This window comes from Pseudomonas sp. zfem003, from assembly GCF_032621675.1.
In the GTDB taxonomy this organism is placed as follows: Bacteria; Pseudomonadota; Gammaproteobacteria; order Pseudomonadales; family Pseudomonadaceae; genus Metapseudomonas; species Metapseudomonas otitidis.
Map to the genome: position 1 here is coordinate 56260 of NZ_JAVYJG010000012.1, position 56175 is coordinate 112434.

General features: G+C 67.6%; 51 protein-coding genes (2 of these 51 cut by a window edge). 20 read left to right on the top strand and 31 right to left on the bottom strand.

Going from position 1 to position 56175, the window contains the following annotated elements:
* The 14 genes from RTK35_RS26170 to RTK35_RS26235 all read right to left on the bottom strand — a co-directional run.
* Positions 1–577, bottom strand: partial view of an IclR family transcriptional regulator gene (locus RTK35_RS26170; protein WP_182851953.1) — the 5' portion only. The gene continues 194 nt to the left of window position 1, outside the view; only the first 577 of its 771 coding nucleotides appear in the window; it begins with the start codon at positions 575–577; the stop codon falls past the left edge of the window.
* Between the two features lie 70 nt (positions 578–647).
* The gene (locus RTK35_RS26175) at positions 648–2135 is read right to left on the bottom strand and encodes an amidase (protein ID WP_316909357.1); all 1488 of its coding nucleotides are present in this window, start codon (positions 2133–2135) and stop codon (positions 648–650) included.
* Complete coding sequence (locus tag RTK35_RS26180) at positions 2132–3466, bottom strand: citrate-proton symporter (RefSeq protein WP_236212583.1); 1335 nt, start codon at positions 3464–3466, stop codon at positions 2132–2134. The genes RTK35_RS26175 and RTK35_RS26180 overlap by 4 nt, the downstream gene beginning before the upstream one ends.
* A gap of 13 nt (positions 3467–3479) precedes the next feature.
* Entirely contained in the window at positions 3480–4682 is a 1203-nt protein-coding gene (locus tag RTK35_RS26185) for a M20 aminoacylase family protein (RefSeq protein ID WP_316909358.1), read from the bottom strand.
* Positions 4683–4801: 119 nt separating this feature from the next.
* The gene (locus RTK35_RS26190) at positions 4802–5134 is read right to left on the bottom strand and encodes an amidase (RefSeq protein WP_107331830.1); all 333 of its coding nucleotides are present in this window, start codon (positions 5132–5134) and stop codon (positions 4802–4804) included.
* Positions 5131–6246: a serine hydrolase gene (locus tag RTK35_RS26195; protein ID WP_316909359.1), complete on the bottom strand. Its 1116-nt coding sequence runs from the start codon at positions 6244–6246 to the stop codon at positions 5131–5133. The genes RTK35_RS26190 and RTK35_RS26195 overlap by 4 nt, the downstream gene beginning before the upstream one ends.
* Before the next feature lie 224 nt (positions 6247–6470).
* Positions 6471–7256, bottom strand: a complete 786-nt coding sequence (locus tag RTK35_RS26200; RefSeq protein WP_044409827.1) for an MBL fold metallo-hydrolase — start codon at positions 7254–7256, stop codon at positions 6471–6473.
* 143 nt (positions 7257–7399) lie between these two features.
* Positions 7400–8017, bottom strand: coding sequence for a hypothetical protein (locus RTK35_RS26205; protein WP_253122964.1), 618 nt, complete (start codon positions 8015–8017; stop codon positions 7400–7402).
* Positions 8018–8340: 323 nt separating this feature from the next.
* A complete protein-coding gene (locus RTK35_RS26210) occupies positions 8341–8958 on the bottom strand; it encodes a hypothetical protein (protein WP_316909360.1) in 618 nt (205 codons plus the stop codon).
* Between the two features lie 323 nt (positions 8959–9281).
* A complete protein-coding gene (locus tag RTK35_RS26215; protein WP_316909361.1) occupies positions 9282–9899 on the bottom strand; it encodes a hypothetical protein in 618 nt (205 codons plus the stop codon).
* Between the two features lie 329 nt (positions 9900–10228).
* Complete coding sequence (locus tag RTK35_RS26220) at positions 10229–13102, bottom strand: toxin VasX (protein ID WP_316909362.1); 2874 nt, start codon at positions 13100–13102, stop codon at positions 10229–10231.
* Entirely contained in the window at positions 13099–13659 is a 561-nt protein-coding gene (locus RTK35_RS26225; RefSeq protein ID WP_316909363.1) for a DUF4123 domain-containing protein, read from the bottom strand. Before RTK35_RS26225 ends, RTK35_RS26220 begins: the two co-directional genes overlap by 4 nt.
* Positions 13659–15797: a type VI secretion system tip protein VgrG gene (locus RTK35_RS26230; protein ID WP_316909364.1), complete on the bottom strand. Its 2139-nt coding sequence runs from the start codon at positions 15795–15797 to the stop codon at positions 13659–13661. Before RTK35_RS26230 ends, RTK35_RS26225 begins: the two co-directional genes overlap by 1 nt.
* Positions 15798–15919: 122 nt before the next feature.
* A complete protein-coding gene (locus tag RTK35_RS26235) occupies positions 15920–16807 on the bottom strand; it encodes an acyl-CoA dehydrogenase family protein (RefSeq protein ID WP_172432826.1) in 888 nt (295 codons plus the stop codon).
* A 139-nt stretch (positions 16808–16946) separates the two neighbouring features.
* On the opposite strand from RTK35_RS26235, the gene olsB reads away from it, so the two are divergent.
* Both olsB and RTK35_RS26245 read left to right on the top strand, forming a co-directional pair.
* Complete coding sequence (gene olsB, locus RTK35_RS26240) at positions 16947–17717, top strand: L-ornithine N(alpha)-acyltransferase (protein WP_044409407.1); 771 nt, start codon at positions 16947–16949, stop codon at positions 17715–17717.
* Between the two features lie 4 nt (positions 17718–17721).
* Entirely contained in the window at positions 17722–18495 is a 774-nt protein-coding gene (locus RTK35_RS26245; protein ID WP_074971569.1) for a lysophospholipid acyltransferase family protein, read from the top strand.
* A 9-nt stretch (positions 18496–18504) separates the two neighbouring features.
* On the opposite strand, the gene RTK35_RS26250 is transcribed toward RTK35_RS26245, so the two are convergent.
* Both RTK35_RS26250 and RTK35_RS26255 read right to left on the bottom strand, forming a co-directional pair.
* Positions 18505–19362: a universal stress protein gene (locus tag RTK35_RS26250; protein ID WP_236213849.1), complete on the bottom strand. Its 858-nt coding sequence runs from the start codon at positions 19360–19362 to the stop codon at positions 18505–18507.
* 93 nt (positions 19363–19455) lie between these two features.
* Positions 19456–20034 carry an ACP phosphodiesterase gene (locus tag RTK35_RS26255; RefSeq protein ID WP_236213848.1) on the bottom strand — a complete coding sequence of 193 codons (579 nt, stop codon included), beginning with the start codon at positions 20032–20034 and terminating at the stop codon, positions 19456–19458.
* Between the two features lie 150 nt (positions 20035–20184).
* Between RTK35_RS26255 and RTK35_RS26260 the strand changes: the two genes are divergently transcribed.
* The 3 genes from RTK35_RS26260 to RTK35_RS26270 all read left to right on the top strand — a co-directional run bounded on the left by RTK35_RS26260 (position 20185) and on the right by RTK35_RS26270 (position 22821).
* Complete coding sequence (locus RTK35_RS26260; protein ID WP_044409417.1) at positions 20185–20508, top strand: ArsR/SmtB family transcription factor; 324 nt, start codon at positions 20185–20187, stop codon at positions 20506–20508.
* A gap of 84 nt (positions 20509–20592) precedes the next feature.
* Positions 20593–21756, top strand: a complete 1164-nt coding sequence (locus RTK35_RS26265) for an MFS transporter (RefSeq protein WP_044409420.1) — start codon at positions 20593–20595, stop codon at positions 21754–21756.
* Positions 21757–21771: 15 nt separating this feature from the next.
* Entirely contained in the window at positions 21772–22821 is a 1050-nt protein-coding gene (locus tag RTK35_RS26270; RefSeq protein WP_044409422.1) for an alkene reductase, read from the top strand.
* A 177-nt stretch (positions 22822–22998) separates the two neighbouring features.
* On the opposite strand, the gene RTK35_RS26275 is transcribed toward RTK35_RS26270, so the two are convergent.
* Complete coding sequence (locus RTK35_RS26275) at positions 22999–23850, bottom strand: ATPase (RefSeq protein ID WP_107329598.1); 852 nt, start codon at positions 23848–23850, stop codon at positions 22999–23001.
* A gap of 337 nt (positions 23851–24187) precedes the next feature.
* On the opposite strand from RTK35_RS26275, the gene RTK35_RS26280 reads away from it, so the two are divergent.
* Positions 24188–24448, top strand: coding sequence for a hypothetical protein (locus tag RTK35_RS26280; RefSeq protein ID WP_044409426.1), 261 nt, complete (start codon positions 24188–24190; stop codon positions 24446–24448).
* Position 24449: 1 nt separating this feature from the next.
* On the opposite strand, the gene RTK35_RS26285 is transcribed toward RTK35_RS26280, so the two are convergent.
* Together RTK35_RS26285 and RTK35_RS26290 are read right to left on the bottom strand one after the other, a co-directional pair.
* On the bottom strand, positions 24450–25442 hold the full coding sequence (locus RTK35_RS26285) for an NAD-dependent epimerase/dehydratase family protein (protein WP_253123303.1): 993 nt from the start codon (positions 25440–25442) through the stop codon (positions 24450–24452).
* A 99-nt stretch (positions 25443–25541) separates the two neighbouring features.
* A complete protein-coding gene (locus RTK35_RS26290) occupies positions 25542–26438 on the bottom strand; it encodes a LysR family transcriptional regulator ArgP (protein WP_316909429.1) in 897 nt (298 codons plus the stop codon).
* A gap of 94 nt (positions 26439–26532) precedes the next feature.
* Here RTK35_RS26290 and RTK35_RS26295 point away from each other — a divergent pair, with 94 nt between their 5' ends.
* The 4 genes from RTK35_RS26295 (at position 26533) to RTK35_RS26310 (ending at position 30724) form a co-directional block, all read left to right on the top strand.
* On the top strand, positions 26533–26937 hold the full coding sequence (locus RTK35_RS26295; RefSeq protein WP_316909365.1) for an ACT domain-containing protein: 405 nt from the start codon (positions 26533–26535) through the stop codon (positions 26935–26937).
* A 3-nt stretch (positions 26938–26940) separates the two neighbouring features.
* Entirely contained in the window at positions 26941–27543 is a 603-nt protein-coding gene (locus RTK35_RS26300) for a LysE/ArgO family amino acid transporter (protein ID WP_044409437.1), read from the top strand.
* A gap of 193 nt (positions 27544–27736) precedes the next feature.
* The gene (gene sodB, locus RTK35_RS26305; RefSeq protein WP_044409441.1) at positions 27737–28318 is read left to right on the top strand and encodes a superoxide dismutase [Fe]; all 582 of its coding nucleotides are present in this window, start codon (positions 27737–27739) and stop codon (positions 28316–28318) included.
* Positions 28319–28657: 339 nt separating this feature from the next.
* Entirely contained in the window at positions 28658–30724 is a 2067-nt protein-coding gene (locus RTK35_RS26310; RefSeq protein ID WP_044409444.1) for a putative bifunctional diguanylate cyclase/phosphodiesterase, read from the top strand.
* 37 nt (positions 30725–30761) lie between these two features.
* On the opposite strand, the gene RTK35_RS26315 is transcribed toward RTK35_RS26310, so the two are convergent.
* Together RTK35_RS26315 and RTK35_RS26320 are read right to left on the bottom strand one after the other, a co-directional pair.
* On the bottom strand, positions 30762–31670 hold the full coding sequence (locus tag RTK35_RS26315; RefSeq protein WP_236213844.1) for an E3 ubiquitin ligase family protein: 909 nt from the start codon (positions 31668–31670) through the stop codon (positions 30762–30764).
* A complete protein-coding gene (locus tag RTK35_RS26320) occupies positions 31670–32242 on the bottom strand; it encodes a LemA family protein (RefSeq protein ID WP_044409450.1) in 573 nt (190 codons plus the stop codon). The genes RTK35_RS26315 and RTK35_RS26320 overlap by 1 nt, the downstream gene beginning before the upstream one ends.
* A gap of 184 nt (positions 32243–32426) precedes the next feature.
* Between RTK35_RS26320 and RTK35_RS26325 the strand changes: the two genes are divergently transcribed.
* The 7 genes from RTK35_RS26325 to RTK35_RS26355 all read left to right on the top strand — a co-directional run bounded on the left by RTK35_RS26325 (position 32427) and on the right by RTK35_RS26355 (position 43793).
* On the top strand, positions 32427–33764 hold the full coding sequence (locus tag RTK35_RS26325) for an imelysin family protein (RefSeq protein WP_316909366.1): 1338 nt from the start codon (positions 32427–32429) through the stop codon (positions 33762–33764).
* A 225-nt stretch (positions 33765–33989) separates the two neighbouring features.
* On the top strand, positions 33990–35417 hold the full coding sequence (locus RTK35_RS26330; protein ID WP_074971576.1) for a di-heme oxidoredictase family protein: 1428 nt from the start codon (positions 33990–33992) through the stop codon (positions 35415–35417).
* Between the two features lie 10 nt (positions 35418–35427).
* Complete coding sequence (locus RTK35_RS26335) at positions 35428–36492, top strand: imelysin family protein (protein ID WP_142011806.1); 1065 nt, start codon at positions 35428–35430, stop codon at positions 36490–36492.
* A 1-nt stretch (position 36493) separates the two neighbouring features.
* The gene (locus RTK35_RS26340) at positions 36494–37588 is read left to right on the top strand and encodes a DUF1513 domain-containing protein (protein WP_316909367.1); all 1095 of its coding nucleotides are present in this window, start codon (positions 36494–36496) and stop codon (positions 37586–37588) included.
* Positions 37589–37686: 98 nt separating this feature from the next.
* Positions 37687–39318: a methyl-accepting chemotaxis protein gene (locus RTK35_RS26345; RefSeq protein ID WP_044409464.1), complete on the top strand. Its 1632-nt coding sequence runs from the start codon at positions 37687–37689 to the stop codon at positions 39316–39318.
* 239 nt (positions 39319–39557) lie between these two features.
* On the top strand, positions 39558–40712 hold the full coding sequence (locus RTK35_RS26350) for an efflux RND transporter periplasmic adaptor subunit (RefSeq protein ID WP_044409467.1): 1155 nt from the start codon (positions 39558–39560) through the stop codon (positions 40710–40712).
* A 21-nt stretch (positions 40713–40733) separates the two neighbouring features.
* On the top strand, positions 40734–43793 hold the full coding sequence (locus tag RTK35_RS26355; RefSeq protein WP_172432812.1) for a multidrug efflux RND transporter permease subunit: 3060 nt from the start codon (positions 40734–40736) through the stop codon (positions 43791–43793).
* Positions 43794–43848: 55 nt separating this feature from the next.
* Here RTK35_RS26355 and RTK35_RS26360 read toward each other — a convergent pair whose 3' ends face one another.
* From RTK35_RS26360 to RTK35_RS26395, 8 genes are all read right to left on the bottom strand, one after another.
* A complete protein-coding gene (locus RTK35_RS26360) occupies positions 43849–44550 on the bottom strand; it encodes a lipopolysaccharide kinase InaA family protein (protein WP_316909368.1) in 702 nt (233 codons plus the stop codon).
* A gap of 376 nt (positions 44551–44926) precedes the next feature.
* Entirely contained in the window at positions 44927–45151 is a 225-nt protein-coding gene (locus RTK35_RS26365) for a hypothetical protein (RefSeq protein WP_301153934.1), read from the bottom strand.
* Positions 45152–45401: 250 nt separating this feature from the next.
* Positions 45402–46688, bottom strand: coding sequence for a HAMP domain-containing sensor histidine kinase (locus tag RTK35_RS26370; RefSeq protein ID WP_316909369.1), 1287 nt, complete (start codon positions 46686–46688; stop codon positions 45402–45404).
* Positions 46678–47361 carry a response regulator transcription factor gene (locus RTK35_RS26375; RefSeq protein WP_044409476.1) on the bottom strand — a complete coding sequence of 228 codons (684 nt, stop codon included), beginning with the start codon at positions 47359–47361 and terminating at the stop codon, positions 46678–46680. The genes RTK35_RS26370 and RTK35_RS26375 overlap by 11 nt, the downstream gene beginning before the upstream one ends.
* A gap of 225 nt (positions 47362–47586) precedes the next feature.
* A complete protein-coding gene (gene groL / locus RTK35_RS26380) occupies positions 47587–49227 on the bottom strand; it encodes a chaperonin GroEL (protein ID WP_107329581.1) in 1641 nt (546 codons plus the stop codon).
* A 40-nt stretch (positions 49228–49267) separates the two neighbouring features.
* The gene (locus tag RTK35_RS26385; RefSeq protein ID WP_044409482.1) at positions 49268–49561 is read right to left on the bottom strand and encodes a co-chaperone GroES; all 294 of its coding nucleotides are present in this window, start codon (positions 49559–49561) and stop codon (positions 49268–49270) included.
* A 219-nt stretch (positions 49562–49780) separates the two neighbouring features.
* Positions 49781–50230: an FxsA family protein gene (locus RTK35_RS26390; protein ID WP_044409485.1), complete on the bottom strand. Its 450-nt coding sequence runs from the start codon at positions 50228–50230 to the stop codon at positions 49781–49783.
* 66 nt (positions 50231–50296) lie between these two features.
* Positions 50297–51028 carry a HugZ family protein gene (locus RTK35_RS26395; protein WP_044409488.1) on the bottom strand — a complete coding sequence of 244 codons (732 nt, stop codon included), beginning with the start codon at positions 51026–51028 and terminating at the stop codon, positions 50297–50299.
* A gap of 112 nt (positions 51029–51140) precedes the next feature.
* Between RTK35_RS26395 and RTK35_RS26400 the strand changes: the two genes are divergently transcribed.
* Complete coding sequence (locus RTK35_RS26400; protein ID WP_044409491.1) at positions 51141–51899, top strand: SDR family oxidoreductase; 759 nt, start codon at positions 51141–51143, stop codon at positions 51897–51899.
* Positions 51900–51959: 60 nt separating this feature from the next.
* Here the strand turns inward: RTK35_RS26400 and RTK35_RS26405 are convergent, their stop codons facing one another.
* Positions 51960–52964: a DUF481 domain-containing protein gene (locus tag RTK35_RS26405; RefSeq protein ID WP_044409495.1), complete on the bottom strand. Its 1005-nt coding sequence runs from the start codon at positions 52962–52964 to the stop codon at positions 51960–51962.
* Positions 52965–53135: 171 nt separating this feature from the next.
* Between RTK35_RS26405 and RTK35_RS26410 the strand changes: the two genes are divergently transcribed.
* Both RTK35_RS26410 and RTK35_RS26415 read left to right on the top strand, forming a co-directional pair.
* Positions 53136–53504: an MGMT family protein gene (locus tag RTK35_RS26410; protein ID WP_044409498.1), complete on the top strand. Its 369-nt coding sequence runs from the start codon at positions 53136–53138 to the stop codon at positions 53502–53504.
* Between the two features lie 75 nt (positions 53505–53579).
* Positions 53580–55325 (top strand): AmpG family muropeptide MFS transporter, encoded by a 1746-nt coding sequence (locus RTK35_RS26415; protein ID WP_074971584.1) that lies wholly within the window; start codon positions 53580–53582, stop codon positions 55323–55325.
* A gap of 40 nt (positions 55326–55365) precedes the next feature.
* Here the strand turns inward: RTK35_RS26415 and RTK35_RS26420 are convergent, their stop codons facing one another.
* Positions 55366–56175, bottom strand: partial view of a mechanosensitive ion channel family protein gene (locus tag RTK35_RS26420; RefSeq protein ID WP_253123313.1) — the 3' portion only. It continues 15 nt past the right edge of the window; the window shows 810 of its 825 coding nt (coding positions 16–825); the start codon falls outside the window, past its right edge; the stop codon is at positions 55366–55368.

Here is a 56175-nt window from a genome sequence, read left to right on the forward strand (position 1 = left end):
CCTCGGTGCGCTCGCCGTAGCCCTGGCGGTGGGCCTGTTCATGGACCCGCTGCAGCGCCTCGCCGGGCAGGCCATGGCGCGCGGCCAGGCGCTCCAGGTCGGTGGGTTCCAGGGCAGCGACGCAGGCCTTGCCCATGGCCGACTGGTGCAGGCTGGCCTTGAGCCCCACCACCAGGCGGTTGTTAGGGTAGCGCCGACGCAGCACCTGGGGCACGGCGCTTTCCACCACCAGCAGGTCGTCGCCGTCGAAGAACGACAGGTCGGCCACCAGGCCGGTGCGCTCGGCCAGCTCGCAGAGCAGCGGCGAGGCGCGCTCCACCAGTTGCCGCAGGAAGCGCTGCTGCGGGTCGCCGAACAGGCGCTCGGCGGTGAGCCGGTAGCGCCGGTCGCACAGCCCCCGGTACAGCCAGCCCTGCTCCTGCAGGGTGTGCAACAGGCGCGACACCGTGGCCTTGGGCAGGCCGGTGAGGTAGTGCAGCTCCTCCAACCCCAGGGCGTCATGGGCGCCCAGCAGTTCGAGGATGCCCAGGGCGCGCTCCACCGAACGCACCGTGCCGCTGTCTTCTCGTGTTTGCATACCCGCCTCCCCTCCCCCATGGCGATGACAGGCGCCAGCAAGATACGGGCCTTGGCCGGCCCGTGATCGCTCAGTTGGCGGATGGCCAGCCCAGCAACGCGGGCGGGCGCCGCGCCACCCAGCGGGTCTGCTGCTCGTGGGCGTGGGCCAGCTGCAGCACCGCCAGGTCGGCACGCGCCGGGCCGATCAGTTGCACGCCCATGGGCAGCCCGGCCTCACCGAAGCCCACCGGCACGCTCATGGCCGGCAGGCCCGCGAGGCTCACGCCGATGACCACCTCCATCCAGCGGTGGTAGCTGTCCATGGCGCGGCCGGCCACCTCGGTGGGCCAGGGCTGGGCCGAGTCGAAAGGGAACACCTGGGCGCTGGGCAGCAGCAGGAAGTCGTAACGCTCGAACAGCGCCGTCACCACGCGGTACCAGTCGCTGCGGTCCACCGAGGCCTGGTGCACCGCCTCGGCGCTGAGGCCCAGGCCGCCCTCCACCTCCCAGCAGGCTTCCGGCTTGAGCCGCACGCGCCGCGCCGGGTCGGCGTACAGCGGCCCCAGGCTGCCGGCCACCAGCCAGTGGCGGTGCACGCACCAGCAGCGCCAGAGCCGCTCCGGGTCGTAGTCCGGCACCACCGGCTCCACCTCGCAGCCCAGGGCGCGGAAGTCCGCCAGCCCGGCCTCGCACAGCGCCAGCAGGCCCGCCTCCATGGGCAGGTGGCCACCCAGGTCGCCAAGCCAGCCGATGCGGGTGCCGCTGAAGTCCCGCTCCAGCGGGCCCTCCAGGTCCTGGCTGGACAATTGCGCCAGGGGCACGCCCGCCGCCGGCCCGGCCTGGGTGCGCAACAGCGCGGCGACGTCGGCCACGCTGCGGCCCATGGGCCCTTCGGTGGCCAGCTGCTGGACGAACAGCTCCGGCGTCGGGCCGAAGGGCACCCGCCCCAGGGACGGGCGCAGGCCGTAGACGTTGTTGAAGGCCGCCGGGTTGCGCAGCGAGCCCATCATGTCGCTGCCGTCGGCCACCGGCAGCAGGCGCAGGGCCAGCGCCACCGCCGCCCCACCGCTGCTGCCGCCGGCACTGCGGCTGGGGTCGTAGGCGTTGCCGGTGGTGCCGTGCACCGGGTTGTAGGTGTGCGAGCCGAGGCCGAACTCGGGGGTGTTGCTGCGCCCGATGAACAGCGCGCCGGCCGCCCGGGCGCGGGCCACCACGTGGGCGTCGTGGCGGGTCACCTGGTCGGCGAACAGCGGCGAGCCCAGGCTGGTGCGCAGGCCGGCGGTGGCGGCCAGGTCCTTCGGCGCCTGGGGCATCCCATGCATCCAGCCCAGCCATTGCCCATTGGCCAGTTGCCGGTCGCGCTGCTCCGCCTCGGCCAGCAGGCGCTCCTCGGGCTGCAGGTCCACCAGGGCGTTGACCAACGGGTTGAGGGCGTGGATGTGCTCCAGGTAGGCCTGCATCACCTCGCGGCAGGCCACCTGGCGGGTGCGGATGGCCTCGGACAGCGGCAGGGCGTCCAGGGCGACGATCTCCTCGCGCAGGGAGCGGGCAGGTGCGGGGGGTCGGGTCAGGCTCATTCGGCAAGGCTCCGGGTGGGCTGGGACAGGGAACGCCGGCGGGCACGGCGCGCCAGGGCGGCGGGGGCGCCTTCGCGCAGGTGCCAGTTGGCGACCAGGCCGAGGCTGGCGGCGAAGACCACATAGTAGGCGGGTGCCACCGGGTCGCCGGTGGTCTGGGTAAGCCAGGTGACGATGAAGGGGGCGAACCCGCCGAACAGCATCACCCCCAGGTTGTTCGACAGTGCCAGCCCGGTGGAGCGCACCGCCGCCGGGAACTGCTCGGCGCTGGCGGTGGGCCCGGGGCCGTAGATGCTGCCAATGGCGCTGCACAGCAGCAGCTGCATCACCAGCAGGCGGCCGAGGCCGGGCGCGGCCGCCACCCAGCTGAACAGCGGGTAGACCATCACCAGGAAGGCGAAGGTACCCACCAGCAGCACCGGGCGCCGCCCGACCTGGTCGGACAGGTGCCCCGCCAGGGGGATCACCAGGGTCATCCAGGCCACGGCGGCCATCTGCACCATGAACACCTGGTCCAGCGGCAGCCCCAGCTGCTTGTGGGCGAAGGTGGGCATGTTCACCAGCACCACGTAGAAGGCCACGGTGCCGCTGATGGTGCAGCCGAGGGTGACCAGCACGGCCCGGCCGTTCTCCCGCAGCATGCGACCGAAGCCGATGTGCTCGCCGCGCTGGGTGTCACGGGCCTCCAGGAAGGCTTCGGTCTCGGCCATGTGCCGGCGCATCCACAGCCCCACCGGACCGATCAGCAGCCCCACCAGGAAGGGCACCCGCCACCCCCAGGCATCCAGCGCTTCGGGCGAGAGCCCGTGGGTGACCAGGGCGCCCATGCCGGAGCCGGCGAACACCGCCAGGCACTGGCCGAACAGCTGCCAGGCGCCATACAGCCCGCGCCGATGGGCCGGGGCGCTCTCCACCAGGAAGGCCGTGGCGCTGCCGTATTCGCCGCCGGTGGCGAAGCCCTGGAGCATCCGCGCCACCACGATCAGCAGCGGCGCGCCGAGGCCGATGGCGGCGTAGTCGGGGGCCAGGGCGATCATGGCGATGGAGACGGTCATCAGCAGGATGATCAGCTGCATGGCTGCCTTGCGCCCCCGGCGGTCGGCGTAGAGGCCCAGGAGGATGCCGCCCACCGGGCGCATGAAGAAGCCGACGCCGAAGGTGGCCAGGGCCATCAGCAGCGAGGCGTACTCGTCGTCCGAGGGGAAGAACAGCCGGGCGATGATGCTGGAAAGGAAGCCGTAGACGATGAAGTCGTACCACTCCAGTGCGTTTCCGATGACGGCAGCCGTCACCTGGCGGCCGCGCGAGGCGCCGCTGGCGGATGGTTTCATGGCGGTCTCCGGGTCAGGCGTGGGCAGTGGGTTCGGCGAGGCGCACGGGCGTCACCTGCAGCCAGGATTCGGCCAGGGCGGCCCAGTAGGCGGCGCCTCTCGGGAGGATGGCGTCGTTGAAGTCGTAGGCGGGGTTGTGGACCATCGGCCCGTCGCCGTTGCCGATCATCAGGTAGCTGCCGGGGCAGCGCTGCAGCATCCAGCCGAAGTCCTCGCTGCCCATGAGGGTGGGCGCGTCCTGCACGGCGTCGGCGCCCGCCAGGTCGAGGGCGACACGCCGGGCGAAGGCGGTCTCGGCCGGGTGGTTGACGGTGACCGGGTAGGCCGGCCGGTGCTCGATCTGCACCTGGCAGCCATGGCTGGCGGCGTGGCCGCGGATGATCGCCATCACCCGCTGCAGCTGGCGCTCGCGCACCGCCGGGTCCAGCGCACGCAGGCTCAGGCGCAGGCGGGCCGTCTGCGGGATGACGTTGGCCGCCTCGCCGGCCTGGAAGGCACCGATGCTGACCACCGCTGCCTGCTGCGCATCGATGTGGCGGGCCACCACCGTCTGCAGGGCCATGACGATGTCGGCACCGGCCACCAGCGGGTCGACGCACAGGTGCGGCATGGAGCCGTGCCCGCCGACGCCTTCGAGGGTGACCTCCAGCAGGTCCTGGGAGGCCATCACCGGCCCGGCGCGGAAGGCCAGTTGCCCGGCCGGCAGGCCCGGCATGTTGTGCATGCCGAACAGCGCATCGCAGGGGAAGCGCTCCAGCAGGCCGTCCTCCAGCATGGCCAGGGCGCCGCCCTGCCCTTCCTCGGCGGGCTGGAAGATCAGGTTGAGAGTGCCCTCGAAGCGCCCGGCCTGGGCCAGGTAGCGGGCGGCGCCCAGCAGCATCACGGTGTGGCCGTCGTGCCCGCAGGCGTGCATGCAGCCGGCATGGCGGCTGATGTGGGCGGCCGCGCCGGCCTCGTGGATGGGCAGTGCGTCCATGTCGGCCCGCAGGCCGAGCCGCGCCGTACCCCGGCCACGGCGCAGCACGCCGACCACGCCGGTACGGCCGATGCCGGTGTGCACTTCGTAGCCCCAGTCGCGCAGCAGGCGTGCCACCAGCTCGGCGGTGCGGTGCTCCTCGAAGCCGAGTTCGGGGTGGGCGTGGATGTCGTGTCGCAAGGCACGCAGCTCGTCGGCGATGTCGTCGAGCCAGGCCTGGATGGGAGCGAAGCGGGTCATTGTTGTTGTTCTCCTCGTCCGGTGGAGACCGCCCGGGGCGGTCGGTCTCCAGCTAACCGCGCGGGACGGAGGAGAACAATCGAAGGTGGTTCCACAGGGTGGAACCCGAGCGCGCGGCCTCAGGGCAGCGGGTCGGGCTCCGCCAGCAACTGGCAGCCCTGGCGCTCGCCGAGCCAGGCAGCGGTGTTGCTGCGCCCCAGGCCACGGGCGGTCACGCGCTTGCCGGCGGCATCGTCGAGGAAGCCGCTGATGGGCACGTACTGCTTCACGTAGCCCTGGCAGTAGTCCGCCGCGTTGTGCATCACGTAGCGGCAGGAGCAGTACTCCTTGGCGGTGTAGGCGCTGATGATGCCGGGGAAGGCCTGCAGGTGGACGCGGTTGTGCCAGGCCAGGCCGGCGAGCAGGAGCAGCAGCAGGACGAGGACGCTGAGCACGGGACGGCGGCGGATCATGGCTTCACCTCCGGGGCGAAGGCGGCCAGGGCCAGTTCGAGGAAGCGGTCGTGCTGGTAGGTGCCGTCGCGGTCGTCGGCGTAGCGCACGATCACCAGCTTCTCGGTGGGCAGCACGTAGAGCGCCTGGCCCAAGTGGCCGAGGGCGGCAAAGGCGTCTTCCGGGGCGTGCGGCCAGGGCTTCGGCGCGCCCTCCACCACGCGGTTGAGCCACCAGTGCCCGCCGGGGACGGCTTCGCCGGGCTGTTTCGGGTCCGGCCGGTAGTCGGCGAAGGGCGTGCGGTTGAAGGCCACCCACTCGGCGGGCAGCAGTTGCCGCTCGCCCCAGCGACCGTTGCGCTGCATGAGCAGGCCGACCCGGGCCAGGTCACGGGCGCTGAGGTAGGCGTAGGAGGAGCCGACGAAGGTGCCGGCGGCGTCCCGCTCCCACACGGCGGAGCGGATGCCGAGGGGCTCGAACAGCGCGGTCCAGGGGTAGTCCGGGTAGGCGGCCTCGCCCACCATGCCGCGCAGGGCGGCGGAGAGCACATTGCTGTCACCGCTGGAGTAGCGGAAGCGCTTGCCGGGCACGGCGTCCAGCGGGTGCTCGGCGGCGAAGGCGGCCATGTCGCCACGCCCTCGGGTGTAAAGCATGGCCACCACGGAGGATTTGAGCGGGGCGTATTCGTAGTCCTCCTGCCAGGCCAGGCCGGAGGCCCAGTGCAGCAGGTGCTGCACCTGCACGCCGGGGTGGCTGGCGAAGGCGGGGTAGTGGCGGGCGACCGGGTCGTCCAGCTTGAAGCGCCCCTCGCCAAAGGCCACACCCAGGGTGGCGGCCAGCAGGCTCTTGCTCACCGACCAGGTGAGGTGCGGCGTCTGCGCCTGGGTAGGGCCGGCATAGCGTTCGTAGACCAGCTCGCCATCACGGATCACCACCACCGCGTCGCTGCGCACGCCCTGGCGCTGGGCATCGTCACGGGCGGGAAAGGCGTAGCGCTCGAAGGCGTCGAGGGCGGGGCTGCTGGCGGCGGGGGTAGCCGTCCAGTCGGGATCGGGCCAGCGTTCCGCCTGGGCGGGCAGCACGGCGGCAAGGCCAAGGGCCAGGCACAGGGCGCGGAGCAGGAGCATGGGCATCGGCAGGCCTCTTGTTGTAGGAAGAGGCCGACCCTAGCACGGGTTGATGACAGCCAAAAGCGCCGAACGCGCCGCGAAAGGTGGCCATTCCAGACAACTTCGGGGTGGCACCACGGCGTGGGCGATCCCGTAAAAAAACCGGCGGGAGGCGCAGGCTTCCGGCCGGTTTCCGTGTGCACGTCTGGCGAACGCGAGCCTGCTGCAGGTGCGTTCGCCTCGGGCTGTCAGCGAGGCAGCTGGTAGTCCTCGGGGCCCATCAGGTCGAGGCCGCAGTCGAGGTTCTCGATCCAGTAGAGGAAGGCGCTGATCATTTCCTTGCCGACGAAGGGACGGCCGTGCTGCGGCACGATCATCTCCAGGTCCATGCCACGGACCATCGCGGCCCACAGGCGGCAAGCCTTGTTGCCGGCCATGTAGCGCCGGTGGAAGCCTTCCATCTCCGGCACGTGGTTGGTGAAGTCGCGCACCGGGGAGGCGTCTTCGGTCATGGACGCGCCCATGTCGCCGGAGAAGAGGATCTTGCTCACCGGGTCGTACAGCTGGAAGTTGCCCACCGAGTGCAGGAAGTGCGCCGGCACCGCCTTGAGGTTGCAGCGGCCAAGCGGGATCGACTGGCCACGGTCGGGCAGCGCGATGATGCGGTCGTAGGTGGAGATGCCATGGCTGATGGCCAGGTAGTTGGCGGTCAGGTGCGGCAGGAAGCGCGCCCAGAGCTTGGAGCAGACCACCTTGGCGCGGGTGTGCAGCAGCCACTTGTCCAGGGACGCGATGATGTCCGGGTCCTGGTGGGAGGCGAAGATGTAGGTCAAGTCCTGCACCGGGATGTGCTTGGACAGCTCCAGCGACAGCGGGGTGTAGGTCAGATCGCCGCCCGGATCGAGCAGCAGGTACTGGTCATGGTCGGTGATCAGGAACTGGTTGGACTGGATGCCGTCCCCACTGACCAGATCGTCGAACAGCATGCATTGGTGGGTGCCGTTGTCGAACAGCACGATGGGTTCACGGCGCATGGACACCTCGGATTCGGTTGCGGCGCACAGCATGCGGAGCCCCTTGTCCGGGCGTACTGATCTGCGTCAAGCGCCCCCTTCGTCAAGGGCGCAAAGGTCGCAGGGAGGCGCGCTGCGTCGCAATCCGCGACAGCCGGGGGGGCTTAGGGGTGCTGCTCCAGATCCACCAGCCGACTGGTGGGGCCATCGGCCCGCAGGCGCTCGCGGACCAGGGCCGGCCATTGGGTACGGGCCCGGCGTTTGGCGATGGCGTAGGTGAGGTTTTGTAGGGCGTTGATTGGGGCATGCAGTGCTCCCCCCAGCAAAAGCGCAACATCCGAGGCACTGAGGTAATTGCGCCCACCATTGGCAGCGTACTGCTCCTTGATATCTCGCCATTGCAGGCGCGTCCACTGGCCTCGCCGTTTGCGTACATCCAACAGACTCTGGTTGAACGCGGGCGACTCGCTGTGCCTGCCGTGTTCATCGAACCAGGGGCCGTTATCCATATAGGCCCGCAGGTACTCCCAGAAGCCCAACTGCATCTCCAGGCTCTTGCTGATGGGCGAGCCCAGGTTGATAACCACCTGCTCCTCCGGGTGGCCGTAGCGGTGCAGCAGCACTTCCAGCGCGGCATGGCGCATGCCGCCGGTGTACAACCCCACGGTATCGAAGGGGTAGGCCGCAGCAGCAATGCCGTCCCAGGGCGTGTGGTACAGCTCGCCGTCCAGCTCGAAGTACAGCTCGCGGGTGCGACGGTTGAGCAGGATCGGCAGGGGCATGGGTTGGAGGATTTCCCACAGAAACACCGCGAACACTGGCGGGTACGTAAACAACGCCAGTCGGCTGGCCCATTGCATGTCGCCGTCTAGCAGCAATGGCAGAATCGCGATCAGCCCAAAAAATACTGCTCCTCCACCCAACGCCCCGGTCCACATCCCTCTGTCCGCACTCTCCCCGTGCTCAATGCTCAGGTAGTACTCGGTCTGCTCCTCCACTTCGGGCATGCACATGAGTGGAGCGTGCGTGGGCTGGTCTGACTGGAGCAGGCAACTGTCAGGCACTTGGGAGAAGCGTCGGGTAAACGTGCGGGCAGCCTCCGTCGTCATGCCTGCTGCTCCAGATCCACCAACCGGCTGGTGGGGCCATCGGCCCGCAGGCGCTCGCGGACCAAGGCCGGCCATTGGGTGCGGGCACGGCGTTTGGCGATGGCGTAGGTGAAGATCTGCAGCGCATTCATAGGGGCAAACAAGGCGCTTAGCAGGATCAGCATCACGTCGTCATAGCCCAGGAAGTTCCGCCCCTGCTTGGCCTTGTACTCGCGCTTCAGGATGCCCCAGTGCAGGCGCGTCCACTGCCCGCGCGTCTTGCGTACCTCCAACAGGCTCAAGTTGAACGCGGGCGATTCGCTGTGCCTGCCGTGTTCATCGAACCAGGGGCCGTTATCCATGTAAGCCCGCAGGTACTCCCAGAAGCCCAACTGCATCTCCAGACTCTTGCTGATGGGCGAGCCCAGGTTGATCACCACCTGCTCCTCGGGGTGGCCGTAGTGGTGCAGCAGCACCTCCAGCGTGGCATGGCGCATGCCACCGGTGTAGAGCCCGACTGTGTCGAAAGGGTAGGCCGCAGCGGCAATGCCGTCCCAAGGCGTGTGATACAGCTCGCCGTCCTGCTCGAAGTACAGCTCGCGGGTGCGACGGTTGAGCAGGATCGGCAGGGGCATGGGCTGGAGCACTTCGCAGATGAAAGGGACCAATATGCATGCAACTGCGACCAGAGACGCTTGAGTGGCGCCCTGGTTGTTTCCGTAGCACAAAGCAATCAAAGCCATGGTCAAGAGAAAGCAACCCAGTCCCCCGCCCAGTGCTCCTGTCCACATCCCTCTGTCCGCACTCTCCCCATGCTCAAGGCTCAGGTAGAACTCGGTCTGCTCCTCCACTTCGGGCATACACATAAGCGGTGCTTGCGTGGACTGGTCGGACTGGAGTAGGCAACTGTCCGGTACTTGGGTAAAGCGCTGGGCGAAGGCGCGGGAAGCCTCCGTCGTCACGCCTGCTGCTCCAGATCCACCAGTCGACTGGTGGGGCCATCGGCCCGCAGGCGCTCGCGGACCAGGGCCGGCCATTGGGTGCGGGCGCGGCGTTTGGCGATGGCGTAGGTGAAGTTTTGCAGCGCATTCATAGGGGCAAACAAGGCGCTTAGCAGGATCAGCATCACGTCGTCATAGCCCAGGAAGTTCCGCCCCTGCTTGGCCTTGTACTCGCGCTTCAGGATGCCCCAGTGCAGGCGCGTCCACTGCCCGCGCGTCTTGCGTACCTCCAACAGACTCTGGTTGAACGCGGGCGACTCGCTGTGCCTACCGTGTTCATCGAACCAGGGGCCATTGTCCATATACGCTCGCAGGTACTCCCAAAAGCCCAACTGCATCTCCAGGCTCTTGCTGATGGGCGAGCCCAGGTTGATCACCACCTGCTCCTCGGGGTGACCGTAGCGGTGCAGCAGCACTTCCAGTGCGGCATGGCGCATGCCGCCGGTGTACAACCCCACGGTATCGAAGGGATAGGCCGCAGCAGCGATGCCGTCCCAGGGGGTGTGGTACAGCTCGCCGTCCTGCTCGAAGTACAGCTCGCGGGTGCGGCGGTTGAGCAGGATCGGCAGGGGCATGGGCTGGAACACTTCGCAGATGAAGGGGATCAGAAAACAAGGCAGTGCAAACAGCAGAATTTTGAGGGCCGACTCAAAGTCACCATCTAAGAACACGGCTAGCGCAAGCCCTAGCAAAGCAATCCCCCCCACGCCCCCCAACGCTCCGGTCCACATCCCCCGATCTGCACTCTCGCCGTGCTCAAGGCTCAGGTAGTGCTCAGTCTGTTCTTCCACCTCGGGCATGCACATGAGCGGTGCCTCCGTGGATTTATCAGCCTGGAGCAATCGACTGTCAGGCACCTGGGCGAACCGTCGGGCGAAGGTGGTTTGGGCTATTTCAGTCATGGTCAGCTCACCTCGATGTCGATGGCCGGCAGGCTGAGCCCTTCGACCGGGGTGTAGGTCAGGCTGCCGCGTATGGCGACCAGCCGTTCAAACGGGCCGTCATGGTAGGCCCGACGCAGGCGGATGCCGTCGCCCTGTGGGCCATGGGGGCTGCCGATATCGGGGTCGAAGGGGATGGGGTCGTCCTCCCCCCAGGTCAGGGGGATGCACCTGAAGGTGGCATCGCCGAGCAGGCCGTGGGACCGCTCCCACTCTTCGTAGCCGCTGAAGGTGATCATGCCCTGCTGGTACTCGGTCTGGCCGGGCAGATGCAGGACCAGGCGTATTTCGTTCACCCATTTGCCTGTGCGGGGGTTGATATCGTTCCAGCGCTCCAGCTTGAGGCTGACGGGCAGGACGATGCGCCAAAACGCCTCGAGGGTGCCGGTGAGGGCGCCGGACCAGTCCGCAGGGCGAGTGCCGAAACGGGTCTGCTTGAGCCAGCTTTCCAGCGGGGTGTCTTTTGTGTAGAGCAGGGAGACCATGCCAATCAGGATGGTGCCAACCAGCCCCACCAGACTCAGGCGCAGGGGCAGGGTGAGTACGCGGATGCCGGTGGCCAAGGCCGTCGACTCGCCGGCCAGTACCGCCGCGCGGGCCAGGCGCAAGGCGCGCATGGCCTGCAGCGAGACACGGGCATAGGCCAGGTTGGCGCCGGCCAGCCCCAGGCTGACCGCTGCTGTGTCCAGGTCTCCAGTACGGTAAGCATCCAGGGCCTGCCAGCCGTAGATGAACACGTCCAGGCCGGCGGTGATGGACTGGATGAGCATTGCCACACTCCCCGCCCCAAGCGCGCTTGCCAATAAACGCTGGGCCTCGGGATTGACCTTTCCTGCAAGTGCAACATGCTGCTCCCAGCGCACATCAGCAAGCTTTTGCAATACGGCTGTCGAAGCGGTAGCCGTGGCCATCGTTGCACTGAAAAACGAAAGAACGTTCTTCGCGGATCTATCGGTCCAGAACTGCATTGCCACCGCCGTCAAATTCCAAACCGACACAAACGCAATCAACGTCTTCAACGGCGCTTCGTTCAGCAGTTCGCTGATGTTTCGAGGCGCACCCAGTGAGAGGCGCGCGGCTTTTCCGCTCAGGGGCGGTAGCGTTGTGCCGGGCTTGCCGGGCGCGGGCGGGGCGTCGCTGCCATAGCCGGGCGAGGGATGGGGCGGGGCCGCTTCTGGGGCCGGTACGACACGGAAATGCGGAATGGCCTCCTCGACCTGGGTCGCCGTGGGGCTTTTGGCGGGGGTTGAAGGGCCGACGGCCTCGCGGGCGACACGCGCCTGGTTGCGGTTCTCTTTCTGCAGTTGCTTCTTGAGGCGGCGCCGTTGGCCCTTGTTGTGGGCCTGGTCGATCTGCTCGTTGAGCCATTCGATCGCATCCGCCCGGCTCAGTTCGTCCACCTCCAGGCGCTGGTCACTGCGCACCAGCGAGGCAATCATCAGGCTGTAGACCAGGGGGTGGATCTGTTCACTCAGGCTGCGCAGGCGCCCGCCGAGGCTGGGTGAGAGCACGGCGAACAAGGGCTCGCCACCGCGCGCCGGATTCATCGCCTGCACCTGATTGGCGGCGAGGTTGACGGCCGTGGCGAAGGCTGTCGCCCTGGCGAGGCGGGCGGCGGCGCCAGGGGCGTCGGTCACGTCGGCGAGGGCTTCCGGCAGGTGCAAGGCTTGCTTCAGGGTGCCGGGGTCGATCTTGCGGGTGGCGCCCAGCAACGCCCACAGCAACCAGGGCTGCTCCCTCGGTTGGGCAGCGTCCAGCTCCCGCTCCAGGGTCTTCACCCCCAGCGGGGTGGCGGAGGGCCCCAGGCAACTGCAGGCGAAGTGGATTTCCAGCAGGTCGCGCTGATCGGGCTGGGTCAGGTCGAACATGGCGCAGGCGGAGTCCAGGTGCGACGGCATGCCGCCTTCCAGGGTCTCGAACCAGCGGGCCCAGCACTCCGTCAGGCGCCGCAGGTCGGCATCGAGGGCGTCCAGCGCCAGGGCCGGCTGCTTCAGAACCTTCTGCAGCTGGGGCACGTCGATCATGGAGGCGAGGTTGCTGCGGATGACTTCGTCGCTGTCGGCCACGGATTGGATCAGTTCGGCCGTGGCCCACTCGTCGTTGCGGTGATTGTTGAGCTTGGTGAAGGCGATGCGGCGCTCGCGCACCAGGGCGGCCAGGTCACCCAGTACGCCCCAGGGGTCGTCGACCAGGGCGAAGTGCTGCTGCTCGCAGCGCTGCATGGGTTTGAGGGGCGGGTCTTGCAGCAGCCAGTAGCTGGCCTTTCTGGCGGCGATGCTCCAGGTGTAGTGCTCGGTCTTAAGGTCGCCGATCTGCCCGTGCACGGCCTGGACGCTGCCACTGAAGGGCGCCACGCCGGGGGTCAGGCTGCGCATCATGCGTTGGCGCTTGGCGGGCTGGCTCTCCAGCTCCGCGAAGACGTCGGCACTCCAGCGGATGGGGGACCAGGCCATCAGCACCGGCGCACCCGCCTCCAGCATCAGGTAGGCACGGGTGGTGGTATCCGGTGCGGGGGCGCCGCGGGCGGTCGGTTTCAGCATGGCGGCGTCCACCCGGTATTCGCTGAGTGCCTTGAGGCTGTCTTCCCAGACGTACAACCAGCCATCGCGCAGCGCACGGGGGACATAGCCCAGGGGGCGATCCTTGAGCGAGGCATGCTCGGGGCCCATCTCCGGGAAGTTGCCGTTGAGGGCGGGCAGCCCCAGGGTGGCGGCGTCCAGGGTGGAGGGGTTGCGCGTCTCGATGGGGCCGATGGCATAACGCAGCGGCAGCACGGCGGCCAGCAAGGGGCAGGTGGCGGGCTGGAGGCGGCGGGGTTGGGTGGCGGGGGCGTTCATGCGGGTGCGTCCTGCGGGTGGGGTTCGGGTTGAGCCAGTGCGTCGAGCAGTGGCCAATCCAGGGTGATCTGGGCTTCGAGCGGTGGGCCGGGCTGGGTCACATCCAGCTGGGGACGGGGGTTGTGCCAGGCCAGGACCGGGGCCTCCCCGTCACGCAACCAGACCTCGCTCACGCCATACCAGAACCCCGCCGGCCACTGGACCTGGCTGCGCCATGCCTGGCGTAGCGGGCGTGCATCGGCCAGCCGCAGCCAGAACACGCGGCCATCCGGCGCCAGGATGCGCAAACGCCGACGCAGGCTCTCTCGCAAGGCGACCAGAGGCAGCTCGCTCCTGAGCCAGACGGCCTGTTCAAGCTCGGGCTGGCCGGCCTGCCAGGCGTCATTCAGCGGAGTGCCGGCATCGGCCTGCAGCAGGATGGGGCCGATTGCCGCCAGCGGTTCATACGGGGTGCCTTGCAGCAGGGGGCGTGGGCTGTGTTCGGGAAAGCGCTGGCACAGCCAGACCAGCGCCTGCCGGTGGGAGGCGCCGTCGAAGAGCAGGAATCCGCTGTCCATCATTTAGCTTCCTTGGCGCGCTTGGCCGCTTCGCAGACTTCACAGATACCCGTGCTGGCCTGGAGGAATACCCGCCGTTGCTTGGCCAGGGCCTCCAGGGTGATGCCGGCCTTGTCCTTGTCCGCCGGCTTCACCGCGCCCGGCAGGATGGGCCGGGCACCTGAGCCCTCCCCTGCCGCGCCCCCTGAGTTCAGGTTGATGGTGGCGCCGCTGAAGGTGACGCCGCCCGGGTCGAGCTTGAGGAAACTGCCGCCGCCGCTGGCGGTGAGCTCCATGCCGGCGTCGATGACGACCTTGTCGCCGGCGTAGTAGTGGATCTCCTGCCCTGCTTCGACGAACTGTCCAGCACCGATCTGGATGTGCTGCTCGTTGCCCACGGTGAGGTGGTCGTCCTGCTTCAGTTCCGTCTTGCGGTCCTTGTGCAGGGTGTGGTGCTGCTCGCCGAAGAATTCGCTGTAGACGCTGCCTTCCACCCGGTCGTGGCGTTGGTTCCCGACGCGGATTTTCTGGTCGTGCTCGATGTTTTCGTCCCAGTCGCGCTGGGCGTGGATGTAGATCTGTTCCTGGCCCTTGCGGTCTTCGATGCGCAGTTCGTTGTAGCCCCCACCGCCGGGGCTGCTGTCGGTCTTGAGCAGGGTGCGGGTCTTGTTCGCGGGCAGTTCGTAGGGCGGTTGGTGGACGCCGTGGTAAAGGCAGCCGGTGACCAAAGGTTGGTCGGGGTCGCCTTCAAGGAAGGTGACGAGGACTTCCATACCAATGCGGGGGATGGCGATGGCGCCGTAGGCGTTGCCGGCCCAGCTGCTGGCAACGCGGAGCCAGCAGCTGGTGTGTTCGTCGGCCTGGCCTTCGCGGTCCCAGTGGAACTGGACCTTGATGCGGCCGTGGCGGATTTCTTCGCCCTTTGGACCGGTGACGACGGCGGTCTGGCTGCCGAGGATGCGCGGTTTGGGGTGGTTGAGGTCGGGCCGGGCGGGAACGTCCCAGGGGATGGCCTGGAAGCGGTTGCGGTAGCCCTGTTTGAAGTCGCCGTCGGGGGTTGCGGGTTCACTGGTGCTGGGCAGTGAGACGCCAAGGGCTTTTTGTGCGGCGCCGAGCAGGGCGCCCTGGGCACTTTTCACAACGCCGTCGATGGAGGCGAACTCTTCCAGCACCTGGGGCTGCTTGCCTTCGTGGTGGAGGGCGGTGATCAGCCAGAGGTCGTTCCATTCCGGTTTGGGGTGGTCGGAGAGGCTGAGCAGGTGGCCGCTCACCAGGCGCGGTTCGTCGCTGTCGCCGTCGGCGAGGCGGTAGTCGCGGCGGTGGCGTTCCTGGGCCTGGCGGGCGAGGCGGCGGCCGCGATCACGGTCGGTGAAGCGGCCGGGGTAGTCGTAGTCTTCGAGGTCGGGCTGGGGAAGGTCGTCCTGGGGCGTGTGGGCGGCTTCCATCAGCAGCCTGGGTTTTTCGAAGAAGTAGTCGCGGCGGGTGACCCGCAGGGTGCGGGCTTCCATCCGCAGGCCGAAGCGTTTGATGACGGGTTCGTCGGCGACCTGGCCGGTGTTGGCGAGGTAGGCGACGGGGCGGCCGAGCTTGGGGAAGGCGCTGGCGTCTTCGCCGAAGACCAGCAGGTGGCCATCGCTCTGGTGCTCGAAGTGGAAGTGCAGGCCCTCTTCTTCGCAGAGGCGGCTGATGAAGTGCAGGTCGCTTTCGTCGTACTGGGTGCAGTAGTCGCGCGGTGGGGGTGCCTTGGGGCCGAGGCGGAAGCTGTAGGCGTCGGCGAGGATGCCGTGGTCTTCGAGGACCTGGCCGATGATCTGCGGGACGCTGAGGTGCTGGAAGATGCGCTGGTTGTGGCGCAGGGCGAGGTAGGCGAGCCGGGGGACGAGGGTGAGGTGGTAGTGGGTGAGGCGGTTGCCGATCTCGCCGACGGCGATGCCGAAGACCTGCCCGTGGACGCCGCGCCCGTCGGGGGTGAAGGCGAGGAAGGCGGGTTTGTGCAGAAGGCTTTCGAGGTCGAGGCGGCTGCGCTCGCTGACCAGTTCGATGTCGAAACGGAAGGGCTGGTTGAGGGCTTCGTGGCCGGTGAAGGCGAGGACCTTGAAGTCAGGGTTGGCGCCTTCGATGTCGAGGCTGAAGTGCGCCTGGTTGGCGGGGTTGAACATGCGGGGCTCCGTCCATTGGAACTGGGAGGACGGAGCCTGCCGGGTTGGGCAAGGGCGATTCCATCAGGCGCTTCCGATAGCCGTGTACGGCCGCGCCACTGGACGGTGTCAACCGCCCGGGTTCAATCCACCCACCCCAGTGCCTCCCGCGCCTTGGCCAAGCGCGTGGCGCGTGCGGCGCCGGCGATGGCCAGCAGGCCCTGGTCGCGCGTCCAGAGCGTTGCCCATGGCCCGGGGCCGCTGGCGAAGGCGGCGTCCAGTTCGCTGCGCAGGCCGTCGAACTCGGCGAAGAGGCCGGCCAGCATGACGTGCATCACCGGGCTGGTGGCGCACAGCCGGGCCACTTCGGCGGCGCCGGCCAGCAGCCCCAGCAGGCGCATGCGCAGGGCCGGCGGCCAGCCGCTGTCCTGGCCGACACCCAGCAGCCAGGCGCTGAGGGCGGCGAGGACGTGGAGGTCTTCCAGGCTGCGGAAGGGTTTGACGTAGGCATCCCAGCCGTCCCCGGCGAGGCGCTCGCAATGGGCGCCGTCCAGGTGCAGGCGGGCGTGGGGGATGTCGGGCATCAGCGGCAGCGCCGGCAGGGGTTCGATGCGCACGCCGGGCGCGCCGTTGCGCACCACGGTGAGGGCCAGGCGCGGGGCTTCGCCGTCGGCTTCCTCGCGGGCGGCCACCAGCAGCCAGTCGGCAGCGTCGGCGGCGGTGACGAAGTCCTTGCGGCCATTGAGGCTGAGCCCGTCGAGGCGGACCTGCATGTCCGCCGGGCGAACGCTGCGCGCTTCGGTCACGCAGAGGGCGCCGAGGCTGCGCGGAGCGGAGGGCCAGAGCAGGCGCAGCGCGCCCTGGTAGCCCGCGAGGAAGGCCAGCCCCGGGGTGGCGGCGAGGCGCCCGCCGAGGATGGCGAGTTCGAAGGGCGTGGCCTCGCCCAGGCGCTCCAGCAGGCTGCCGTACCACTCTTCGAGAGGCTGCGCGGGCAGGCGGTCACGGGTCTCGAGCAGGCGTTGCCAGGTCATGGGCGGTCTCCTTGGGGGCTGTCATTCAAGCATCACGGAAACGTCACGGAGGTGACACCGGGTCTGCCTAGCCTGAGCTTGCACAACAAGATCGTCCGGCTGCAACCGGGATCTAGCCGGCCCAAATGGAGGCTTACTCATGACTCAGATCGCTATCACCCGCGACAACGCCGCACGCGGCGACAAGAGCCCACGCCGCCTGCAGGCCGAGCGCCTCAGCGGGGTGGCTGCCCTGCGTGAAGCCCAGGCCCTGCGCTACCGGGTGTTCAGCGCGGAGTTCGATGCCAAGCTCAAGGGCGCCGAATTCGGCCTCGACATGGATGACTTCGACCCGCACTGCCAGCACATCGGTGTGCGCGACCTGGACAGCGGTGAGCTGGTGGCCACCACCCGCCTGCTGGACCACCAGGCCGCCCACGACATCGGCCGCTTCTACAGCGAGGAGGAGTTCCGCCTCGAAGGCCTGGGCGAGCTGCAGGGCCCGGTGCTGGAGATCGGCCGCACCTGCGTCGATGCGGCCTACCGCAACGGCGGCACCATCGCGGTGCTCTGGAGCGAGCTGGCGGAGGTGCTCAACGAGGGCGGCTACCGCTACCTGATGGGCTGCGCGAGCATCCCCATGCAGGACGGCGGCATCCAGGCCCAGGCCATCATGCAGCGCCTGCGCGAACGCTACCTGTGCACCGAGCACCTGCGTGCCGAGCCGCGCACCCCGCTGCCGGCGCTGGAGCTGCCGGGCAACGTGATCGCAGAGATGCCGCCGCTGCTGAAGGCCTACATGCGCCTGGGGGCGAAGATCTGCGGCGAGCCGTGCTGGGACCCGGACTTCCAGGTCGCCGACGTGTTCATCCTGCTCAAGCGCGACGAGCTGTGCCCGCGCTACGCCCGCCACTTCAAGGCGGCGGTCTGACGCCGTGGCCGGGCTGCGCTTCTACCTGCGGGTGCTACGCCTGCTGGCGGTGATCGGCCTCGGCCTGCTGCTGGCGAGCGGGGTGGTGGTGCTGGAACGGCTGGCCCGGGGACGGGACCTGATGCCGCGCCGGCAGCGCCTGACCCGCTGGTTCCTGGCGCGCCTGGCCGGCGCCCTGCCCTTCCGGGTGCGGGTGGAAGGCGAGGTGCCGACGGTGCCGATGCTGTGGGTCAGCAACCATGTGTCGTGGACCGACATCCCGCTGCTGGGCATGCTCGCGCCGCTGTCCTTCCTGTCCAAGGCGGAGGTGCGCGCCTGGCCGGTGGCCGGCTGGCTGGCGCACAAGGCCGGGACGCTGTTCATCCGCCGGGGTTCGGGGGAGAGCAACCTGGTGGGGCAGCAACTGGGCCGGCACCTGGGGCTGGGCCGCAACCTGGTGATCTTCCCGGAAGGCACCACCACCGACGGCAGCCTGGTGCGCACCTTCCATGGCCGCCTGCTGACCAGCGCCTGCGAGACCGGGGTGGCGGTGCAGCCGGTGGCGATCCGCTACCTGCGCGATGGCGAGCGGGACAGCGTGGCGCCGTTCATTGGCGAGGATGACCTGGTGTCCCACCTGGTGCGCCTGCTGCGCAGCCCGTGCAGCGAGGTGGAGATCCGCCTGCTGACGCCCATCCCCAGCAGCGGTCGCCACCGCAACGCCCTGGCCCGCGAGGCCCAGCAGGCGGTGCAGGTGGCGCTGTTCGGTGAAGCCCCGTCCGACGAACTGGCGGCCTGAGCCGCTGCCTCAGCGGGCGGGCGGCACCACCAGCATGTCGCAATCGAACTCCCGCAGGGCGGCGTCCGCCACGCTGCCGATCAATGCCCGCTTGACCCCGCTCATGCCCCGCGTGCCCAGCACCAGCAGGTCCGGTTCGGCCTGCTGCAGTGCATGGCGCAGCACGGTGATGGGCAACCCCTCCTCCGCCGACTGCTGGCTGAACACGCCCAGCAGCCCCTGTTCGCCAAGGAACTGCGCCAGGGCCGAACGGGCCGCCACGGCTTCGCGTTGCTCATGGTCCTCCAGGGCGCTGTCGGACAGCCCGGCACCCAGCAGGGTGAGCCGGGCGAAGGGCTCGAAGGCGTAGAGCGCACGGCTGCGGGCCAGCTCCAGAATCCCCAGTTCACGAGCCGCCTGGGCCGCGCGGGCCGAACAGGGCGAGAGGTCGAGGCCGACGAGGATGTCGTGGTAGTGCCCGTCGGTCTCGCGGTTGACCACCAGCACCGGTGTGTCCCCGGTGCGCAGCACCCGCTCCAGGGTGGTGCCGACGAACACGTCGCGCAGGGCGTTGCGCCGGTGGCAGCCCATCACCAGCAGGTCGAAGCCCTGGCTGCGGGCGAAGTCGACGATGCGCTCGGCCGGGTCGCCCACTTCGACGCGCAGCGCCGGGGCGGCGCCCGCCAGTTCGGCGATCTCGCCCAGGTGCGAGGCGAGGGCCTCGTGGACCTGGGCGCTCCAGGCGCTGGCCAGGGCCTGGGGCTGGTCGGCATCCACCACGTGCAGCACCGTCCAGGGGCAACGGAACTGCCGCACCAGTTGGGCGGCACGGCGCAGAGCGCGTTCGGAGCGGTTGGACAGGTCGGTCGCCAGGAGCAGCGCTTTCATCGGAGCACCTCCACTGTTCTCGTCAGGCCGGACCGGGGCGGTCCGGGGTCCACGCATTGCACGCCCCGATGCGCGACCGGGGCTTGATGCAGGTCAAGCCATGCCGGCCTGGGCGGCGAAGCGCTGCAGCTCGGGGTAGAAGCGCCGGAAGTGATCGCTCAGGGGCTGGTAGCGCTCGGCCAGTTCATCGAAGCCGCCGGCCAGCAGCTCGGGGCGGGACAGGCGGCGGCTCATGCCACCCACCACGGCTGCCAGGGTGTCGAACTCGCGGTAGCTGCCGAGCCAGTCCTGCTCGGCCATACGCGGGGCGATGCGGGCCAGGGCGCCGGGCAGCGCCGCCTGGTCGGCCAGCACCCGGTAGACCTGCCCGGTGAAGGCGGGCAGCGGCACCTCGGCGTAGTCGGCCCAGTCGCGGGCCAGGCAGTGGTCGAAGAACAGGTCCAGCAGGATGCCGGACACCCGCCGCCGAGCCGCCGGGAACAGGGCGCGGGCGTCCCGCACCAGCGGGTGGGTGTCGGTGAACAGGTCGATGCGCCGGTGCAGGCGAATGCCGGCCTCGATGGCGTGGGGCCAACGGCCGTCCAGCGGCCCTTTGACGAAGTCGCCGTAGAGGCTGCCGAGCAGTTGGTGGGGCGCGGGGCCGCCGAGGTGGAGGTGGGCGAGGTAATTCATCGCGCCAGCTTAGCAGGCTGCTGAAAAACTCCGTTGTGTCGGCGCATGCCCATCAGCCGGGCTGATGATGACTATCGTGGGAAACGATCCCGTATCGTTTTTGCCCGATATATAGTTCGCTCCATTCCGATATGACTGGTGGAGACGGCCATGACCGACACCCCCGACAGCCTCGACATCGACCTGGGCGAGATCCTCAAGGCCCTCGCCCACCCGGTACGGCGCGACATGCTGCTGTGGCTGAAGGAGCCGGAGCGCTACTTCGTCGAGCAGGACCATCCGTTCGAGATCGGCGTGTGCGCCGGCAAGTTCGACCAGCGTACCGGGCTCTCCCAGTCCACCGTATCGGCCCACCTGACCACGTTGCAGAAGGCTGGCCTGGTGACCAGCCGACGCATCGGCCAGTGGAACTTCTTCAAGCGCAACGAGGCCGTAATCGAGGCGTTCCTGCAGCGGATGAGCACCGAACTCTGACCGCAGTACCCGATCAAGAGTCCCGCCCGGCGGGCTCACCCCGGCCCCTTTGCCACCTGCCCCCATTCACTCAGGAGCTGGCCCATGCCAACCGCGCTTCTCGTCCTGGCTTTGTCCGCATTCGCCATCGGCACCACCGAATTCGTGATCATGGGCCTGCTGCCCGATGTCGCCACGGACCTGTCCGTGAGCATTCCCGTCGCCGGCTGGCTGGTGACCGGCTACGCCCTGGGCGTGGCGGTCGGTGCGCCGTTCATGGCCATGGCCACGGCGCGCTTCCCTCGCAAGGCGGCGCTGCTGGCGCTGATGGCGATCTTCATCCTCGGCAACCTGCTGTGTGCCACGGCACTGAACTACGACCTGCTGATGCTGGCACGGGTGGTAACGGCGCTCTGCCACGGGGCCTTCTTCGGCATCGGCTCGGTGGTGGCCGCCAGCCTGGTGCCGCCGAACCGCAAGGCGTCGGCGGTGGCGCTGATGTTCACCGGGCTGACCCTGGCCAACGTGCTGGGCGTGCCCCTGGGCACCGCGCTGGGCCAGGTGGCGGGCTGGCGCTCGACCTTCTGGGCGGTGACGCTGATCGGCGTGGCGGCCTTCATCGGGCTGTGGCGCGTGCTGCCACGCCAGGATGACGAAGAGGCCGCCGACATGCGCGCCGAGCTGGCCGCCCTGCGCGGGGCCGGGCTGTGGCTGGCGCTGTCGACCACGGTGCTGTTCTCCGCGGCGGTGTTCTGCATCTTCACCTACGTGGCGCCGCTGCTGGGCGAGATCACCGGGGTGTCGCCACGCGGCGTGACCGGCACGCTGCTGCTGATCGGCCTGGGCCTGACCCTGGGCAACTTCATCGGCGGCCGCCTGGCCGACTGGAAGCTGGCACAGACGCTGATGGGCGTGTTCATCGCACTGGCCGTCACCTCCACCGTGGTGCACCTGGCCAGCCCGTACCTGATTCCCATGGAGATCACCCTGTTCCTCTGGGCCACCGCCGCCTTCGCGGCCGTGCCGGCCCTGCAGGTGAACGTGGTGGCGTTCGGTGCCGGTGCGCCGAACCTGGTCTCCACCCTCAATATCGGCGCCTTCAACGTGGGCAATGCCCTGGGCGCCTGGGTCGGTGGCGTGGTGATCGAGCAGGGCCTGGGTCTGACCCGCGTGCCGCTCGCCGCTGCCGTACTCGCCATCCTGGCGCTGGTCGCCACCCTGCTGACCTTCAGCCAACGCAAACCCGAGCTGGAAACCGCTCTCGACTAAGACGAGGTGTTCAAAATGGCAACATTGTTCGATCCGATCAAAGTGGGCGACCTGGAACTGGCCAACCGCATCATCATGGCCCCCCTCACCCGCTGCCGCGCCGACGAAGGCCGCGTGCCCAACGCGCTGATGGCCGAGTACTACAGCCAGCGCGCGTCCGCCGGCCTGATCATCAGCGAGGCCACCGCCGTGACCCCGATGGGCGTCGGCTACCCCGACACCCCCGGCATCTGGAACGACGACCAGGTCAAGGGCTGGAGCAACGTGACCAAGGCCGTGCACGCCAACGGCGGCAAGATCGTCCTGCAGCTGTGGCACGTGGGCCGCATCTCCGACCCGAGCTACCTGGACGGCGAAGCCCCGGTGGCCCCCAGCGCCATCGCCGCCAAGGGCCACGTCAGCCTGCTGCGCCCGCTGCGTGACTACCCGGTGCCCCGCGCGCTGGAGACCGAGGAGATCGCCGACGTCATCGAGGCCTACCGCCTCGGCGCGGAGAATGCCCTGGCTGCCGGCTTCGACGGTGTAGAGCTGCACGCCGCCAACGGCTACCTGGTGGACCAGTTCCTGCAGGACAGCACCAACACCCGCACCGACCGCTACGGCGGCTCCCTGGAGAACCGCGCGCGCCTGCTGCTGGAGATCACCGACGAGCTGATCAAGGTCTGGGGCGCCGGCCGTGTCGGCGTGCACCTGGCACCACGTGCCGACGCTCACGACATGGGCGACTCCAACCGTGCCGAGACCTTCGGCTACGTGGCCCGTGAACTGGGCAAGCGCGGCATCGCCTTCATCTGCGCCCGCGAGAAGGAAGCCGACGACAGCTTGGCCCCGCAACTGAAGGAAGCCTTCGGCGGCGTGTTCATCGCCAACGAGCGCTTCACCAAGGACCAGGCCAATGCCTGGATCGCCGAAGGCAAGGCCGACGCCGTGGCCTGGGGCATCCCCTTCATCGCCAACCCGGACCTGCCGGCCCGCCTGGAGAAGGATGCGCCCTGGAACGAGCCGCATCCGGAAACCTTCTACGGCAAGGGCCCGGTCGGCTACATCGACTACCCCCGCCTGTAAGCGGCAACGCTGCGATGAACGAAGCCCCGGCCTTCAAGGTCGGGGCTTTTTCGTGGCGGCGGGTAGATGCGGGCGAATGAATTCGTCCCTACAGGTCCCCCTTGCAGGGGCGACGTAGCCCGGGCATGAAAAAGCCCCAGTCCTTGCGGAGCGGGGCTCGTTCACTGCGGTGATGGATCAGCGCGCGTTGATCTGCTGCTGCAGGTTCTGCACCTGGCTCTGCAGGGTGCTGATGTTGCGGGTCATCTGCGCGCGGAAGGCGTCGAACTCGGCCTGGTTGGCACCGCCGCCGGCTGCCGGGGCCTGGGCCGGGCGGCTGTCCAGCTGGCTGCGCAGGACCAGCAGGTCCTGTTCGAGGCTCTTGATGGCCTGGCTGGGGTTGCCCTGCTTCTTCAGGGCCTCCACTTCACCGGCCAGCGCCTTGATGCGCTCGTCCAGCTTGGCGGCGTCGCCTTGTGCGGCCTTCAGGCGGGCCTGTTCTTCGGCCAGGCTCTGCAGGCGGCTGTCCAGTTGGCCGGCAGAGCCGCTCTGGGTCTTGAAGTCGCCGGAAAGCTGCTCGACGCGCTTGTCCTGGCTGCCCAGCTGGGCGCTGAGGGCCTGCTGCTGCTTGGCCACCTCGGCCAGGCGGGATTGCAGCTGGCGGATGTCCAGCTTGATGGACTCGCTGCCGCTGGTGACGTTGGACTCGGTGGCAACGACCTTGCCGCTGATGTCCTTGATGCGCCCGGCGGCCTCTTCGCTGATGCGGGCGAAGCTTTCCTGGGTGGCCACCAGTTGCTGCTCCATCATCGAGATCTGCTGGAAGCTCCACCAGCCGAGGCCGCAGAAGGCGATGACGGTGGCACCCAGCAGGGCCCACAGCGGACCGGTGCTGGCGCCGCCTCGGGCTTCGGGCTCGTACCCCGCGCGACCGCCCCGGGCCGGCGTGGAGGCGACACGGCGTGGGTGGTGGCCGAACTCGTCGCGGTCCTGCGCGTCGGTTGACAGGCTGGGGACATCGTCCAGTTCATCGAGAGCATCGTTACGCATGATTGACCTTCGGCAGGAGGAGCAAGGAATCGGGGTCGGCACCCAGGGCCGAGGGGCGCCAGTATACCGGTTCGCTTGGCCGGCATCAGCGCCGCGCCATGCTGGTGCGGGTGCCCTTCGTCGGTGCGCATCCAGGCTGATGGACCGGCTGCAGGCCCCATGGTTCCTGGGATTGTGAACTGGTACGCAGCTTGCTTTGGTCGTGGCGGGGCGTCCGGGGGCGCTCCATGCGCGGCCCGTGCCGCGCCGGACGGACCCACCGCTGAACGGGTCCGACGCGCTCCGTCCGGGCAGGACGACAGGCCGGAGCTCTCTTCACACCTTGGGGGGAATACGCGTGGAACTGACCAAAGCCGTGCTGGATTGCATGCAGAGCCTTCGTCGCCAGATTCGCGAGGAACAGGCCCTGGACATCCGTCTCAGCCAACCCGATGCCATCCAGCAGATGCTCAAGGCCTGTGCCGAATCCCGGCGCGAAGCGGTGATCAGCCTGGGCGAGCGCCTCAGCGAACTGACCGGCGTGCGCGTGCCGAAGGTGCTGACCGAGGAAGAGCTGGTGCGCAAGTACACCCAGTACGCCGGCCCGCTGCGCGGCTGAATCAGGCGCCCTGCTGCGCCTTCCACCAGGTGCAGAACTCGTCGAGGGCCGTCCACAGGCTCACCTGGGGGTCGTACTCCAGGTAGCGCCGGGCGCGACTGATGTCGAGGCTGAAGTCCCGCGCCATCACCGCCACGCCCAGCCGGAACAGCGAGGGCTCGGGGCGCCCCGGCAACAGCCGGCAGACCGTTTCGTTGAGGGTCGCCGCTGCGTAGGCCACGCCGAAGGGCACGTGCCGGGTGACCGGCGGCAGGTCGAGGCGGCGCAGCACGTAGTTGACCACGTCCCACAGCGGCACCGGCTCGCCGTTGCTGATGTTGTAGACCTTGCCCAGGGCCGGCCCGGCGGCCAGCAGGCCGCTGAACAGCACGTCGTTGAGGTTGTGCACGCTGGTGAAGTCGACCTTGTTCAGGCCGTTGCCGATGATCGACAGGCGCCCCTTGCGCTGCATGGCGATCAGCCGCGGGAAGATACTGGTGTCACCGGCCCCGGTGACGAAGCGCGGACGGAAGGCGATGACCTCCAGGCCGAATTCCTCGGCGGCGAAGACCTTCTGCTCGGCCAGGTACTTGGTGGCGCCGTAGTGGTCGGAGAAGCGCTTGGGCACCTGATCCTCGGTGATGCCGACGTGGGAGCGCCCATCGAAGTAGATCGACGGCGAGGACAGGTGCACCAGGCGCTTGACCCGCTGCTTGAGGCAGGCCTCCACCAGATTCTCGGTGACCTCGACGTTGGCCCGGTGGAAGTCTTCGTAGCGGCCCCAGACGCCCACAGCACCGGCGCAATGCACCACGGCCTCCACGTCCCGGCACAGGGCCTGGGCCAGTTGCGGGTCCCCCAGGTCACCGGCGACGAACTCCGCGCCCCGCCGCACCAGGTGCTCCACGGCCTCGGGCCGACGGCCGGTGACCCGCACCGTCAGCCCCTGCTCCAGGGCAAAGCGGGCGAAGCGCCCACCGATGAAGCCACTCGCTCCGGTCACCAGAATCTTCATTGCCGTCCCCCACCTGTCGTGTGTTGCGCACTCTAGCAGCGCCCCGGCATGCCGTCGTGGCGCGGCGAGCCAGCACGCGCCCGATGCCGGCCACCTGGGTCAGTCCTGTACCAGCCAGCGTCCGCCGGCCCGGGCCAGGTGGTCGGTGAGGCTGGCCAGCAGCTCGCCACCGTGGCGCCAGTGGTGCCAGTAGAGCGGCACGTCGATGGGCCGTTCAGGAATCAGCTCCACCAGCTCCCCTCGGGCCCGTTCACCCTCCACCTGGTGTTCGGGCACCAGCCCCCAGCCGAGGCCCGCCTGGGTCAGGCGGACGAAGCCTTCGGACGAGGGGCAGAGATGATGGGGAAAGGCGCCCTGGATGCCCAGCGCGGCCAGGTAGCGGTGCTGCAATTGGTCGTCGGGGCCATAGACGATGGAGGGCGCATTCAGCAGCGCCTCCGCCGTGACGCCCCGGGAGAAGTGCCGGGCCACGAACCCCGGGCTGGCCAGGGCGCGGTAGCGCATGGCGCCCAACGCCAGGCTGCGGGCCCCGGCCACCGGACGCTCGGCGGCGCAGATGCAGCCGGCCACTTCACCGGCACGCATGCGCTTGAGGCCGACCTCCTGGTCTTCCACCACCAGGTCCATCAGAACCCGGTGGCTGGAGCAGTAGTCCGCCACCGCCGGGGCCCACCAGGTGGCCAGGCTGTCGGCATTGATGGCGATGCGCAGGCGCTCCGGCAGGCCGCCTTCGTCCAGCGCTGGCACCTGGGCCTGGAGGTCGCGCTCCAGCAGGCGCACCTGCTGCACATGGTTGAGCAGGCGGGTGCCGATCTCCGTCGGTGCCGGTGGCGCAGCACGCACCAGCACGGGCTGCCCGACCCGCGCCTCCAGCAGCTTGACCCGCTGGGACACCGCCGACTGGGACAACCCCAGCACCTGGGCAGCCCGCTCGAAACCACCCTGCTCCACCACGGCGGCGAGGGCAGCCAGGAGCTTGTAGTCGAACATATCGATTTTCCTTATGCGAGATCAGCAGGATTCGTTTTCCTTATACAGCTGCCCTCGGCAGACTCGCCAGCATTCCCTTTCGCCTTTCAAGGAACCGACCGTGGCCGGAGAAACCGCCCTGTCCGTGCTGCTGCGCAGCCTGGAACCCCGTCTCGACGACGGTGACTACGTCTTCTGCACCCTGGCGTCTGACGCCCCGACCGGTTGCACGCCCGTGGCCAGCATCCGCGAGGCCGAGGGGTTGAGCCTGATCCTCCCGCGTGAACAGGCCGATGCCCGGGGCCTGCCCTACGACTACGTCGCCGCCTGGATCACCCTGCAGGTGCACTCCTCCCTGGCGGCGGTGGGGCTGACGGCCGCCGTGGCGGCTGCACTGGCGCAGGCCGACATCAGCTGCAACGTGGTGGCGGGCTACCACCACGACCACCTGTTCGTGCCCCGCGAACGCGCCGAGTGCGCGGTGTCGATCCTGCGGGCGCTGGCCGCCAGCGCGGTGGAGGGCTGAGGCATGTGGCAGAGCTACTTCAACGGCATGCTGGTGGCGGCCGGGCTGATCATCGCCATCGGCGCGCAGAATGCCTTCGTCCTCGCCCAGAGCCTGCGCCGCGAGCACCACCTGCCGGTGGCGGCGCTCTGCGTGCTGTGCGACGCGCTACTGGTGAGCGCCGGGGTGTTCGGCCTGGCCAGCGTGCTGGCACAGAACCCGATGCTGCTGGCCATCGCCCGCTGGGGTGGGGTGGCCTTCCTCGCCTGGTACGGCAGCCAGGCACTGCGCCGCGCGCTGAGCCCGGGCACCCTGGCGATGCAGGCCGACGCCGGGCCACGCTCGCGCAAGGCGGTGCTGCTGGCGGCGCTGGCGGTGACGCTGCTCAACCCCCATGTCTACCTGGATACGGTGCTGCTGATCGGCTCCCTCGGCGCCCAGCAGCCGGTGCCTGGCGCCTACGCCCTGGGCGCGGCCAGTGCCTCGCTGATCTGGTTTTTCGCCCTGGCGCTGGGCGCTGCCTGGCTCGCCCCCTGGCTGGCCCGTCCCGCCACCTGGCGGCTGCTGGACTTCACCGTGGCGCTAATGATGTTCGCCATGGCGGCACAATTGGTGAACGGGATCTGAACCCGGGCGGTCCAAGCAGCACGGGCCGCGGAGGGGCTATTCCACACGGATACTGCGTGGTTAAGCCTCTGGTCGGGTGCTATGATCCGGCCCTCGCGGCATATAAAGAGTACGAACTCAAAGCCGCTCACCGGCCGCCCGTGAACGGCCCCGCGCCTTGCGCACATATCCAGACCTGATGAAGGAGACAGACATGGCTTTCGAATTGCCGCCGCTGCCGTACGAGAAGAACGCTCTCGAGCCGCACATTTCCGCCGAGACCCTGGAATTCCACCACGACAAGCACCACAACACCTATGTCGTGAACCTGAACAACCTGGTTCCGGGCACCGAGTTCGAAGGCAAGAGCCTGGAAGAGATCGTCAAGACCTCCTCGGGCGGCATCTTCAACAACGCCGCCCAGGTGTGGAACCACACCTTCTACTGGAACTGCCTGAGCCCGAACGGCGGTGGCCAGCCCACCGGCGCCCTGGCTGACGCCATCAATGCTGCCTTCGGTTCCTTCGACAAGTTCAAGGAAGAGTTCACCAAGACCTCCGTCGGCACCTTCGGCTCCGGCTGGGGCTGGCTGGTGAAGAAGGCTGACGGCTCCCTGGCCCTGGCCAGCACCATCGGCGCCGGCTGCCCGCTGACCAGCGGCGACACCCCGCTGCTGACCTGCGACGTCTGGGAACACGCCTACTACATCGACTACCGCAACCTGCGTCCGAAGTACGTCGAGGCGTTCTGGAACCTGGTGAACTGGGACTTCGTGGCCAAGAACTTCGCCGCCTGAGTCACCCGCAGCACCTGAAAGGACCCGGCCTTGCGCCGGGTCTTTTCGTTCATGCCGGCACTAACCGCCGCCCTCTTCCAGGATGTGGCTAAACAGCACAGCCGACCGGGTCGCCCGTTGAGCCCAACGGCACCATCCATTCGTCGAACAGTATTCAAGTCTGCCGATGCAGCACCGACACAGGGGCGTGTTCGCTTAATCCACCGGCCTGGCGAACGTCCCATTCGGGGACCGGGTTCCGCTTTTTGCGTACTGGCCCTTTGACGGCTACCCCGTGTTTGCCAATACTCAAGCGGTCTGGCACCTGGCACTTACCGGCATCGAACAAGGAATTCCTACTTGAAGCTGGATCTGAAAAACAGCTTGTCACTGAAGTTGCTCCGCGTGGTGCTGCTGTCCGCACTGGTGGTGGGCGTGGTGCTCAGCTGCGCGCAGATCGTGTTCGACGTCTACAAGACCCGCCAGGCGGTGGCCAATGACGCCCACCGCATCCTCGGCATGTTCCGCGATCCATCGACCCAGGCCGTTTACAGCCTGGACCGCGAAATGGGCATGCAGGTCATCGAAGGCCTGTTCCAGCACGAGTCGGTGCGCTTCGCCAGCATCGGCCACCCCAACGAACCCATGCTGGCGGAGAAGACCCGTCCGCTCAGTGAGCTGCCCACCCGCTGGCTCACCGACCCGATCCTCGGAAAGGAACAGAACTTCACCACCCAACTGGTGGGACGCGGACCGTACAGCGAGTACTACGGCGACCTGACCATCACCCTCGACACCGCGCCCTATGGCGAGGACTTCGTCATCAGCTCGGTGATCATCTTCGTCTCCGGCGTGCTGCGCGCCCTGGCCATGGGCCTGGTGCTCTACTCCGTCTACCACTGGCTGCTGACCAAGCCGCTGTCGAAGATCATCGAGCACCTGACCAACATCAACCCCGACCGCCCCAGCGAGCACAAGCTGCCCATGCTCAAGGGCAACGAGAAGAACGAGCTGGGGTTGTGGATCAACACCGCCAACGAGCTGCTGGCCTCCATCGAACGCAATACGCACCTGCGCCGGGAGGCCGAGAACAGCCTGCTGCGCATGGCCCAGTACGACTTCCTCACCGGCCTGCCCAACCGCCAGCAGCTGCAGCAGCAGCTCGACCAGATCCTCGAGGACGCCGGCCGCCTGCAGCGCCGGGTCGCCGTGCTGTGCGTGGGCCTGGACGACTTCAAGGGCGTCAATGAGCAGTACAGCTACCAGACCGGCGACCAGTTGCTGATCGCCCTGGCCGATCGCCTGCGTGGCCACAGCGGCCGCCTCGGCGCGCTGGCCCGCCTGGGGGGTGACCAGTTCGCCCTGGTCCAGGCGGACATTGAGCAGCCCTATGAAGCCGCCGAGCTGGCCCAGAGCGTGCTGGACGACCTGGAAGCCCCCTTCGCGCTGGAACAGCAGGAAGTCCGCCTGCGCGCCACCATCGGCATCACCCTCTTCCCGGAAGACGGCGACAGCACCGAGAAGCTGCTGCAGAAAGCCGAACAGACCATGACCCTGGCCAAGAGCCGCTCGCGCAACCGCTACCAGTTCTACATCGCCAGCGTGGACAGCGAGATGCGTCGCCGCCGCGAGCTGGAGAAGGACCTGCGCGAAGCCCTCAAGCGCAACGAGCTGCAACTGGTCTACCAACCCCAGGTGGACTACCGCGACCACCGCGTGGTGGGCGTCGAGGCGCTGCTGCGCTGGCAGCACCCGCAACACGGCTTCGTGCCGCCGGACCTGTTCATCCCCCTGGCCGAGCAGAACGGCAGCATCATCCCCATCGGCGAGTGGGTGCTGGACCAGGCCTGCCATCAGCTGCGGGACTGGCACGACCAGGGCTTCAACGAACTGCGCATGGCCGTGAACCTCTCTACCGTGCAGCTGCACCACACCGAGCTGCCGCGCGTGGTCAACAACCTGCTGCAGGTCTACCGCCTGCCGCCGCGCAGCCTGGAGCTGGAAGTCACCGAGACCGGCCTGATGGAGGACATCTCCACCGCCGCCCAGCACCTGCTCAGCCTGCGCCGCTCCGGCGCACTGATCGCCATCGACGACTTCGGGACCGGCTATTCCTCGCTGAGCTACCTGAAGAGCCTGCCGCTGGACAAGATCAAGATCGACAAGAGCTTCGTCCAGGACGTGCTGGAGGATGAGGACGACGCCACCATCGTCCGCGCCATCATCCAGCTGGCCCGCAGCCTCGGCATGCAGGTGATCGCAGAAGGGGTTGAGACCCCCGAGCAGGAGAGCTACATCATTGCCCAGGGCTGCAACGAGGGTCAGGGCTATCTCTACAGCAAGCCGCTACCGGCCCGCGAGCTGACCGGCTACCTCAAGCAATCCCGCCGCCTGAGCGCCGCTGCCTCCAACCCCGCTGCCCTCTGATACGCCGCATGCACCGCCTGAGGATGGCCGCCAGACGCTAGAGCCACCCGGTGGTGCGCAACAGGTAGACCGTTGCCACCGCCCCTGCGATGCACACCAGCCCCGCGCCCAGCGCCTGCCAGAAGAAGGTCCGCGCCAGCACGTCCTCGCCATGGCTGGACAGTAGGAAAGGCCGCGCCTCCCCCGGGCGACGCATGCGGTTCACCGCCGGTGCCGCACTGGTGGCACGATGGCGATCCTCCGCCTCCAGCTGCGCCGCCAGACGCACCCGCCCCCACTCCGCCTCGTCCAGCTGGCCGTCGCCGTTGCTGTCGAAGCGCTTCAGCAGGCCGGTGAAGTCACTTTTCCATTCGCGGATCACCGCGCCCTCGGCGCGGCTGGCATCGAAACCCTGCTGGCTCGCGCCAGTGGTGACGAATTCGCCGATGGCGTAGAGCGGGCCGCCCAGTTCCAGGCGCTCCTCGGTGTAGCGGTAGTCGCCGCCGCCGAACAGCGAGCCGAAGAAGCCGGTGGACTCCACCCGTAGCGGGTGCCGCTGGCTGCCATGCCAGACGTCGCGGGAGGCGGGTCGGACCTCGGCACCCCGCGGGTCGATCAGGCACTCGCCGGTACCGTCCCCCAGCGCCAGCCACTGGTCGCTGGCACCGCTTTCCACCACTTTCCAGCGCTTGTCCTTGTCGCTTCCGCTGCGCTCCTCGATCCGGAAGCGCCACCACACACAGGGCTTGCCGGTGAGCGGCGCGCTCAACAGGCCGTGCTGCGGCTCGTGCAGCACGCCGTAGAGTTCCACGTAACCCTGGGCTGCCGAGCGGATCTTCGAGGTGGGCGTATCCAGCAGCAGGCGCCCCTCGTAGAAGCGCTTCAGGCACCACCAGCCGCCACCGAGAAAGGCCCCAAGGCTGAAGGCCAGGCTCATCGCCAGGCCGCCAGCGTCACCACCGTCCATCAGTTGAACAGGCTCTTGATGTCCACGTCGGCCTTCTCGGCCTCGCTGAACACCAGCAACTCCGCCGGGCGGAAGCCGAACATGCGGGCGATCAGCACATCGGGGAACTGCTCGATGCGCACGTTGTTCAGGTTGACCGCCTCGTTGTACAGCTCGCGGCGGTCGGCAATGCCGTTCTCCAGCCCGCTGATGCGCTGCTGGAGGAACTGGAAGTTCTCGTTGGCCTTGAGCTGCGGGTAGTTCTCCGCCAGCGCGAACAGCTGCCCGAGGCCGGCCCGCAGCCCGCTCTCGGCCTGGCCCAGGGCGCCCAGGTCACCGCGCTCGCGGGCACCGGCCACGGCGTTGCGCGCGGCAATCACGCGCTCCAGGGTGCTGCGCTCGTGCTGCATGTACTGCTTGCAGGTTTCCACCAGCTTGGGCAGCTCGTCGTGGCGCTGCTTGAGCAGCACCTCGATGTTCGACCAGGCCTTGCCCACACCGTGCTTCAGGCGCACCAGGGCGTTGTAGAGGATCACGGCATAGGCGCCCGCCAGCAGCAGGGCGACGAGGATGGCAACGGTGCTCAGGGACATGCGAACGACTCCTTGTCTTCGGTTCCGGCGGATTCTAGCGCCCACCGCCCTCCGGCACAGCGACCCGGGGCACACCCAACGCGACAGCGAGACAACGTGCCACTTTTCAAAAATGCAAATCTTTCGCATTATGTTCGCCGTTTTCGCGCAGCAGCGCTTCCCAACACCACCGAAGGAATCCGCCATGAGTCGTATGCCCCTGGCCACCGCCAGCCTGCTTGCCATCGCCATCACTCTCGCCGGTTGCGGCGACGACAAGGACAAGGCCGCCGCGCCCCAGGCCGCAGCCCCGGCAGCCGCCAGCAGCACCGCTGCACCGGCCGCCGCCAAGGTGGACGAGGCAGCGACCAAGGCAGTGGTCAAGCACTACGCCGACCTGGCCCTGGCCGTGTTCACCGACGCCCACACCACCGGCGTCGCCCTGCAGAAGGCCGTGGACGCCTTCCTCGCCAACCCGAATGACGCCACCCTGAAAGCCGCCCGCGAAGCCTGGCTGGCCGCACGCGTGCCCTACATGCAGACCGAGGTGTTCCGCTTCGGCAACCCGGTGGTGGACGACTGGGAAGGCCAGCTGAACGCCTGGCCGCTGGACGAAGGCCTGATCGACTACGTCGCCAAGGACTACCAGCATGCCCTGGGCAACCCGGGCGCCACCGCCAACATCATCGCCAACAAGGAAATCCAGGTCGGCGAAGACAAGATCGACGTCACCGAGATCACCGGCGAGAAACTGGCCAGCCTGAACGAACTGGGCGGCTCCGAGGCCAACGTCGCCACCGGCTACCACGCCATCGAATTCCTCCTCTGGGGCCAGGACCTGAACGGCACCGGCCCGGGCGCCGGCAACCGCCCGGCCACCGACTACGCCCAGGGCAAGGACTGCACCGGCGGCAACTGCGATCGCCGTGCCACCTACCTGAAGGCCGTCACCGACCTGCTGGTGAGCGACCTGGAATACATGGTCGGCCAGTGGAAAGCGGGCGTGGCCGACAACTACCGCGCCAAGCTGGAAGCCGAACCGGCCGAGTCCGGCCTGCGCAAGATGCTGTTCGGCATGGGCAGCCTGTCCCTCGGCGAACTGGCCGGCGAGCGCATGAAGGTCGCCCTGGAAGCCAACTCGCCCGAAGACGAGCACGACTGCTTCAGCGACAACACCCACAACTCGCACTTCTACAACGGCAAGGGCATCCGCAACGTCTACCTGGGCGAGTACAAGAAGGTCGACGGCACCACCCTGACCGGCCCGAGCCTGTCCTCCCTGGTCGCCAAGGCCGATGCCCAGGCCGACGCCACCCTGAAGGCCGACCTGGAGGCCACCGAGGCCAAGCTGCAGGTCCTGGTGGACCGCGCCAACAAGGGCGAGCACTTCGACCAGTTGATCGCCCCGGACAACGCCGAAGGCAACCAGGTGGTGCGTGACGCCATCGCCGCCCTGGTCAAGCAGACCGGCGCCATCGAGCAGGCCGCCGGCAAGCTGGGCATCAGCGACCTGAAGCCGGACAACGCCGACCACGAGTTCTGATCGACTCGTCCACGCGTCCCGTAAAGCGGATGCGGCCCATCGCCGCATCCGCTTTTTTCATGTCCGGAAATCCGTCTCTCGTCTCGCTGCAAGGCACGTCACGCCTGGGTTCCACCCGCTCCGCAGCGGCCAGCCGGACCCGCTATCACGAACGCAAATCCCTCTTATTTAATAGCCGTTCGCCTGCTAACATTGCCCGCCTGTTTTCCCCAGCCGGACCCGCCAATGCCCGTATCGTCGGCCCTCCGCCACCTGTCGCCGCTGTTGCTGGCCGTTGCCCTGGCCGGTTGCGACAAGCCCCCCCGCTTCACCCAGGCCGAACCCGGCGAGCAGCTTTCCGGCGGTGCCGCGACCATCAACCTGCATGACCGCAACGCCTTCTCCCAGGCCTCCGGCAACCTCACCCCGAGCCGTCGGCTGGACTTCAACGTCGGCAACAGCTTCTTCCGCAACCCCTGGGTGATCGCCCCCTCCTCCACCACTGCGAGGGATGGCCTGGGCCCGCTGTTCAACACCAACGCCTGCCAGAACTGCCACGTGAAGGACGGCCGCGGCCATCCGCCGGGCGTTCGCGGTGACAACGCCGTGTCGATGCTGGTGCGCCTGTCCATCCCCGCCGAAGCCAAGGCCGAGCACCAGCAGATGCTGGAGCGCCTGGGCGTGGTGCCCGAGCCGGTGTACGGCGGACAACTGCAGGACGTCGCCATCCCCGGCGTCGCGCCGGAAGGCAAGGTGCGCATGCGCTACGAGCCGCTCAACGTCACCCTGGGCGACGGCACCGTGGTGGAGCTGCAGAAGCCGACCCTGGAGATCACCCAGCTGGGCTACGGCCCCATGCACCCGCAGACGATGTTCTCCGCGCGGGTCGCCCCGCCGATGATCGGCCTGGGCCTGCTGGAGGCCATTCCCGAGGAGGCCATCCTGGCCAATGCCGGCCCGTCCGAGGCCAAGGGCCCCGGAATCGTCGGCCGCCCCAACCAGGTCTGGGACGACGCCGCCGGCAAGACCGTGCTCGGCCGCTTCGGCTGGAAGGCCGGCCAGCCCAGCCTGAACCAGCAGAACGCCCACGCCTTCTCCGGCGACATGGGCCTGACCACCAGCCTGCTGCCCCACGACGACTGCACGCCCACCCAGGTGGACTGCCTGAATGCCGTGAACGGCGGCGAGCCCGAGGTCAGCGACAACATCCTGCGCCTGGTGCTGTTCTACAGCCGCAACCTCGCCGTGCCCTCGCGGCGCGGGGTCAACGACCCGCAGGTGCTGGACGGCAAGGGCCTGTTCCACCAGGCCGGCTGCCAGGGCTGCCACACCCCGAGCTTCACCACCCGGGCCGATGCCGCCGAACCGGAACTGGCCAACCAGCTGATCCGGCCCTATACCGACCTGCTGCTGCACGACATGGGCGAGGGCCTGGCCGACGGCCGCCCCGAGTTCCAGGCCAGCGGCCGCGACTGGCGCACACCGCCGCTGTGGGGCATCGGCCTCACCGAGGTGGTCAATGGCCACACCCGCTTCCTTCACGATGGGCGCGCCCGTAACCTGCTGGAGGCCATCCTCTGGCACGGTGGCGAGGCCGAGGCGGCGAAACAGACCGTCATGCGCTACGACGCCGGGCAGCGAGCCGCGCTGCTGGCATTCCTGAATTCCTTGTAAGGAGCCCTGCATGTTCCGCCCCAAACTGCTCTTCACCAGCCTCGCCGCCCTTGCCCTCGGCGCCTGCGCCCCGCAGGACCCGCAAGCCCAGGCCACGTCCGCGCTGGCCAAGCAGGTGATCCTGCCCACCTACAGCCGCTGGGTGGAAGCCGACCGCGCCCTGGCCGCCAGCGCCCTGGCGTTCTGCTCCGGCAAGGAGGACCTGGCCAAGGCCCGTGCCGACTTCCTCGTCGCCCAGAAGGCCTGGGCCGAGCTGCAGCCGCTGATGGTCGGCCCGCTGGCCGAAGGCAACCGCGCCTGGCAGGTGCAGTTCTGGCCGGACAAGAAGAACCTGGTGGGCCGCCAGGTGGAGCAACTGGTCAATGCAAAGCCGCAGATCGACGCCGAAGGACTGGGCAAGTCCAGCGTGGTGGTGCAGGGCCTGTCCGCCTACGAATACATCCTCTTCGACAGCGGCCTGGACCTGGCCGATGCCGAGCAGAAAGCCCGCTACTGCCCGCTGCTGGAAGCCATCGGCGAACGCCAGAAGGCCCTGGCCGAGGAAATCCTCGCGAGCTGGAACAAGAAGGACGGCATGCTGGAACAGCTGACCAAGTTCCCCAACACCCGCTACGCCGACTCCCACGAGGCCATCTCGGAGCTACTGCGCGTGCAGGTGACTGCCCTCGACACCCTGAAGAAGAAGCTTGGCACCCCCATGGGCCGCATGAGCAAGGGCGTGCCCCAGCCCTACCAGGCCGACGGTTGGCGCAGCGACACCTCCCTGGCCAGCCTCGGCGCCAGCCTGCTGAGCGCCGAACAACTGTGGAAGGGCGTCGACGGCCAGGGCCTGCGCAGCCTGCTGGGCAGCGACCAGAAGGCGCTGGCCGAGCAGATCGACGCCGCCTATGCCGACGCCCGCAGCAAGCTCGATGCCCTGCAGCCGCCGCTGAGCAAGCTGCTGGAGAGCGAAGAGGGCCTCAAGCAACTGGGCGTCTTCTACGCCAGCCTGGACGTGGTGCACCGCCTGCATTCCAACGAGCTGGCCCGCGTCCTCAACGTACAACTGGGCTTCAATGCCAACGATGGTGACTGACATGCTGCGCCGCCAGGTGGTCGCACTCGGCAGCCTGCTGCTCGGCGCGGTGACGCTGAGCGGCTGGTCGCTCTATCGCAAGGGGCGCGAGCCCCTGCTGCTCTCTGCCCGTGACGATGCCGACGGCGGCCATTACGCCGTGGGCTACCGCCTGGACGGCACCCAGGTGTTCGTCACCCGGGTCGCCCAGCGCTGCCACGACATCGTCCAGCACCCCAGTGAAGCGGTGGCCCTGTTCGTTGCCCGTCGCCCGGGCACCGAGAGCTACCTGATCGATCTGGAGGACGGCCGCCTGCTGCAGACCCTGCGCTCGCAGCCGGACCGGCACTTCTATGGCCACGGCGTGTTCCACAAGAGCGGCGAGTGGCTGTACGTCACCGACAACGACACCCGCGACCCTGGCCGCGGCGTGCTGGGCGTCTATGCCTACGCCGACCGCCAGCTGAGCTTCCAGGGCGAGCTGTCCACCCACGGCCTCGGCCCGCACCAGGTGTCCTGGATGCCGGATGGCGAGACCTTCGTTGTGGCCAACGGCGGTATCCGCACCGAAGCGGAAAGCCGCAAGGAAATGAACCTCGACGCCATGGAGCCGAGCCTGGTGCTGATGCATCGCGACGGCAGCCTGATCAGCCGCGAGACCCTGCCGCAGCAGATGAACAGCATCCGCCACCTGGCCGTCGCCGCCGACGGCACCGTGGTGGCAGGCCAGCAGTACATGGGCGATGGCGGGGACCACGCCGACCTGCTGGCCATCAAGCGCCCTGGCCAGCCGTTCGTCGCATTCCCCGTGGCGGACGAACAGCGCCTGGCCATGGCCCAGTACACCGCCAGCGTGGCGGTGCACGACGAACTGCGCCTGGTGGCCCTGACCGCCCCACGCGGCAATCGCTTCTTCATCTGGGACCTGGACAGCGGCGCCCTGCGCCTGGACGCCCCGCTGCCCGACTGCGCCGGCGTGGGCGCGGTGAAGGACGGCTTCGTCGTCACCTCTGGCCAGGGGCGCTGCCGCCTCTACGACTGCCGCCAGGCCGCCCCCACCGCCACACCGCTGCAATTGCCCGCCGGGCTCTGGGACAACCACCTGCACCTGGCGTGAAACCCGAGCATTTCGTCGCCATGGTCTAACGCCTCGGTCATGGCGGCCGACCTATACTTTGTCTGCACTTCCCTTCCTCCTCCCTGAGGCGTTCTTCCATGTCCCTGCAAAACTCCCTGCGAGGCCAGCTCCTCGCGCTGTTGGGTGGCAGCCTGCTGCTGATCCTGGTGGTCGCGCTTGCCTGCTTCAATTCACTGTCTGGTGGTATCCAGTCCTATCGCAATCTCGTAGGTGGCACGCTGGAAGCGTCCGGCCTCGTCGACAGCGCCAACGTCGAATTCAAAGGCCAGGTCCAGGAATGGAAGAACGTGCTGCTGCGCGGCAAGGACCCGGCCGCCCTGGCCAAGTACTGGGGCCAGTTCGAGGACCAGGAACGCAAGGTCCAGGACATCCTCGGCAAGCTGGTCAATGAAGCCCGCGACATGGGCGACCGCGACCTGCAGACCCAGGTGGAGCGCCTGCGCACCGAGCACCAGAGCCTGGGCGCGGCCTACCGCAAGGGCCGCGAGGCCTTCCTTGCCGCCGGGGCCGACCCGACCGCCGGCGACAAGGCGGTGCAGGGCATCGACCGCGCCGCCAGCGACCAGATGACCGCCCTGGTCACCCAGCTGCATGACCGTGGCATTCAGCAGTCGGCCGAGATCAGCGCCAGTGCCGGCGCTACCGTGACTGGCGGCCTGGTGACCATGCTGCTGTCCAGCCTGGTGATCGGCGTGCTGGCCCTGTGGCTGATCAACCGCCGCCTGATCGCACCGATCCGCACCCTCATCGAGCACATCGCCCGCCTGAGCCAGGGCAACTTCGGCGAGCGCGTCGACAGCAGCCGCAAGGATGAGCTGGGTAGCCTGGCCAATTCGGCGAACGTGCTGCGGGACTTCCTCGCCGACACCTTCAACCGGCTGAAGCACAGCACCAGCGAGCTGGACAACGCCAGCGGCGAACTCAACGCCATCGCCGTGCTGATGGCCCAGGGCGTGCGCGAGCAGTTCTCCCGCACCGACCAGGTGGCCACGGCGATGCACGAGATGTCCGCCACCGCCCAGGAAGTGGCGCGCCATGCCGCCGAAGCCGCCGGCGCTGCCGACCAGGCCGATACCTCCGCCCAGCAGGGCGAGCGGGTGATGCAGGCAACCATCCAGAGCATCACCGGCATGCGCGGCGAGATCGCCTCCACCGCCGAGGTGATCCGTCGCCTGGAAAGCGACAGCGGGCGCATCAGCAAGGTGCTGGAAGTGATCCGTGGCATCGCCGAGCAGACCAACCTGCTGGCCCTCAACGCCGCCATCGAGGCCGCCCGCGCCGGCGAGCAGGGCCGTGGCTTCGCGGTGGTGGCCGATGAGGTCCGCACCCTGGCCCAGCGCACCGCCGAATCCACCGCCGAGATCCACCAGATCATCGACACGGTGCAGACCGGCGCGGTGAATGCGGTGCGCGCCATCGAGAACGGCCAGAACCGCAGCGAGCAGAGCGTCACCCAGGTCACCGAGGCCGGTGCCATGCTGCAGCGCATCACCGAAGCCGTGGAGGCGATTCGCGACATGAACCGGCAGATCGCCACCGCAGCCGAGGAGCAGACCTCGGTGGCCGAGGACATCTCCCGCAACCTCACCGAGATCACCGCCATCGCCAACACCAACAACGAGAACGTGCAACGCACCGAAGGCGCCAGCCAGCGGCTGCATGGCCTCTCGGGCGAACTGAACGACGTCACCCGCCGCTTCAGCGCCTGATTCTCCCGGCACAGGGATGTGCCTTCCCCTCCCCCTCGCCTGTTCGGCGCCGGCCGACCTGCCAAAATAAAATCCGCGATATTCGGCGATCATCGCCGATCATGAACAGCAGCCAGCAAACCGCCCGCCTAGCGCAATCTTTTGCAATTCCGGGGCTTTGACTTGCCCCCGCCGGTAGGAATAAGGTGCACGCCTCGCCTATTCCCAGGCCCGACTCTGCCTTGCCAAGGAACCGGAATATGTTGCTCCGCCGCATGCTCATCATGCTCGGCGCGGTCATCCTCGTGGTGCTCGCCCTTGCCGCCTACAAAGCCTTCTCTATCAAGCAACAGATCGCGATGTTCACCGCGCCCAAACCGGCCATCAGCGTGTCGGCCGCCCTGGCCGAACAGCGCCCGTGGCAGGAACGCCTGCCGGCGATCGGCTCGCTCAAGGCCTTCCAGGGCGTCGACCTGACCGTCGAGGTCTCCGGCACCGTGCAGGACGTGCTGTTCCGCTCCGGCGAGAAGGTGCGCCAGGGCCAGCCGCTGATCCAGATGGACAGCGACGTGGAGAAGGCCAGCCTGGCCACCGCCGAGGCGACCCTGTCCCTGGCCCGCGTCGAATTCGAGCGCGGCCGCAGCCTGGTCAACCGGCAGAACATCTCCAAGAGCGAGTTCGACCGCCTGTCCTCCGAGCTGCAGAAGGCCAACGCCTCGGTGGCCCAGTTGAAGGCGACCCTGGACAAGAAGCGCATCCTCGCGCCGTTCGGCGGCACCATCGGTATCCGCAAGGTGGACGTGGGTGACTTCCTCTCCTCCGGCACCACCATCGCCACCCTGCAGGACCTGGACAACCTCTATGTGGACTTCTTCCTGCCCGAGCAGGCCGTGCCCAAGCTGGCCCTGGAGCAGCGCGTGCGGGTGAGCGTGGCGGCGTACCCGGGCGAGGTGTTCGAAGGCACCATCTCGGCGATCAACCCGAAGGTCGAGGACACCACCCGCAACCTGCAGGTCCGCGCCGTGTTGAAGAACCCCGACAACAAGCTGCTGCCGGGCATGTTCGCCAACCTCGACGTGCTGCTGCCGGGTGAAGAGCAACGCGTGGTGGTCCCGGAGACCGCCATCACCTACACCCTGTACGGCAACTCCGTGTACGTCATCGCACCGAAGAAGGGCGAGGACGGCCAGGAGCAGAAGGACGACAAGGGCGAACCCTACCTGGTGGTCGAGCGCCGCTTCGTCGAGACCGGCGAGCGCCGCGACAGCCAGGTGGTGGTGCTCAAGGGCCTCAAGACCGGTGAGCAGGTGGTCACCTCCGGCCAGCTGAAGCTGGACAACGGCTCCCACGTCGCGGTGGTGGACGACCCGGTCCTCGCCCCCAAAACGGAAGATCAAGCCAGCGCTGCCCAATAAGGCGGCGCCAAGGAATCGCATATGGCTTTCACAGATCCCTTCATCCGTCGACCGGTCCTGGCGACCGTGGTCAGCCTGCTCATCGTCCTGCTCGGTTTCCAGGCGTTCAGCAAGCTGGTCATCCGCCAGTACCCGCAGATGGAGAACGCCCTGATCACGGTGACCACCGCCTACCCGGGGGCCAACGCCGAGACCATCCAGGGCTACATCACCCAGCCGCTGCAGCAGAGCCTGGCGAGTGCCGAAGGCATCGACTACATGACGTCGTCGAGCCAGCAGAACATGTCGGTCATCTCGATCTACGCGCGCATCGGCGCCAACTCGGACCGGTTGTTCACCGAGCTGCTGGCCAAGGCCAACGAGGTGAAGAACCAGCTGCCTCAGGACGCCGAAGACCCCGTGCTGTCCAAGGAGTCGGCCGACGCCTCGGCGCTGATGTACATCAGCTTCTACAGCGACGAGCTGTCCAACCCGCAGATCACCGACTACCTGTCGCGGGTCATCCAGCCCAAGCTGGCGACCCTGCCGGGCATGGCGGAGGCAGAGATCCTCGGCAACCAGGTCTTCGCCATGCGCCTGTGGCTGGACCCGGTGAAGATGGCCGCCTACGGGGTCACCGCCACCGACGTGAGCGATGCGGTGCGCAAGTACAACTTCCTCTCGGCCGCCGGCCAGGTGAAGGGCGAGTACGTGGTGACCAGCATCAACGCCACCACCGACCTGAAGTCTCCCGAGGCCTTCGCCGCCATCCCGGTGAAGACCGTGGGTGACAGCCGCGTGCTGGTGCGTGACATCGCCCGTGTCGAGATGGGTGCGGAGAACTACGACTCCATCAGCTCCTTCGACGGCATCCCGTCGGTGTACATCGGCATCAAGGGCACCCCCAGCGCCAACCCGCTGGACGTGATCAAGCACGTGCGCGCGATCATGCCCGAGCTGGAAGCGCAGCTGCCGCCGAACCTGAAGGTGTCCATCGCCTACGACGCCACCCGCTTCATCCAGGCCTCCATCGACGAGGTGGTGAAGACCCTCGGCGAGGCGGTGCTGATCGTCATCGTGGTCGTGTTCCTGTTCCTCGGCGCCTTCCGCTCGGTGCTGATCCCGGTGATCACCATCCCGCTGTCGATGATCGGCGTGCTGTTCTTCATGCAGCTGATGGGCTACTCCATCAACCTGCTGACGCTGCTGGCCATGGTGCTCGCCATCGGCCTGGTGGTGGACGACGCCATCGTGGTGGTGGAGAACATCCACCGGCACATCGAGGAGGGCAAGACGCCCTTCGACGCCGCCATCGAGGGTGCCCGCGAGATCGCCGTGCCGGTCATTTCCATGACCATCACCCTGGCGGCGGTGTACGCCCCCATCGGCTTCCTCGAAGGCCTGACCGGTGCGCTGTTCCGCGAGTTCGCCCTGACCCTGGCGGGCGCGGTCATCATCTCCGGCATCGTCGCCCTGACGCTGTCGCCGATGATGTGCTCCAAGCTGCTGCGCCACGAGGAGAACCCGAGCGGCCTGGCCCACCGGCTGGACCTGATCTTCGAGCGCCTCAAGCACCGCTACCAGCGCGCCCTGCACGGCACCCTCAACACCCGCCCGGTGGTGGTGGTGTTCGCCGTGCTGGTGTTCTGCCTGATCCCGGTGCTGATGATGTTCACCAAGAGCGAACTGGCCCCCGACGAGGACCAGGGCATCGTGTTCCTCATGGCCAAGGCGCCGCAGCCGACCAACCTGGACTACCTGAACGCCTACTCGGCGCAGTTCGTGGACCTGTTCAAGTCCTTCCCCGAGTACTACTCGTCGTTCCAGATCAACGGCTTCGACGGCGTGCAGGCGGGTATCGGCGGCTTCCTGCTCAAGCCCTGGGACGAGCGCGAGCGTACCCAGATGGAGCTGCTGCCGCAGGTCCAGGCCAAGCTGGACAAGATCCCCGGCCTGCAGATCTTCGGCTTCAACCTGCCGTCCCTGCCGGGTACCGGCGAGGGCCTGCCGTTCCAGTTCGTGGTCAACACCCCCAACGACTACGAGTCGCTGCTGCAGGTGACCGAGCGCATCAAGAAACGGGCCGAGGAGTCCGGGAAGTTCGCCTTCCTGAACATCGACCTGGCGTTCGACAAGCCCGAGGTGGTGGTGGACATCGACCGGCAGAAGGCCGCGCAGATGGGCGTCTCCATGCAGGACCTGGGTTCCACCCTGGCCCTGCTGCTGGGCGAAGGCGAGATCAACCGCTTCACCATCGACGGCCGCAGCTACAAGGTGATCGCCCAGGTGGAGCGGGCCTACCGCGACAACCCGGGCTGGCTGAACAACTACTACGTGAAGAGCGAGAGCGGCACCATGGTGCCCCTGTCCACGCTGATCACCGTGCATGACACCGCCCGCCCGACCAAGCTCAAGCAGTTCCAGCAGTTGAACTCGGCGATCATCGAGGGCTTCCCGGTGGTGAGCATGGGCGATGCGGTGGAGACGGTGACCCAGATCGCCCGCGAGGAGGCCCCGCGCGGCTTCGCCTTCGACTACGCCGGCGCCTCGCGCCAGTACGTCCAGGAAGGCAGCGCGCTGTACGTCACCTTCGGCCTGGCGCTGGCGATCATCTTCCTGGTGCTGGCCGCGCAGTTCGAGAGCTTCCGCGACCCGCTGGTGATCCTGGTGACGGTGCCGCTGTCCATCTGCGGGGCGCTGATCCCGCTGTTCCTCGGCATCTCCAGCATGAACATCTACACCCAGGTGGGCCTGGTGACGCTGATCGGCCTGATCAGCAAGCACGGCATCCTGATCGTGGAGTTCGCCAACCAGCTGCGCCGCGAGAAGGGCCTGTCCCCGCGCGAGGCCGTGGAGGAAGCGGCGTCGATCCGCCTGCGTCCGGTGCTGATGACCACGGCGGCGATGGTGTTCGGCATGGTGCCGCTGATCCTCGCCACGGGTGCGGGCGCGGTGAGCCGCTTCGACATCGGCCTGGTGATCGCCACCGGCATGTCCATCGGCACGCTGTTCACCCTGTTCGTCCTGCCGTGCGTCTACACGCTGCTGACGCGCAAGGACCCGCAGCACCAGCCCCAGGCCGAGCCCGTCTCGAGCCACTGAGGCACGTAGAACGAGAAGGCCCCGCAGATGCGGGGCCTTTTTCGTTCGGGGCTGCTCAAAGCCGGTGCAGGGCCTCTACGCGGTGGCCGAAGGCGCGTTCGTAGGCAGTCAGCAGGTGGGCCCAGTCCGCCTCGCTGATGACGGAGTGGCGCTTGATCTTGCCGACGTCATTGAATGCCGCGCGCGCCTGGGCGAAGCGGCGACGGCTCTTCTCCAGGTCGAGCAGGGCAATCTCCGGCATGGCGCCCCGCCCTTCCCCGAGGCGGATGAAGATGTGCTTGGGGTACAGGCAGCCATGTTGCCAGCCACCCCGGTGCAACCGGGCCAGGACCATGGCGATCTGGTCCAGCACCCGGGCACGTTCATCCTCGGTATCCGGCCGCCCCGCCAGGGAGGCGTACCAGCATTCGAAATCGATGAAGCCATCCAGCGCCTCGGTCACCAGCAGGGCCTGCCAACCGGCCTCCCCGCCACGCCGGGCACCGCAGTAGACGAGCCGTGGCACGCGCACGCCCAAGCGCTCGAAGGCACGGATGGCATCCCGCTCGCGCAGCACCGTCGGGCGCCCGAAGGGGTGCAACAGGCTGCGGTAGAGGTGGCCGCACTGGCGCTTGCAGTAGAGCAGCACACCGTCGTCGCGGCGCACCCGCTCCACCCCGCTCTCGCCGCCGCGCCTCAGGTTCGGCGGCTCGACCCATTCGCCTCGCCAATCCCAGAACTGTTCGAATCGGTCGTCCGTGCCCGCTGCCAACGTCATCACGCCTGCCGCCATCAGGTTCCCCTCCGTTCGTCGCCTGGTGAATTCCAGGTCATCGTTCTGATCGAGACCGTCCGAGTGGGCGAATGATTCATGCCCTTTTTTGTGTCGCCTGCGGTAACAGGATCGTGCACGGGGTAACCCCCTTCACGACGGCAAGCCCCGAATCGCATCGCCTGGATGGGCGGCAGCGTCTCTAGTCCGGGAGTTGCACCGATGCATCCCTGCGCTCGTCGGCTCGTAGCGGCGACGTTGCAAAGGCCGTACCGCTAGCAGGGTATTGAAGCAGGGAATCGAGGAATGGCGATGGGAGCAGAAGGAGGGAGGGTGTTGACGGGCTCCTCCCCGTCATGAGGGAGGAGCACCATGGCGAGGATCAGGGCTGGCCGCGCAGCCCTTGGGTCAGGCCGTACATCAGCAGCAGGAGGTTATCGTCGGGCCTGGCCAGGGGCTTGTGCCGGGCGTTGGGCGGTACCGGGCAGTAGCCGAGACCGTTTGAACTGACTACCGAGGGCGATGGCTCGTGCCAGGCCGCTGCCGCCGCAGAGGCGACTCCCAGGGCGCCGGCGAGGAACAAAGCTCGCGTGATTTCTAATTTCATGATCGCAACCCCTTGATAGCGCTGCCAAACGCTGTGACTTAACCGTAGAACACCTGGCGGTGACCGTGACCTGGAGTGACGAACGGTCCTTCGGGTCCGGGGTGCTCGGTGCACCGCCGCAGAAAATCAACGGCTGAGGCTGGCAGACAATTGTTTCAGTTCGAGGTTCCCTGCCGCCCCATCCGCGCGTCAGTACGCTACGCGGATGGGGGTCAAGGGGAGATCAAACGAAGGTGAAAAAAGCGTCAATTCAGGTCGGGCGCTTGCCGAGCACGACCTCGAAGCGGCAGCCATTGGGCTCCACGGCGGTGAGGGCGATGCTCCAGCCCTGGTTGTCGCAGATCCGCTGCACCAGCGAGAGGCCGAGCCCCAGGCCGTCGCCCCGCTTGGCGCCGCCGCGGACGAAGGGCTGGAACATCGCTTCGCGGTCTTCCTCGGGGATGCCGACGCCGGTGTCCTGCACCACGAAGGCGGCACCGGAGAGCTCGAGGCGGATGCTGCCGCTGTCGGTGTAGTGCAGCGCGTTGCGCAGCAGGTTGCCCATGACCGAGCGCAGGAAGGCGGCGTTGTAGCGCACCTCGCTGGCCGCCTCGCCGGGCAGGTAGGTGAAGGCCAGGCCCTTGTCCTCGATGGCGGGCCGCCACAGGGCATCCAGCTCATCGGCCACTTCCCGCAGGCTGGCCTGGGGCCCGAGGTTGACCTCCTCCTGGCGTGCGCGGGCGAGCATCAGGAAGGTCTGCACCAGGTCGCGCATCTCCTCGCTGGCACGGGCGATACGCTCCACCTGGGCCTGAGCACGGGCGTCGAGGCTGTTGTTCTCTTCCAGCAGCTCGCAGGAGGAGGCCATCACCATCAACGGGGTGCGCAGCTCGTGGCTGACGTCGCTGGTGAACAGGCGCTCGCGGGTCAGCACCTGGTGCAGGCGCCCCAGGGTGTCGTCGAAGGCCCGGGCCAATTGCCCCACCTCGTCGGAGGCATAGTCCGGCGCCAGCGGCGGCGCGAGCCCGAGCAACTGGTCGCGGTGGCGGACCTGGCGGGCCAGGCGCACCACGGGCTCGATGACCTTGCGCGCCAGCAGCCAGCCGAGCACGGCGGAGAGCAGCACGCTGAGCACGAAGCCCACCAGCACCACGCCGTAGAGCACGCGCTCGCGGTCTTCGAAGTCGCTCTGGTCCTGCAGCAGCATGTAGCGGCGCCCGTGCACATCCCGCACCAGGGCGTGGTAGGACAGCGCCCCCTCGAAGATCTCGTGGAAACCCTCGCTCAGCTCGCGGTAGGACTCGGGCATGGAGTAGCGGTTGTGGCCGCCATCATCCATGTAGAAACGGGTGTCGCTGTCCAGGATCGGCGGGCGCCCCTGGTAGATGTTCTGCTCCAGCACGCGATCCAGTTCGTTGCTCAGGTCGCGGGAGATCAGCTGCTCCTCGATCACGTGCACCACTTCGATGATGCCCAGGGAGAAGGTGCCACCCACCAGCACGGTCATCAGGGTGAAGGCGATGACGATGCGGCGGGCGAGGCTCTGCCTAAACTCCATCGATCGACTCCGAGAGCCGGTAGCCAAGGCCGTGCAGGGTGTGCAGCAGGGGCTTGCCGAAGGGCTTGTCGATCACCTGGCGCAGTTGGTGGATGTGGCTGCGCAGGGCATCGCTGTCGGGGCAGTCGTCGCCCCACAGGGCCTCTTCCAGCACTTCGCGGCGCACCAGGTGCGGGCTCTTCTGCATCAGCACCGCCAGCAGCTTGAGGCCGATGGGGTTGAGCTTGAGCGGCTTGCCACCCCGGCTGACCTCCAGGGTGTCGAGGTCGTAGTGCAGGTCGCCCACCTGCAGGGCACGCTTGCCGCCGCCCCGGCTGCGCCGCAGGACGGCCTCGATGCGGGCCGCCAGCTCGGACAGGGCGAAGGGCTTGACCAGATAGTCGTCGGCACCGGAGCGGAAGCCCTGCAGGCGGTCGTCCAGGGCATCGCGGGCGGTGAGCATGATCACCGGGGTGTCCAGGCGGGCCTCTTCCCGCAGGCGCTGGCACAGGCTGTTGCCGTCCAGGCCGGGGAGCATCACGTCCAGCACGATCAGGTCGAAATGCCCGTTGGCCGCCAGGTGCAGGCCGGACAAGCCATCCTGGGCGCAGTCCACCGTGTAGCCCTTGAGCTCCAGGTAATCGGCCATGTTGGCCAGGATGTCCTTGTTGTCTTCTACCAGCAGGATGCGCATCGCCCCCTCCTCGAACAGGTTGCCCGCACGTCGCGGCGCCGGCCTTTGACCACGGCCGGGACGCAGGTTCCGTGAATGGCGCTCATTCTGGCGAGAGCGGCCTGGGTTGGGAAGCGCAGAGCCACGTTGCGGGGCATCTCGGTCGGCGCAGGGGCCTGGTTGAGCGCCCCAAAAGAAAAGCCCCGCACAAGGCGGGGCTTTTCGATCAGCGTGAGCTGGGGTGGCTTACATCATGCCGCCCATGCCACCCATGCCGCCCATGTCGGGCATGGCCGGAGCCGGCTTGTCTTCCGGCAGGTCAGCCACGATGGCTTCGGTGGTGATCATCAGGCCGGCGATGGAGGCAGCAGCCTGCAGCGCGGTACGGGTGACCTTGGCCGGGTCGATGATGCCGAACTCGATCATGTCGCCGTACTGGCCGGTGGCAGCGTCGTAGCCGTAGTTGCCGGAACCCTGCTTGACCTTGTCCAGAACCACGGAAGCCTCGTCACCGGCGTTGGTGACGATCTGGCGCAGCGGAGCCTCGACAGCGCGACGCAGGATGTTGATACCTGCGGTCTGCTCTTCGTTGGCACCCACCAGGTCCTTGATGGAGGACAGGGCACGAACCAGTGCCACGCCACCGCCAGGAACCACGCCTTCTTCCACTGCAGCACGGGTGGCGTGCAGGGCGTCTTCCACGCGGGCCTTCTTCTCTTTCATCTCGACTTCGGTAGCCGCACCGACCTTGATCACGGCAACACCGCCGGCCAGCTTGGCCAGACGCTCTTGCAGCTTCTCCTTGTCGTAGTCGGAGGAGGTTTCCTCGACTTGCTTGCGGATCTGGGCAACGCGGGCTTCGATGTCAGCCTGGGCGCCAGCGCCGTCGATGATGGTGGTGTTTTCCTTGCTCAGGACGACGCGCTTGGCGTTGCCCAGGTGCTCCAGGGTGGCGCTTTCCAGGGACAGGCCGACTTCTTCGGAGATGACGGTACCGCCGGTCAGGATGGCGATGTCCTGCAGCATGGCCTTGCGGCGGTCGCCGAAGCCCGGGGCCTTGACGGCAGCAACCTTGACGATGCCGCGCATGTTGTTGACGACCAGGGTAGCCAGGGCTTCGCCTTCGACGTCTTCAGCCACGATCAGCAGCGGGCGGCCGGACTTGGCAACGGCTTCCAGAACCGGCAGCAGTTCGCGGATGTTGGAGATCTTCTTGTCGACCAGCAGCAGCAGCGGGCCGTCGAGCTCGGCCACCATGGTGTCCGGCTTGTTGATGAAGTAGGGGGACAGGTAGCCACGGTCGAACTGCATGCCTTCCACGACGGACAGTTCGTTTTCCAGGCCCGAGCCTTCTTCAACGGTGATCACGCCTTCCTTGCCTACTTTCTCCATGGCTTCGGCAATGATGTTGCCGATGGAGTCGTCGGAGTTGGCGGAGATGGTGCCGACCTGGGCGATGGCCTTGGTGTCGGTGCACGGCTTGGACAGGTTCTTCAGCTCGGCAACGATGGCGGTGGTGGCCTTGTCGATGCCGCGCTTCAGGTCCATCGGGTTCAGGCCGGCAGCGACGGCTTTCAGGCCTTCGGTGACGATGGCCTGGGCCAGAACGGTGGCGGTGGTGGTGCCGTCACCGGCAGCGTCGTTGGCCTTGGAAGCCACGTCTTTCACCAGCTGGGCGCCGATGTTCTCGATGCGGTCCTTCAGCTCGATTTCCTTGGCGACGGAAACGCCGTCCTTGGTGATCAGCGGAGCACCGAAGCTGCGCTCCAGAACCACGTTGCGGCCTTTCGGGCCGAGGGTGGCTTTAACGGCATCAGCCAGGGTGTTAACGCCTACGAGCAGTTTCTTGCGAGCGGCATCGCCGAATTTGACGTCTTTAGCAGCCATGTTGTCTTCCTCGAATCTCTAAGTGGGAAAGGGGTCGGGTTCAGGCTTCGATGACAGCGAGGATTTCGTTCTCGCCCATGACCAGCAGGTCTTCACCGTCGACTTTCACGGTGTTGCTGCCGGAGTAGGGGCCGAACACAACCTGGTCACCGACCTTCACAGCCAGGGGACGGACTTCGCCGTTGTCCAGCACGCGACCGGTACCGACAGCAACCACTTCGCCGCGGTTCGGCTTCTCGGCAGCCGAGCCCGGCAGCACGATGCCGCCAGCGGTCTTGGTTTCTTCTTCGCTGCGACGGATCACGACGCGGTCATGCAGGGGACGAAGCTTCATGGTCTAACTCTCCCAATCAGTGTTTTCCGGCGCCGGTGAAAATCACCGGCGGGTTAGCAAAAGCCGGCGGTGCCGGCAGCAGCGTGCCAGGCACGCTGCGGAAGTCTGAACTGCCCCTGGGGGCAGTAACCTTGCGGTGTCGGATAGATAGGGTCGCCTGGCGGCATTTCAAGGGGCACCCGAAAAAAATTCCTCGGGCCGCCCGATAACGGGGCGGAATCAGTCGTCGCGACGCTCGTATTCGCCTTCGATGACGTTATGGCGCGGCTGATTGCGCGCCAGCGGGTCGTCGGAGAAGGCACGCTGGCGTTCGGCCTGTCGAGCGGCACGCTGCAGGACACGACGGATGATCAGGCGACGTGTGAAGGGAATGATGCAGACCAGCCCGAAGAGGTCGCTGATGAAGCCGGGGAGCAGCAGCAGGCCGCCGCCGACCGCGATCATCAATCCCTCGAGCATCTCCTGCTCCGGCAGTTCGCCCCGGGCCAGCCGCTCACGGGCGCGCCAGGCGGTGGCGACGCCGGCGATGCGCAGCATGAAGCTGCCCAGCAAGGCGGTGGCCACCAGCAGCAGCAGGGTCGGGAAGACGCCGATGACGCTGCCGACCTTGATCAGGACGGCCAGCTCGATGAGCGGGAACAGCAGGAAGAGGAACGCAAAGACACGCATGAAAGTTTCCTTCGCGGAAGAACGGCTTCCGGTAAGACAGCTACATGAAGCCGGCCTCCGGCGAATTCAAGCGTCGGGGGCCTCGGCATCCGGCCAGCGGTCGGCCCGGGCCAGCGCCACCAGGGCCTGACGGACTGCACCCGGTGTGTTGCAGGATGTTGGGAAGGGCAGCCAGTGAATGCTCTGACCCAGCCGGACATGGAAGCCTTCGCTGTCGATGCCCACCAGTTCGGCTGCCGGATCGGCCGGCAGGCCGCGCAGGGCCAGGTAGTGGTCGATGGCGCTGCGATGGTCGGCGTTCATGTGCTCCACCATCCCGGTCTCGCTTTCCCCGGCGAAGGGGTTGGCCAGGGCCACCTCGTCGATCCAGTGGATGGCGCCGAAGCCGCCGATGAAACGGGCACGCACCGGCTCCAGTACCCAGAAATCGAAATCATGGGTCAGGTGGTAGTCACGGGATTGGGGGAAGTAGCGGTAGTAGCGCGCACCGGCGGCGGCGATGGCCTCGGGCTCCGTCAACTGGCGCGCCTCGGCCAGCAGGGTCAGGCGGCCGACGGCCTGGATATCGTCTGCACCACGCTCGCCCACCAGCAGCGAGCACTTCGGGTCCTTCTGCAGGTTGTGGGTGTGCTGGGCGATGCGGCTGATGAGGATGAGCGGCCGCCCCTCGGCGTCCAGGCAATAGGGGGCCACCGATCCGAAGGGGTAGCCGGGCATGGCCTTGGACTGGGTCGAGAGCACGCCCCGGTATTCCTTGAGCAGCAATTCTCGGGCATTCTTTGCGGCTTTCACGCTCACCTTCTGACTCCTCGCAGAGAATCCGTCGTAAACGGACGGGCGCTCAGGATAACGGTTCCGGGCTGCCAGCGGGGCACAGCGATCCATAATTCCCAGTTCGAGGGGCTACACCATGCAGCTGAAAGACAAGGTCATCATCATCACCGGCGGCGGCCAGGGCCTGGGCCGGGCCATGGGCGAATACCTGGCGGCCAAGGGCGCACGCCTGGCGCTGGTCGACCTCAACCAGGAGCGCCTGGACGAGGCCGTGGCGGCCTGCAAGGCAGCCGGTGGCGACGCCCGCGCCTACCTGTGCAACGTGGCCAACGAAGAGCAGGTGACCCACCTGGTCAGCCAGGTGGCGGATGACTTCGGCGCGATCAACGGCCTGGTGAACAACGCCGGCATCCTGCGTGACGGCCTGACCATCAAGGTCAAGGACGGCGAGCTGACCAAGATGAGCCTGGCCCAGTGGCAGGCGGTGATCGACGTGAACCTGACCGGCGTGTTCCTCTGCACCCGCGAAGTGGCCGCCAAGATGATCGAGCTGAAGAACGAAGGCGCCATCGTCAACATTTCCTCCATTTCCCGCGCCGGCAACATGGGCCAGGCCAACTACTCCGCGGCCAAGGCCGGGGTGGCGGCCGATACCGTGGTATGGGCCAAGGAGCTGGCACGCTACGGCATCCGCGTCGGTGCCGTGGCACCCGGCTTCATCGAGACCGAGATGGTCGCCAGCATGAAGCCCGAGGCCCTGGAGAAGATGACCGCCGGCATTCCGCTCAAGCGCCTGGGCAAGCCGATGGAGATCGCCCACTCGGTGGCCTACATCCTGGAGAACGACTACTTCACCGGCCGCGTGCTGGAACTGGACGGCGGCCTGCGCCTGTAAGGCGCGCCCCGCTCCACGAAAAAGCCCCGCCGAAGCGGGGCTTTTTCATGCCGGTTGGCGTTACCAGCCGATACCGAAGCCCACGGTGTAGCGGGTGCGGTCGGTGTCCCCTTCGGCACCGCTGACCAGGTCGCGCTCGGCCTTCATGTTGAGCGACGCCCAGTCGGTGACCTTGTAGCGCAGGCCCACCTCGGCATCCAGGGAGTAATCGGCGGCGTTGCCCAGCGGGCGGCCCACTTCGCCGGTGGTGAAGAACTCGACGGTCTTGCCCACCAGGTAGCGGTTGTAGTCCCACTTCACGCCGAGGGCATAGAAGTTGTCCTTCTCGCCGGTGTCGTACTGGTAGTCGGTGCGGTTGATCAGGGAGGCCAGGGAGAAGGCGCCCAGTTCGTCGTCCCAGAACTGATAGCCGGGGCCGGTACCCACGGTGCGCTGGCGACGCAGCTCCTCGATCTTGTCGCGCTTGTAGCCGGCGCGGCCCTGCCAGAAGAACTTGTCGGTGATGAAGCGGTCGAGGGCGTACTCCAGCTCCCAGTTCTCGGTGGTCTTCACCTCGTTCTGGAATTCGCGGTTGTACTCGCCGTTGGCGTTGTGCCGCCAGCGACCATGACGGGCCTTGGTCTTGAAGTCGACGTCGTAGTCGTCGGTGTCCTTCTCGGCGCGCTTGTAGTCGAGCGAGACGTCGACGTTGCCGGTCCAGGTCAGGTCCTCGACGAAGGGCTTGGGCTTCATGATCTGTTCGATGCTGGCCAGCTCGACGGTCTTGGGCGCCTCGCCGTTGGCCAGGATCACCTTGCCCGGCTCGGCCGGCATCAGGGTCTTGGCGCGCTCGCCGGTGAGGTCGTCCTGCTTGACCATCAGTTCCTGGTCGCTCTGCAGGGTGGCGACCTTGGACCAGTCCAGCGGGATGGAGCCGCCGTAGTCGGTCTGCAACATCAGTTTGCCGCCGTCGAAGACGCGGATCTTGCCGGTCAGGCGGTCACCGTTCTTCATCCAGACGGTGTCGGCGAAGGTGGAGGTCGAAGCGGCAGCAAGGGCCAGGCAAAGGAGTTTTCTGGACAACATGGCGGATACGCAGGCTCGGGACTTTGCGGAAAAACCGGGCATTATCCGCAAGCCCGGCGGCTGAGCAAGGACTGACCGACGTATCGTCGCCAAGTTCCCGTCGCCGCCTCCCACATTGCCCCTCCCCCGGCGTCGCCCTATGCTGGCCGCCACCGCCCGCCGGAACCCGCCATGCCCCCGTCAACGCCCCCTGCCCAGGACGATTTGCGGCTCTCCAGCCCGGAAGCCCGTCGCGAAGCCCTCTACCTCACGCTGGCCCAGGTTCCGCCCGGCAAGGTGGTCAGCTATGGGCAACTGGGCGAAATGGCCGGACTGGGCCGCGCGGCGCGCTGGGTGGGCCGTACCCTCGGCCAGTTGCCGGAGGGCACCCGCCTGCCCTGGCACCGCGTGATCGCGGCGGGCGGACGGCTCAGCCTGCCCGCCGGAACCGTCTCCGGTGACGAACAACGGGCACGTTTGCGGGCCGAAGGGGTCTTCATCCACAACGAACGGGTGGACATGCGTCGGCACGGCTGGCTTCCCATGCCACCCAAGGGTTAGAGTGCGCGCTTTGTTGCGGTCCCCCGGCGCGCACGCCATCAAGGACCGCCCCGTGCCCTCTGGATCTCACGCCTGATGTCCCACCGAACCTGGCGCGCCGCCCTGGCCGCCTATGCCAGCCCGGCCACCCTGGCCCTGCTCCTGCTGGGCTTTGCGGCAGGGCTGCCTTACATGCTGGTGTTCTCCACCCTCTCCGTCTGGTTGCGCGAGGCCGGCGTCGCCCGCGAGACCATCGGCTTCGCCAGCCTCATAGGCCTGGCCTACGCCTTCAAATGGATCTGGTCGCCGCTGCTGGACCAGTTCCGCCTGCCGCTGCTGGGCCGCCTCGGCCGGCGCCGTTCCTGGCTGGTGCTGTCCCAGGCGCTGGTTGCACTCGGCCTGATCGGCATGGCCCTGGCCGACCCCAAGGCACACCTGACCTGGCTGATCGGCCTCGCGGTGGTGGTGGCCTTCGCCTCGGCCACCCAGGACATCGCGGTGGATGCCTACCGCCTGGAAATCGCCGACGACAGCCGCCAGGCCGCCCTGGCCGCCAGCTACATGCTGGGCTACCGGGTCTCGGCCCTGCTCGCCACGGCGGGCGCCCTGTATTTCGCCGAGGGGTTCGGTTCCACCGCCGGTGCCTATGAATACGGCGCCTGGGCCAGCACCTACCTGGTGTTCGCGCTGCTGATGCTGCCGGGGCTGATCACCAGCCTGTGGATGCGAGAACCCCACATCGACGCCCAGGTGCAGACCAGCACCTCGCGCTTCCGCCTCAAGGACCAGCTCGCCTCGGTGCTGATCCTGCTGGTGATGCTGATTTCCCTGCCGGCGATGATCACCGGCATGCTCGACCGCGCCTGGCCACGGGCCCTGCTGTACTTCCTGTTCCTGGTCGCGTGCCTGTCGCCCTGGGGGCGCCGCCAGATTGCCCCGGTGCGCGACCTGCTCAGCCAGCAACGCCGACAACTGCTGGCGGCAGCGCGGGGCAAGGTGATTCCCAACTTCGATTTCGTGCACCAGGCCGTGTCGATGATCGTGCTGATCGTGATCCTGGTGACCACGGCGGCGGCCATCAAGGCCTACGCCTCGGGCGCCTGGCCCCGGGGCACGCTGTTCGTGCTGATCACCTTGGCCTGCTTCTCCGCACCGGGGCGCCTGCTGATGGCGCCGGTGGTGACGCCCATCAGCGAGTTCGTCCAGCGCTACCGCTGGCAGGCCCTGCTGCTGCTGGGGCTGATCGCCACCTACCGGATGTCGGACACGGTGATGGGGGTGATGGCCAACGTCTTCTACATCGATCAGGGCTTCACCAAGGACCAGATCGCCAGCGTCAGCAAGGTCTTCGGCCTGGTGATGACACTGCTGGGTGCCGGCGCCGGTGGGGTGCTGATCGTGCGCTTCGGCATCCTGCCCATCCTGTTCATCGGCGGTGCCGCGTCGGCGGCCACCAACCTGATGTTCGTGGTGCTCAGCGACATGGGCGCGCATTTGCAGATGCTGATCCTCACCATCTCCTGCGACAACTTCAGCGCCGGGCTCGCCACCTCGGCCTTCGTGGCCTATCTGTCGAGCCTGACCAACCTGAAGTTCTCGGCGACCCAGTACGCACTGCTCAGTTCGCTGATGATGCTGCTGCCGCGCCTGATCGGTGGCTATTCCGGGGTGATGGTGGAGAGCCTGGGCTATCACCAGTTCTTCCAGCTCACCGCCATCCTCGGCATCCCCACCCTGGTGCTGATCGCCATCCAGTGGAGCCGCGAATCGCGCAAATCGGTGCAGCCCGCCGACCCCAAGGCCGAGGAGCCAGCACCGCCCCCCTCCTCCGAACGTCCATGAAAAAGGCCGGCATCACGCCGGCCTTTTCCATCATCCGGGCCTAGCCCGGCTGGACCTGCACCAGCCTGGGCGGCTGGGCCAGTTCCACGCCAGCCGCGCGCAAGCGGTCACGCACCTGCTCGTTGAGCATGAAGATCACCGCACCGTAGTCGCCTGCAGCCGTCCACAGACGCAGGGACAGGTTGATGGCCGTATCCGTCAGCGCAGCCACCACCACCACGGGTGCCGGGTCAGGCAACACACGGGGATCGCTCGCCAGGGCCAGCAGGGCCTCACGCGCCTTGGCCAGGTCGCTGGCGTAGTCGACCTTCACCTCGTACATCACCTGCCGGGTGGGCTGGCTGGAGGTGTTGGTGATGATGCCGTTGGACAGCGCGCCGTTGGGCACGATCACCGTGCGGTTGTCGCCGGTGCGCAGCACGGTGTGGAAGATCTGGATGCTGTCGACGGTCCCGGAGATGCCCTGGGCCTCGATGAAGTCGCCCACCTTGAACGGCCGGAAGAACAGGATCAGCACCCCGCCGGCGAAGTTCGCCAGGCTGCCCTGCAGGGCCAGGCCGATGGCCAGGCCGGCGGCGCCGATGGCGGCGATGAAGGAGGTGGTCTCGATGCCGATCATCGAGGCGACGCTGACCAGCAGCAGCACCTTGAGGGCGATGTTGGCCAGGTTGGAAATGAAGCGGTGCAGGGTCAGGTCGACCCGGCGCATCGACAGCAGGGCGCTGACCCGGTTGGTGAGCAGGTTGATCAGCCACCAGCCGACCAGCAGCGTCACCAGGGCGAGGGTGACCTTGCCGCTGTATTCGAGAATGACGGGGAGCCAGGCTTCGGACTGCCTGACCAGGTTGTC

Excerpts from the sequence above, each read along its gene's own strand:
- RTK35_RS26385 (WP_044409482.1), bottom strand. The coding sequence starts at position 49,561 with ATGAAGCTTCGTCCCCTGCATGACCGCGTCGTGATCCGTCGCAGCGAA.
- sodB (WP_044409441.1), top strand. The coding sequence starts at position 27,737 with ATGGCTTTCGAATTGCCGCCGCTGCCGTACGAGAAGAACGCTCTCGAG.
- RTK35_RS26175 (WP_316909357.1), bottom strand. The coding sequence starts at position 2,135 with ATGAGCCTGACCCGACCCCCCGCACCTGCCCGCTCCCTGCGCGAGGAG.
- RTK35_RS26355 (WP_172432812.1), top strand. The coding sequence starts at position 40,734 with ATGGCTTTCACAGATCCCTTCATCCGTCGACCGGTCCTGGCGACCGTG.
- RTK35_RS26285 (WP_253123303.1), bottom strand. The coding sequence starts at position 25,442 with ATGAAGATTCTGGTGACCGGAGCGAGTGGCTTCATCGGTGGGCGCTTC.
- RTK35_RS26365 (WP_301153934.1), bottom strand. The coding sequence starts at position 45,151 with ATGAAATTAGAAATCACGCGAGCTTTGTTCCTCGCCGGCGCCCTGGGA.
- RTK35_RS26410 (WP_044409498.1), top strand. The coding sequence starts at position 53,136 with ATGCCCCCGTCAACGCCCCCTGCCCAGGACGATTTGCGGCTCTCCAGC.
- RTK35_RS26215 (WP_316909361.1), bottom strand. The coding sequence starts at position 9,899 with ATGCCCCTGCCGATCCTGCTCAACCGCCGCACCCGCGAGCTGTACTTC.
- RTK35_RS26205 (WP_253122964.1), bottom strand. The coding sequence starts at position 8,017 with ATGCCCCTGCCGATCCTGCTCAACCGTCGCACCCGCGAGCTGTACTTC.
- RTK35_RS26275 (WP_107329598.1), bottom strand. The coding sequence starts at position 23,850 with ATGCGTAACGATGCTCTCGATGAACTGGACGATGTCCCCAGCCTGTCA.
- RTK35_RS26370 (WP_316909369.1), bottom strand. The coding sequence starts at position 46,688 with ATGGAGTTTAGGCAGAGCCTCGCCCGCCGCATCGTCATCGCCTTCACC.
- RTK35_RS26265 (WP_044409420.1), top strand. The coding sequence starts at position 20,593 with ATGCCAACCGCGCTTCTCGTCCTGGCTTTGTCCGCATTCGCCATCGGC.
- RTK35_RS26340 (WP_316909367.1), top strand. The coding sequence starts at position 36,494 with ATGCTGCGCCGCCAGGTGGTCGCACTCGGCAGCCTGCTGCTCGGCGCG.
- RTK35_RS26185 (WP_316909358.1), bottom strand. The coding sequence starts at position 4,682 with ATGACCCGCTTCGCTCCCATCCAGGCCTGGCTCGACGACATCGCCGAC.
- RTK35_RS26255 (WP_236213848.1), bottom strand. The coding sequence starts at position 20,034 with ATGAATTACCTCGCCCACCTCCACCTCGGCGGCCCCGCGCCCCACCAA.
- RTK35_RS26415 (WP_074971584.1), top strand. The coding sequence starts at position 53,580 with ATGTCCCACCGAACCTGGCGCGCCGCCCTGGCCGCCTATGCCAGCCCG.
- RTK35_RS26230 (WP_316909364.1), bottom strand. The coding sequence starts at position 15,797 with ATGTTCAACCCCGCCAACCAGGCGCACTTCAGCCTCGACATCGAAGGC.
- RTK35_RS26200 (WP_044409827.1), bottom strand. The coding sequence starts at position 7,256 with ATGCGCCGTGAACCCATCGTGCTGTTCGACAACGGCACCCACCAATGC.
- RTK35_RS26210 (WP_316909360.1), bottom strand. The coding sequence starts at position 8,958 with ATGCCCCTGCCGATCCTGCTCAACCGTCGCACCCGCGAGCTGTACTTC.
- RTK35_RS26320 (WP_044409450.1), bottom strand. The coding sequence starts at position 32,242 with ATGTCCCTGAGCACCGTTGCCATCCTCGTCGCCCTGCTGCTGGCGGGC.
- RTK35_RS26345 (WP_044409464.1), top strand. The coding sequence starts at position 37,687 with ATGTCCCTGCAAAACTCCCTGCGAGGCCAGCTCCTCGCGCTGTTGGGT.
- RTK35_RS26270 (WP_044409422.1), top strand. The coding sequence starts at position 21,772 with ATGGCAACATTGTTCGATCCGATCAAAGTGGGCGACCTGGAACTGGCC.
- RTK35_RS26390 (WP_044409485.1), bottom strand. The coding sequence starts at position 50,230 with ATGCGTGTCTTTGCGTTCCTCTTCCTGCTGTTCCCGCTCATCGAGCTG.
- RTK35_RS26235 (WP_172432826.1), bottom strand. The coding sequence starts at position 16,807 with ATGACCTGGCAACGCCTGCTCGAGACCCGTGACCGCCTGCCCGCGCAG.
- RTK35_RS26350 (WP_044409467.1), top strand. The coding sequence starts at position 39,558 with ATGTTGCTCCGCCGCATGCTCATCATGCTCGGCGCGGTCATCCTCGTG.
- RTK35_RS26225 (WP_316909363.1), bottom strand. The coding sequence starts at position 13,659 with ATGGACAGCGGATTCCTGCTCTTCGACGGCGCCTCCCACCGGCAGGCG.
- RTK35_RS26330 (WP_074971576.1), top strand. The coding sequence starts at position 33,990 with ATGCCCGTATCGTCGGCCCTCCGCCACCTGTCGCCGCTGTTGCTGGCC.
- groL (WP_107329581.1), bottom strand. The coding sequence starts at position 49,227 with ATGGCTGCTAAAGACGTCAAATTCGGCGATGCCGCTCGCAAGAAACTG.
- RTK35_RS26180 (WP_236212583.1), bottom strand. The coding sequence starts at position 3,466 with ATGAAACCATCCGCCAGCGGCGCCTCGCGCGGCCGCCAGGTGACGGCT.
- RTK35_RS26360 (WP_316909368.1), bottom strand. The coding sequence starts at position 44,550 with ATGACGTTGGCAGCGGGCACGGACGACCGATTCGAACAGTTCTGGGAT.
- RTK35_RS26300 (WP_044409437.1), top strand. The coding sequence starts at position 26,941 with ATGTGGCAGAGCTACTTCAACGGCATGCTGGTGGCGGCCGGGCTGATC.
- RTK35_RS26405 (WP_044409495.1), bottom strand. The coding sequence starts at position 52,964 with ATGTTGTCCAGAAAACTCCTTTGCCTGGCCCTTGCTGCCGCTTCGACC.
- olsB (WP_044409407.1), top strand. The coding sequence starts at position 16,947 with ATGACTCAGATCGCTATCACCCGCGACAACGCCGCACGCGGCGACAAG.
- RTK35_RS26325 (WP_316909366.1), top strand. The coding sequence starts at position 32,427 with ATGAGTCGTATGCCCCTGGCCACCGCCAGCCTGCTTGCCATCGCCATC.
- RTK35_RS26195 (WP_316909359.1), bottom strand. The coding sequence starts at position 6,246 with ATGCCCATGCTCCTGCTCCGCGCCCTGTGCCTGGCCCTTGGCCTTGCC.
- RTK35_RS26315 (WP_236213844.1), bottom strand. The coding sequence starts at position 31,670 with ATGGACGGTGGTGACGCTGGCGGCCTGGCGATGAGCCTGGCCTTCAGC.
- RTK35_RS26220 (WP_316909362.1), bottom strand. The coding sequence starts at position 13,102 with ATGAACGCCCCCGCCACCCAACCCCGCCGCCTCCAGCCCGCCACCTGC.
- RTK35_RS26335 (WP_142011806.1), top strand. The coding sequence starts at position 35,428 with ATGTTCCGCCCCAAACTGCTCTTCACCAGCCTCGCCGCCCTTGCCCTC.
- RTK35_RS26375 (WP_044409476.1), bottom strand. The coding sequence starts at position 47,361 with ATGCGCATCCTGCTGGTAGAAGACAACAAGGACATCCTGGCCAACATG.
- RTK35_RS26190 (WP_107331830.1), bottom strand. The coding sequence starts at position 5,134 with ATGATCCGCCGCCGTCCCGTGCTCAGCGTCCTCGTCCTGCTGCTGCTC.
- RTK35_RS26260 (WP_044409417.1), top strand. The coding sequence starts at position 20,185 with ATGACCGACACCCCCGACAGCCTCGACATCGACCTGGGCGAGATCCTC.
- RTK35_RS26250 (WP_236213849.1), bottom strand. The coding sequence starts at position 19,362 with ATGAAAGCGCTGCTCCTGGCGACCGACCTGTCCAACCGCTCCGAACGC.
- RTK35_RS26400 (WP_044409491.1), top strand. The coding sequence starts at position 51,141 with ATGCAGCTGAAAGACAAGGTCATCATCATCACCGGCGGCGGCCAGGGC.